Origin of the sequence: Paracoccus acridae (assembly GCF_014642735.1) — a bacterium.
In the GTDB taxonomy this organism is placed as follows: domain Bacteria; phylum Pseudomonadota; class Alphaproteobacteria; order Rhodobacterales; family Rhodobacteraceae; genus Paracoccus; species Paracoccus acridae.
Map to the genome: position 1 here is coordinate 1 of NZ_BMIV01000016.1, position 50260 is coordinate 50260.

The following is a 50260-nucleotide window of genomic DNA, read 5'->3' on the forward strand; positions in this document are numbered from 1 at the left end:
TCCGAAGAGCCCGGCGGCAGCGTCATTCGAGGCCACGACCGTCCCGTCCCCCATCAGGACCAGGGCAGCGCCCAGCATCGAGGACAGCAGATCGTTCGCCCGACGCAGCTCGGCCGCCTGCAGCTGCTCCAGGATCTGCAGCACTCCGGCGATCTGATGGGCAAAGGCGGGACCTGCAAATTCTGCCAGGCGCGGCTGGCTCATGCCGGCACGCTCCATCTGCGCGTCCCAGGCCGCGATCAGTTCATCGACACGTTCAGGGCTAACCGAGGCATCCAGAAAATGCTCGACCAGTTGCCAGGATCGAACCTTGTCTTCCATGGCCGCCCCCTTTGGACGAACAGTGTCTCACCGACCAACTGCCCGATCAATTGCTGAGCCGGGTCGGGGGAGCTGATAAAGCGCGGCCAAGATCAGGCGAAAAGGTCGAGCGGCGGCAGGGTCATGACATTGGGCCCGGCCACTGTCCAATCCTGCGCACCGGCTACACCCAGCAACACGATGGTGGCGGAATTGGTCAGGGTCAGGATCGTGTCCGTCCTGCCGTCCAGATCGACATCTGTGCGCAGGGTCATGTTCGTGTTGACCCTCAGGCCGTCGCCCAATGCCAGCTGATCCACTCCGACCCGGAAATCCCGCACCGTGTCCGTGGCAGTGCCGTCGGCGGCACGAAAGACGAAGTAGTCCGTTCCCGAACCGCCTGCCAGCACGTCGGCCCCCGATCCGCCCAATAGCCAGTCTGTGCCGGACGCGCCCCGAAGATAGTCGGATCCCGACTCGCCCAACAGAGTGTCGTTGCCATACCCGCCATAGATGTTGTCAGCGCCGGCGCGGCCATAGATCAGATCTTTCCCGTCGCCGCCCCACAGGAGGTCAGCGCTGCTGGTCCCCAGCAATGTACCCCCAAGATCACTTGCAAACCTGATTGCCATCGGATCCTCCCGTTGCTCATCTGGAGCCGTGCTCATGATAAGTCGAGGATGATCCCGCGCGCCCCGTCGCGCATCTATCAGATGATATAAGGACGGTCCTGATGACAAATGCCGGGTGGGGGCCAAAGCGTGGTGCTCAGATGCTTCTACTCCCTCTACGTCAAGGCGCTGCTGTCCTCACTGTCCTCGGCGAAAGCGCTTATCGTCGATCTGTGCATTTAGATTGATCAACCAGATTGAACGATTGGGTTTGGTAAGACGCCGGTTGGTATGGCAGACGCGCTGCCCGCAAGGCGGGTCCGAAGGAATGGCCGTATGACCCGTTTGTTCGAAACAGGCCATAAATCGAGTGAGGCAGTCAAGTTGACCGCATGAATGTAAAATTTGATACAATAACCAAGATTATGGAACACACTGGCTCATGAAGAGGTCAACAGCCTAGGGCGGAATGGCCTCCACTAGACCAAGTTGATCCTGTGAGCACGCCGTTCTTTGAGCAGTGTGTCCAAATCAGGCACAATCCGACTGAACTTGCCCGGTACATAAAGGATGATCGTTGGCGTATAAACACGTACTTGCCCGAAGTCGCCGCAAAGCTTGACGACATAGCTACGGTCAACGGAAGTGCTATACGGAAACAGCTAGGCAAGAATTCTCCCGCTCGAACACATCAATCATCATGGGTAGCAAGGTCATTCGCACAGTTTCCTGAGCTACTCCCCGATCCTGGACAGCTTTCCGGCTGATTTAAGCTACTGCCTGGGCCTGCTGATCGGTTTCGATATTGTTGAAGTAGACCACGGCGGGCGGTTGTCCGCTATGGGCGGCGTGAGGCCGCTGGTGGTTGTAGAAGGTGATCCAGTGGTTGCTTGCGGCCTTGGCCTGCGATCCTGTTTCCCAGGCGTACAGGTAAAGGCGTGAGAAACTCTCCTCACAGCCGAAGTCGCATCCGGGCGAGCGCGTCCGGCATAATTCGCCGCAGGGTCAGACGTGCAGGAAGCGGGTCTTCACGTCGGGGGTGGCGATCAGTTCGGGCGTCGTGCCTGTCCAGACCACGCGGCCCTTCTCGATCACCACGTGGCGGTCGGCAAAACGGGCAAGCGCGTCCACGTTCTTGTCGATGATCAGGATCGCCTCGCCCTCGGCCTTGAGGTGGCGCAGGCAGGACCAGATCTCCTCGCGGATCAGGGGCGCAAGGCCCTCGGTCGCCTCGTCCAGGACGATCAGCGCGGGATTGGTCATCAGCGCCCGGCCCACTGCCAGCATCTGCTGTTCGCCGCCCGACAGTTGGTCGCCCATGTTGCGGCGGCGTTCCTTGAGCCGGGGGAACAGGGCATAAACCTTGTCCAGCGTCCATTTGGCCTTGCCACGCGCGCGGGCGGTGGCGATCAGGTTTTCCTCGACCGTGAGGGGTGCGAAGACCTGGCGGCCTTCGGGCACGAGGCCCAGGCCCGCGCGGGCAACCAGATGGGGGGCCGCCGCCGTCAGGTCGCGCCCGTCGATGCTGACGCGCCCGCCGCGCGGACGCAGAAGCCCGAAGATCGACCGCACCGTGGTCGTCTTGCCCATGCCGTTGCGGCCCAAAAGCGTCACCACCTCGCCGCGCGCGACCGAGAGGTCGATCCCGAACAGCACCCGGCTGTCGCCATAGGACGCCTGCAACCCTTCAACCGTCAGCATCAGGCCGCCTCCTCTCCCAGATAGGCTGCGCGGACCTTGGCATCCGCGCGCACGTCGGACGGGGTGCCGCTGGCTACGATCTGGCCATAGACCAGCACCGAGACCATGTCCGCCAAGGCAAAGACCGCATCCATGTCATGTTCGATCAGGACCATCGTCACACGGTTCTTCAGGCGACCGAACATGTCCACAAGATGGGCGGCTTCCTCGTGCCCCGTGCCGGCCAGCGGCTCGTCCAGAAGCAGCAGCCGGGGCCGCGTGGCAAGCGCCACGGCCAGTTCCAACTGGCGCTTCTCGCCATGGCTCAGCGATCCGGCCAGCCTGCGACTGCGGTCCGCAAGTCCGACATCGGCCAGACAGGCCATGGCCTGGTCGTTCAGCGCCCGTTCGGACGCGGCGGGGCGAAGGAAACGGAACGACGACCCCTCGCGCGCCTGGACGGCAAGCGCCACGTTTTCCAGCACGCTGAAGCTGGGCAGCAGCGTGGTCAGCTGGAACGACCGCGCCAGCCCCCGGCGCACGCGGCCGGCCATGTCCAGCCGGGTGATGTCCTGCCCCGCATAGACCACCCGCCCGCTGTCGGGCCGAAGCTGCCCCGACAGTTGCGAGATCAGCGTGGTCTTTCCCGCGCCGTTGGGTCCGATGATGGCGTGAAGCTGGCCTTCGTGAACATCCAGCGAAACGTCCTGCGTGACCTTCAGCGCGCCATAGGACTTGCTCAGGTTCTGCACGCTCAGCAGCGGTTCGGTCATTTCGCGTCCCTTGTCAGGTTGAGACGGCGCAGCAGGCCCGACAGCCCTCCGGGCGAGAACAGCGCCACCGCCACAAGGATCAGGCCGAAGCCCAAGCGCCAGTGTTCGGAAAAGCGCGCAAGCCCTTCCTCCAGCGCGATGGTAAGAAGCGCGCCGCCCATTGCGCCGGTCAGGCTGCCGACGCCGCCCAGGACCAGCATCACGATCATCTCGCCCGAGCGATGCCAGCTCATGTAGGCGGGCGAGACATAGATCGCCTGGTTGGCCAGCAACACGCCGGCGACGGAACAGATGCAGCCCGCGATGACATAGGCGGTCAACTGATAAGGGAAGGGCCGGAAGCCGATGGCCTGCATCCGCAGCGCGCTTTCGCGGGTGCCGGTCAGCACGCGGCCAAAGCGCGACAGGGTCAGCCGGTAAAGCCCGGCAAAGACCAGGACCAGCAGCACCAGCGTGGTGTAGAACATCCCCTGCGCCCCTTGCAGCAAGGGCATTCCCAGGATCGTCGAGCGGGCGGTCAGCGCCACCCCGTCGTCGCCGCCCAGGGCCGAGAAGGACACGAAGAAGAAGAACGCCATCTGCCCGAAGGCCAGCGTTATCATGATGAAGTAGACGCCGCGCGTCCGCAGGCTGATCGCGCCCGTGACGGTGGCGAAGATTGCCGATGCGGCGACCCCGGCCAGCAGTTGCAGGACCAGGTCGTTCACGCCTGCCCGCGACAGGATCGCCACGGCATAGGCGCCGAAGCCCAGATAGGCGGCATGACCGAAAGACACCATGGCCCCATAGCCGAGGATCAGATCCAGCGACAGCGCGGCGATGGCGAAGACCATCATGCGGGTCGCGACAACGATCAGGAAGGGTTCGCCCAAGAAGTGGGCGACCGGCGGAACGACGGCCATGACGGCAAAGATGCACAGCGCCAGCTTCAGCCGTCCGGCAAGTCTGGGGCGCGTGGGCGCAAGGGTCTGGGTCTTGTCGGTCATCGCGCCACGGTCCGCCCGAACAGACCGGCGGGACGCCAGAACAGCACCGCCGCCATCAGGATATAGACCAGCATCGGCGCAATGGTTCGGCCCGCCTGCGCGGCTGCGGCCGGGTCCATCATGGACTTGAGGATGATGGGCCCGAACATCCTGCCCAGCGTATCGACGATGCCGACCAGAAGCGCCGCGCAGAAGGCGCCCTTGACCGAGCCCACGCCGCCGATCACGATCACCACGAAGGTCAGGATCAGGATGCTGTCCCCCATGCCGGGATCGACCGACAGGATCGGCGACACGATGGCCCCCGCAAAACCCGCCAGCATGGCCCCGACCGCAAAGACCAGCATGAACAAGCGGTTGATGTCGGTCCCAAGCGCGGAAACCATCGACCGGTTCGCCGCCCCCGCCCGCAACAGCATGCCGACACGGGTGCGGGCGATCACGAACCAGAGACCCAGGGCGACCGCGAGGCCCAGGCCGATCACGGCCAGCCGATAGACGGGATAACGCATCGGACCCGCCAGCGGGATCGAACCCGACAGCATCTCGGGCATGGCGACCGACAGCGGAGCCGAGCCCCACAGGATGCGGACCAGTTCGGACAGGACCAGCACAAGGCCGAAGGTCGCCAGAACCTGGTCCAGGTGCGATCGGTCATAAAGCCTTCGGAAGACCAGCAGTTCCAGCACCAGCCCGACCGCCAGCGTCAGCGGCAGCACCATCGCCAGCGACAGCCAGAAATTGCCGGTCGTGCCCATCATCATGGCCATGACATAGCCGCCCACCATGTACAGCACGCCATGCGCCAGGTTGATGAAGTCCATGATGCCGAAGACCAGCGTCAGGCCGGCAGCCACGAGAAACAGCAGGATCCCGAACTGGGCGCCGTTCAGAAGCTGCAGAAGGAAGAGATTGAACATCTGTCGTCCTTGGTTCGCACGCAGGGTCCGTCCGGCCCCGCAAAAGGGCCGGTCCGTCGGTTCCGCCGCCCGCAGGGGGCATTATTTCATCGGACACTCATCGACATAGCTGTCGGACGCTGCGGTGAAGACCTTCTCGACCACCGAGGTGCGATAGTTGCCCTCGTCATCCTTGATGGCCTTGGTCAGGTAGAAGTCCTGGATCGGGAAGTTGTTGGCCGCAAAGGCGAACTCGCCGCGCAGGCTGGGGAAATCGGCGGCCTTCAGCGCGGCGCGCAGCGCCTCGCGGTCTTCGGTCCCGGCAGCTTCCACCGCGCTGTCGATCAGCATCAGCGAGTCATAGGCCGCCATCGCATAAAGCGAGGGAACGCGGCCATAGGCGTCCTTGAAGCCTGCCACGAACTCGGCATTGCCGGGCGTGTCCAGGTCCGGCGCCCAGTTCGACCCGGTCAGCATGTCCAGTGCCGCGTCCTGTTCGGCGGGCAAGGTGGTTTCATCCACGGTGAAGGCCGACATCAGCGGGATCGAGGACAGGCCCGCCTGGCCCCATTGCTTGACCAGGTTCACGCCCATCCCGCCCGGCATGAAGGCGTAAACGGCGGCAGGCTGGGCGGCGGCGATCTGGGCCAGTTCGGCCGAGAAGTCCAGCTGTCCCAGCGGCACGAACAGTTCGCCCGCGACCTCGCCCTTGTAGAGCGCCTTGAAGCCGTTCAGGCTGTCCTGCCCTGCCTGATAGTTGGGCGCCAGCAGATAGACATTCGCGATGCCCTGCTGGTTCATGTGCTCGGCCAGGACCTGCGGCATCTGGTCGTTCTGATAGGACACGACGAAGATGTCGGGATTGCAGTCCTTGCCGGCGAAGTTCGACGGCCCTGCATTCGGCGACACCAGGATGCCGCCGGCCTGGGTCACCGGTGCCGCGATGGCGGTCATGATGTTCGAGAAGATCGGCCCGATCACGAAATCCGCGCCCTGGCCTTCCACCAGTTCCCGGGCCTTCTGGGCGGCCACGTCGGGCTTGCCCTCGTCGTCGATGACGATGATCTCGGCCTCGCGCCCGCCGACCTTGCCGCCCAGTGCCTTTTCGGCAAGCAGCACGCCGTCACGGGCATGTTCGCCCAATACGGCAGGCGGGCCGGACAGCGTGACCAGCACGCCGATCTTCAGCGGTTCGTCGGCAAGGGCGACCGATGCAGCGGACAGCATCAGCGCGGAAGACAGGGCCATGAGGCGCATCAGGCAAGCTCCTGTTGGGTGCTTTATCGTTTATTGCTTGAAACAATTTCATACATGAAGTTTCCAAAATGCAAGAAAAATATCTCGCCGGATGGAGATTGATGAACCTGAAGGCGTTCGGCGCGGCGTTGTCGAAGACTGGGTCTTGCAAGGACTTAACATGAAAACGGCGCGGGTCTTTCTGTTTTACTCTTGAAGCAAACAGCGACGGCCATGCGCCTTCGCGGCTTGGGACGGCAATATGCCGAACCGCTGGCGATAATCCGATGAGAACTGGCCCATGTGGCCAAAGCCGCACCGCATCGCCAAGCCCGTCAGGCCGTCGCCGCCGATCCGTCCGGCCTCGATCTCGGCGCGGGCGCGATCAAGGCGCAGCGCCTTGAGGGCCAGCAGCGGCGTCGTCGCGCGATGGCTGCGAAAGGCGCGATAAAGGCTGCGGGTGCTGGTTCCCGCGGCCTCGGCGATAAGCGCGGGGGTCAGGTCCATGTCCAGATGGGCTGCCATGAAGCGTTCGGCCCTGCGAAGGATGTCGGGACAGGGATCGGCGCCCGGCAGGGACAAACCGGCACATTCCGCGTCCAGGGCGGTGCCGATCACGGTGATCAGCGCCTGCTCCATCGCGGCCTCGGCGCGTTGACCAGCCTGCCCTTCCGTCTGCTGCATCTCGATCTCGGCCAGCAGATAGTCCAGCAGGCGCAGCATCCGCGCAGCCGTTACAGAGGACAGGGCCACAGAAGGACGATCCCGGGCGATGCGCGTGAAAAGCGCAGCCCCACCCATGGCTTCCAGTTGCTGCTGCCTCAGATCGACGATCAACATGCGTGTGCCGGGTTGGAAATCCAGCAGGACCGACGAATCCGGCGCCACGACATGTGCCGCATCGCCCCGGACGAAATGATGCGTCGCGCCCCGTCCGTCAGTGGCTGCAAAGCCGCCGCGCAAGGGGATCTGCAGCAGGGAAATTCCCTTTTCCCCCGAGACGCGAACCTGCGCGGGACCGCCCAACGAAACCGAGGTCAGGCCGACGCAGTCCAGCTTGCCATGCAGGATCTCGGTCCTGTAGCGGGTGCGGGCCCGGCCTTGGACGCGGCAGGGTCGCAGCAGGCCGGACATCGCGGCCTCGAATTCATCCAGCGAATCGGACCGACGCCAGAACTGCCGTTGCTGCATGATCCCTCCCCTGACCAGGCTGCGCCTCATTCGACCTGCACAGGCGCAACAATGCAAGCACGTCGGCGGCCCCCGGATACTTTAGTTCTAAAACTTATCGGGGCGTGCCAAAATTTTCATCTTTGGCGCCACGCCGATGTTCTGGCGCTGTGGTGATAGCGCGGCATCGCCAAGGCCCTTTCACTGGCGGCAAGCCGGGACAAAGCCGGCACTGCAACAGGAGGGTGCCACATGAAGGCAATGATTGCGGGCGCCGGGATCGGCGGCCTGACCACGGCGCTGATGCTGCACGCACGGGGCATCGACTGCCAGCTTTACGAGGCGGCACCCGCGATCAGGGAACTGGGCGTCGGGATCAATGTCCTTCCCCATGCCATCCGCGAACTGGCCGAGCTTGGCCTGTTGCCGACCCTGGACCGCATCGCCATCCGCACCAGCGACCTGTTCTACATGAACCGCCGGGGCCAGGAAATCTGGCGCGAGCCGCGCGGTGTCGATGCGGGCCATGATGTGCCCCAGTTCTCGATCCACCGGGGCCGCTTGCAGGCGATGCTGCACGATGCGGTTCTGGATCGGCTTGGTCCGCAGGCGATCCTGACGGGCAGGCGGGCAACGGGATTTTCGCAGGACAGCGACCGCGTCACGCTTGCTTTCGAAGATGGCGACGCGGCCCAGGGCGATCTGCTGATCGGTGCCGACGGGGTTCATTCGCGGATCCGCGCCCAGATCCATCCGTCCGAATCCGGCCTGAAATGGAACGGCGTCATGATGTGGCGCGGCGCCACCGAATGGCCCGCCTTCGCGGACGGTCGCACGATGATCGTGGCGGGGGGGTTCGTCTACAAACTGGTCCTTTATCCGATCGCGGCAGGCAGCATGCCGGGCACGGTCCTGATGAACTGGGTCATCTGCTATCGTGCGGCGCAGGACGGCGCCCGCCCCCCGGCGCGCGAGGACTGGAACCGCCGGGGCACCTTGGAAGAACTGCTGCCCCATGTGCGCGCCTTCGATACCGACGTGATCGACCTTGAGGCCCTGGTGACGGCGACGCCCGAATTCTTCGAATATCCGATGTGCGACCGCGACCCCCTGCCCTTCTGGACCGATGGGCGCGTGACCCTGCTGGGGGATGCGGCGCATCCGATGTATCCGGTGGGCTCGAACGGGGCAAGCCAGGCGATCCTGGATGCCCGCGCACTGGCCGACCTGCTGGTGCAGGGTGGCGATGTCCCTTCGGCCCTTGCAGCCTACGAGGCAAGCCGTCTTCCCGCCACGGCCCAGGTCGTCGCGCTGAACCGCAAGGGCGGCCCCGAAGGGGTGATCGACGAGGTCGAGCGGCGCGCGCCTGACGGCTTTGCCGACCTTGACGCCGTCATCACGCCCGCAGAACGCCACATGATCGTGCGCGGCTATGCAGCGACCGCCGGATTTTCGCAGGACCAGACGCGCCTGCGCCGGGCCTGAACCATACCCAAGAAGGAGAAACGATATGGAACTGATGACAGCGGGCGTGACCACGCGCGAGGCATCCGTGGACGACGTGACCTGGCACATCCTGGGCCAGACCTATGTGCCCAAGCACCGCAGCGAAAGCTCGATGTCCTGGCACGCGACCTTTCCGCACGGCACCTTCGTGCCCCATCACATCCACACGACACAGGACGAATTCATCTATGTTCTGACCGGCGAACTGGAACTGGAACTGGACGGCGGCGCCCCGGTCAAGGCCGGACCGGGCGATCTGGTGCGGATGCCCCAGGATGTGCCGCACGGGATCTTCAACCGGTCGGGCAAGGACGCGACCTGCCTGTTCTGGGTCTCGCCCACTGCGAACCTGTGGGACCTGTTCGTGGCCATCGACAACGTCCCCGACCCCGCCGAGATCGTCCGCCTTGCCGCGCAGCACCAGGTCGATTTCCTGCCGCCTCCCTCCGCATAACCAGCAAGACCAACAGGGAAGACAACAATGAAAAAGAACATTGCGCTCGGCGCGGCTCTGGCCCTGGCCACCGCCCTGCCGCTACACGCCGCAAGCACCGACGGCAAGGTCCGCATCGGGCTGCTTTACACGCTGTCCGGTCCCTCGGCGATCCTTGGGGAACAGTCGCGCGACGGTTTCCTGATGGCCGCCGAAAAGCTGGGCAACAGCTTCGGCGGCCTGGAGGCCGAGATCATCGTCATCGACGATGAGCAGAAGCCCGACGTGGCCGTCACGCGCGCGCGCGAGATGGTGGAACGCGACGAGGTGGACTTCGTCGTCGGGCCGATCTTTTCCAACGTGCTGTATGCGATCCTGCAGCCGGTGACGCAGGGCGGCGCGATCCTGGTGTCCACCAATGCCGGAACCTCGAACCTTGCGGGGGCGGAATGCAATCCCGACCTGTTCGTGACCTCGTATCAGAACGACCAGATCCACGAGGTTTCGGGAAAATACGCGCAGGATCAGGGTTATGGCAATGTCGTGCTGATCACGCCCAACTATCAGGCCGGCAAGGACGCGATGACCGGGTTCAAGCACAGCTATTCCGGCAATGTCGCCTCGGAAATGTTCGTGCCGCTGGGACAACTGGACTTTTCGGCCGAGCTGGCCCAGATCGCGGCCTTCCAGCCGGATGCGGTTTATGCCTTCATGCCGGGCGGCATGGGGGTGAACTTCGTCAAGCAATACCGCCAGGCCGGGCTTGAGACGATCCCCTTCCTTTCGGCCTTCACGGTGGACGAATCCACGCTGCCCGCCCAAGGCGCCGACGCGCTGGACTTCCTTGCAGGGTCCAACTGGGCGCCGGATCTGGACACGCCCGAGACAGCCGCGTTCACCGAAGCCTTCATCGCCAAGTATGACCGCGTTCCCGCCACATTCGCGATGCAGGCCTATGACGCGGCGATGTTGATCGACAGCGCCCTGCGCATCACCGGAGGCAAGCTGGATGACCGCGAGGCGCTGCGCGCGGCGATGAAGCAGGCGGACTTCACGTCGTTGCGGGGAGATTTCCGCTTCGGCGACAACCATTTCCCGATCCAGGACTTCTACCTGACCAAGGTGGTCCAGCGCGAAGACGGCCACTTCGCCACCTCAATCGTCCAGCCGATCTTCGAGGATTACCAGGACAACTTCGCATCGTCCTGTCGAATGTAATGCTGTGCCGCGGCGCGCCTGCGCCGCGGTTCCCGCCCCTGCTCGGCTCCATGGCCGGCGTGATGGCGCGGGGCCTTGGTCCCCTTACCGATGGGCCTTGTGCCGGATGTCCAGCATGATCGAGATGCCGCGTGCGGCGTCCGCCTCGGTCACCTCGTCGAAAAGCTCGTTGATCCAGTCCCGGTGCCGCGCCGTGACCTCGCGCATCAGCTGAGCGCCGGTTTCGGTGATGCGGATCCGAAAGGCCCGACGGTCGGTTTCCATCGTCTCGCGCTCGGCCATTCCATCGGCGACCAGACGGTCCACGATCCCGGTCACATTGCCGTTCGACACCATCAGTTGCTGCGACAGTTCCGTCATGCGCAACCCGTCCGGCGCCACCAGAAGTGCCGCCAGCACGTCGAAGCGCGGCAGGGTCATGTCATATCCTTGGCGCAGCCGTTCGCGCAGGTCGCTTTCGACATAGCGCACAGCCTTCAGCATCTGCAGCCAAAGCCGCAGGCGCTGACGCACGGCATCACCTTGCGCATGGAGAGGGGCAGCCATTTCCTTCGAGTCCATCTGCTTGCCTTTCGATCTGTGCGCCCATGCCGGATTGCAGAGACATTCGGTGATCCGCGCCCTGTCCATCAGCCTTCTGCAGAAGCTACCATATAACCATGATAAAATTTTACATCCATAATGATCATGGCGTGCTGCTGCCCTGTCAAAGGGCGTGGCACCATCCTGAAGATCAGCGTCGGAACGATCAACCGCCTTGCCAGGTCCGGTGATGATCTTGCCCTGGATGTGGAATTTGCTTTGGCTATGAAATACTTCGATGACGCAAGACCAATGGCCTGCCCCCAGGAACAAGACATAGCCACGGCGCTTCGAAGGTCCTCGCCATTCCGCCAGGATCACAGGGCCTAGAGTTCGGTGCGCACGCGCCACAGTTCGGGGAACAGCTCCACCTCGAGCATCCGGTTGAGATAATCGATCCCCGCCGTGCCGCCGGTTCCGCGCTTGAAGCCGATCACCCGTTCGACCGTGGTGACATGGTTGAAGCGCCAGCGGCGGAAGTAGTCCTCGAAATCGACCAGCTTCTCGGCCATCTCATAGGCTTCCCAGTAGCGCGAGGGATCGCGATAGACGGTGGCCCAGACCGCCATGACGTCCTCGTTCATGGTCCAGCCCTGGCGCAGGTCGCGTTCCAGCACGGCGGCCGGGACCGGCAGGCCCAGCCGCGCCAGCCGCCGCAGCACCTCGTCGTAAAGCGAGGGCCGGGCCAGTTCGGCCTCCAGCTTCTCCAGCAGGTCGGGGCGATGCTCGTGCGGCTTCAGCATCGCAAGGTTGCGGTTGCCGACCGCATATTCGATCAGCCGGTACTGCCAGGACTGGAAGCCCGAGGATTGGCCCAGGTCGTCGCGGAACCGCGTGTACTCCGAAGGCGTCATGGTCCGCAGCACGTCCCAAGCGGAATTGAGCTGTTCGAAGATGCGCGCCACGCGCGCCAGCATCTTCAGCGCCTCGGCGGTGTTGTCCGACGCGATCATGCGCCGCGCGGCCTCGACCTCGTAGAGCGCAAGCTTCATCCACAATTCCGAGGTCTGGTGCTGGATGATGAACAGCATCTCGTCATGGGCCTTGGACAGCGGCTTTTGCGCCGACAGGATATGGTCGATCTGCAGATAGTCGCCATAGGACATGCGCTGACGGAAATCGGTCTCGGCGCCGTCTTTGGAAGGATCATAGGTCATTCTGGCTTTCCTTGTTGCTGAAACGAACAGTCAGGCGGAAAGAAGACCCTGTGGGTCCAGGACCAGGACCTGCCCGATCCGCTTCCAGATCGTGATCCAACCCTGCGGCCGGCAGACACAGGGCAGGCCTTGGGGATTGCCGGACGCGCCCTTTGGCGAGGGCACGGGACAAGAGGCATGAAGGTCGTGGCGGCCAAGAGCAGCAAGGATCATGGGACGTCCCTGGAGTCGATGAAAGATGGCCGACAGGCTCAATCCGCCAGCAGTTCGATTACGATCGCGGAGTCGGGCTTTTTCAACCCCTCCAGGATCGAGAAGTGATCTTGGCCGGGTTCCTCGACCAGCTTCGTGCGGGCCTGTCTGTCCCAGATCAACAGGTCAGCCGGATCGGACGCTCGACAAGCGCGGCCGCCTTGCCGATGGCGGTGCCGATCTCCCGGGTGATCTCGGAAATTCGTGCCTAGGGCGCAAGCGTGTATCCGGGCACGGCGACGGTCAGCCATTCGCGCGGGCGCCTTGGGCCAGGTCGGGCCAGTCGAATTTTGCGCATCTGATCCAGAAGCCGCCATGGACTAAAATCACTAGGCCCTTGCCGGGGCCTTTGGGCCGGACCAGATCCAGCTTCTGGCGGGGCAAGGGTCCATAGGGAATATCCTCCTCAACCGCGGCCTTCCGCCGAAAGGCGACCGCCTGCGCCGCCCAGAGGCCGTGAAGATTTTCCGAACCGGGAATATCGGCGGAATTGGCGAATTTGTCGTTCCAGTCGCGCATCAGTTTGCCTTGGTCCCCACGGCTCGCAGCTGGAACCTCTGGATCTTGCCGGTCGCGGTCTTGGGCAGGGCTTCGGTAAAGATCACGCTGCGGGGATACTTGAAGGGGGCGATGACCGTCTTCACATGGTCCTGAAGAAGCTTGACCATCCGCATGTCGCCGGTCTGCCCGGCGGCCAGGACCACATGCGCCTGAACGATCTGGCCCCTTTCCTCGTCCGGCGCCCCGATGACGGCGCATTCCTGCACGGCGGGGTGGGACAGCAGCGCGGCCTCGACCTCGGGTCCGGCGATGTTATAGCCCGCCGACAGGATGATGTCGTCGGTGCGGGCGGCGAAATGGAAATACCCGTCCTGGTCCTGGCGGAACGCGTCGCCGGTCAGGTTCCAGCCATCCCGGACATAGGCGCTCTGCTTTCCGGGATCCGCCAGATAGCGGCAGCCGGTCGGTCCGCGCACCGCCAGTCGCCCCACCTCTCCGCGCGGAACCTCCTGCATGTCGTCGCCGACGATCTTCGCCTCATAGCCGGCAACCGGCTTGCCCGTGCAGCCCGGCTGGTGGTCGTCGAAGCGGTTGGTGATGAAGATATGCAGCATCTCGGTCGCGCCGATCCCGTCCAGCATCGGCTTGCCGGTCTTTTCCCGCCATTCCTCATAGATCGGCGCGGGCAGGGTCTCGCCGGCGCTGACCGCCGCGCGCAGGCTGGACAGGTCGGCCCCCTGATCCATCGCCCGCAACATCACCCGATAGGCGGTCGGCGCCGTGAAGCAGACGGTGGCCCTGTGTTCCTGGATCATCTCGATCATGTTCGGGGGGCTTGCCTGTTCCAGAAGCACGGCCGACGCCCCGAACCGCAGCGGAAAGACCGCAAGCCCGCCTAGGCCGAAGGTAAAGGCCAGGGGCGGACTGCCGATGAACACGTCGTCGGGGGTGACGTCCAGGACCTCCTTCGCATAGCTGTCGGCGATGATCAGCAGGTCGCGGTGGAAATGCATCGTGGCCTTGGCCTCTCCGGTCGAGCCCGAGGTAAAGCCAAGCAGCGCCACGTCGTCGCGCCCGGTCCGCACGGCATCGAAACGCACGGACTTCGTCAGCGCGGCACGGTCAAGTTCGGCGTCATGATTGGCCGTTCCGTCGAAACCGATCACGGTCTTCAGGAAGGCGCTGTCCTTCTGACAGGCCACCAGATCCTCCATCAGCCGCGTGTCGCACAGCGCATGGCTGACCTGGGCCTTGTCCACGAACTTGGTCAATTCGCCCGCGCGCAGCATCGGCATGGTATTGACCACCACGGCGCCCGCCTTGGTCGCCGCCAGCCAGCAGGCCACCATCGCCGGATTGTTGGCCGACCGGATCAGCACCCGGTTGCCGGGCCTGACGCCATAATCCTCGACCAGGACATGGGCGAGGCGATTGGTCCAGTCGCTCAGTTCCTTGTAGGTGCGGCGGCGGCCGTTTCCGATCAGGGCGGTGCGGTCCCCGAACCCCTTTTCGACCATGCGGTCCGTCAGTTCGACCGCCGCATTCAGGTATTCCGGGTATTCGAACCCTTCCAGCTTCAGGTCCGGACAGGCCTCGGGCGGGGGCAGGTTGTCGCGCGTGAACGTGTCTTCATGCGCCGAAGGTCCAAGCGGCGGGTTGCCGGTCATCTGCAGTCTCCCAGTTGGGCGGGGCGGCATCTTGGCGTGCGCTGACCCGCGGTTCGTCTGTCCTGTCAGGCGGGAATCACGGCGGTTGCCTCGATCTCGACCTTGGCGCGGTCCTCGACCAGGGCCACCACCTGCACCAGGGCCATGGCCGGATAATGGCGGCCGATCACGTCCTTGTAGGCCTGCCCGATCTGCTTCAGCGCGGACAGGTATTCCTGCTTGTCGGTGACGTACCAGGTCAGGCGCACCAGATGTTCGGGACGCGCCCCGGCCTCGGCCAGGATGGCGACGATGGATTGCAAGGCGATGCGGACCTGTTCGCCAAAATCGTCGGTCTCGAATTCCTGCTGGTCGTTCCAGCCGATGACCCCGCCGGTGAACACCATCCGCCCGGTCGCGGCGATCCCGTTGGAATAGCCCGGCGTGGCTTTCCATGACTTCGGATGCAAGACCTCATGCAGCATCGCTCGTCTCCTTGAAGTGGTTCATTTTCATGCGGATCGCGTCGGGCCAGGGCGCCGCGCGGCCGTCGCGGCCCACCCAGACCAGGGTGGATGTGCATCGCAGCCTGTCCTGCCCGCCCGCGCTGACGCGCTGAACCAGGCGGAGGCTGGACCGTCCCACGTCCTCGATCTCCAGCACAAAATCCAGCATTTCCCCCAGCCGCGACGGGGCGTGGAAGGTCGCGTCGATATGGGCGGTGGGAACGGCGCAATGTTCCTCGACATGGATGCGGGCGAAGGGATAGGCCAGCACGTCGGCGAAGAAATTCTCGATCGTGGAATTCAGCATCTCGAAATAGCGGGGATAGAAGACGATCCCCGCCGGGTCACAATGGTTGAATTCGACCGGGATGCGGCGGCGATAGCTCATTCCAGCACGCTCCGGGCGATGACCACGCGCTGAACGTCGCTGGCCCCTTCATAGATGCGCAGGGCGCGGATGTCGCGGTAAAGGCTTTCCACCGGGCATCCCTTGCGCACGCCGTCGCCGCCATGCAGCTGCAGGGCCGCATCGATCACCTGCTGGGCGGCTTCGGTGGCGTAAAGCTTGGCCATCGCCGCCTCGCGGGTGATGCGCGGCGCCCCCATGTCCTTGGCCCAGGCGGCGCGATAGACCAGAAGCGCCGCCGCATCGATCTTCAGCGCCATGTCGGCAACATGGCCCTGGACCATCTGCAGACCGGCAAGGGGCTGGCCCTGGATCCGGCGGCTTTTCACGCGCGCCAGGGCCTCGTCCAGGGCGCGCCGCGCCATGCCAAGCGCCGCCGCGCCGACGGTCGGGCGGAACACGTCCAGCACCGACATGGCCAGCTTGAACCCCTCGCCCGCCCTGCCGATCAGGGCGCTGTCGGGCAGGAACACGCCGTCCAGCTTAAGCCGCGCCAGCGGATGGGGCGCGATCACCTCGATCCGCTCGGCGACGGACAGGCCGGGACTGTCCGCAGGCATCAGGAAGGCCGACAGCCCGCGCGCGCCCGGCGCCTCGCCCGTGCGGGCGAAGATGACGTAAAGATCGGCGATACCTCCGTTCGAGATATAGGTCTTTTCGCCCGTCAGCCGCCATCCGCCATCCACCCGTTCGGCCGTCGTCGCGGTATTGGCGACATCCGACCCCGAATCCGGTTCGGTCAGGGCAAAGGCTGAAATCGCGCGGCCCGCGCGGGTCTTTTCCAGCCATTCGCGCTGATCTGGGGTGCCGAACAGCGACACGGCGCCCATTCCCAGACCCTGCATGGCAAAGGCGAAATCGGCCAGGGCGTCATGCCGCGCCAGGGTTTCGCGGATCAGGCACAGGCTGCGGACGTCCAGACGCTCGCCCTCGGCCGCGCCGGAATGGCGCAGGAAACCCGCCGCTCCCAGTGCCGCCACCAGTCCCCGGCAGGCCGCGTCCACGTCGCCGTGATCGACCGGAAGATGACCCGCGCACCATTCCTCCAACGCCGCCGAAAGCTCGCGGTGCCGGGTCTCGAAAAACGGCCAGTCCAGAAAGCTGCGATCCGCCATTCCAATCCATCCTTTCCTGGCGCCGGGCATCACGCCCGCGCCGTCAGTCCCCCGGTTCAGTCTCCGGCGAAGACCGGCTTTTCCTTGGCGACGAAGGCGTGATAGGCGCGCTCGAAGTCGCGGGTCTGCATGCAGATCGCCTGGGCCTGCGCCTCGGCCTCGATGGCCTGTTCCAGCCCCATGTTCCATTCCTGGTTCAATTGGGTCTTGGTGATGCCGTGGGCAAAGACCGGGCCGTCGGCAATGCGCCGGGCCAGCTTCAGCGCCTCGGCCTCCAGCGTCCCAGCATCGTGCAGCGCGTTCCAGAACCCCCAGGCCGCGCCCTCCTCGGCGCCCATGACCCGGCCGGTATACAGCAGTTCCGCCGCCCGTCCCTGGCCGATGATGCGCGGCAGCATGGCGCAGGCGCCCATGTCGCAGCCGGCCAGGCCGACGCGGGTGAACAGAAAGGCGCATTTCGCATCCGGCGTGGCCAGCCGCAGATCCGATGCCATCGCGATGATCGCCCCGGCCCCCACGGCAATCCCCTCGACCGCCGCAATGATCGGCTTGCCGCAGCCGATCATCGCCTTGACCAGGTCGCCGGTCATCCGGGTGAAGGCCAGCAGATCCTTCATGTCCATGCCGACCAGCGGGCCGATGATGTCATGCACATCCCCGCCCGAGCAGAAGTTTCCGCCGTTCGAGGCGAAGATCACCACGTCCACGTCGGTGGCATAGGCAAGCGCGCGAAAGGTGTCGCGCAACTCGGCATAGCTTTCGAAGGTCAGCGGGTTCTTGCGGTCCGGGCGGTCCAGCCGGATGGTGGCGATGCGGTCCTCGACCTTCCACAGGAAATGCCGGGGCGTCAGGCCCGCAAGCCGGGTTCTGGTCAGTTCGCTCATCCTTGCTCTGCCCTTTTCAAGATTTCGGTCATCACATCCACATCCCCGTCGTCCAGTCGCGCGAAGATCCGCGCCACCTCGGACTCATGGCCCGCAGCCAGGCTTTCGAATGCCGCCAGCCCTTCGGGCGTCAGGGCGACGAAGACGGTCCGGCGGTCGGAATCGGACGGGGTGCGCCGGGCCAGGCCGTCCGATTCCAGCCTGTCCACCACCACAGTCGCATTGCCGTTCGACACCAGCAGCATCCGGGACAGATCGCTCATCGTCATGGCCTCGCGGCGGCGATACAGCGCGGCCATCACATCAAAGCGCGGCAGCGTGGTGTCATGGGTCACGCGCAGGTATTCGCGCAAGTCGTTCTCGGCCCGGCGGGTCACGCCAAGAAGCCGGATCCACAGCTTCAGCCGGCGCTTGGACCCCTCGCTCATGTCTCGCCACCCGCGATGGCGATGGCCTGGCCGTTGATGCCTTCGGAGCCGGGGGCGCACAGCCACAGCGCGGCGGCGGTGACCTCGGCGGGTTGGATCAGGCGCTTCTGGGGGTTGGACGCAGCCAGGGCGGCCCGCGCCTCCTCGGGGGTTTTCCCGGTCTTGGCGACGATGGTGGCGACGGAACGGTCGGTCATGTCGGTGTCCAGAAAGCCGGGGCAAAGCGCGTTCACCGTCAGCGGCTTTCCTGCGACCTCTTGCGCAAGGCTGCGCACCAGGCCCACGACCCCGTGCTTGGCCGCCGCATAGGGCGCCACATAGCCATAGCCCTTCAGCCCCGCGGTCGAGGCGACGGCGATCAGCCGCCCCCAGCCCGGCATCTGCGCCAGCCCCTCGCGGAAGGTCAGGAAGGTGCCGGTCAGGTTCACCGCCAGCATCGCGTTCCACTGGTCCAGCGTGGTGCGGCCGAACGGCGCGCTGTCCGCCGCGCCGGCATTGGCGATCACGATGTCGCAGGGACCGGCCTGGGCGAACAGCGCCCTGACGCTGTCCTCATCGGTCACATCCGCCGTCAGGGCGCGCGCCCCAGTGCGTTCGGCCACCGCGTCCAGGGGCGCGGCCCGCCTGCCGCAGATCACCACCTCGGCTCCGGCACTGGCAAAGCCCGCCGCAAGGTCGGCGCCGACGCCGGTGCCGCCCCCCGTGACCAGGACGCGCTTGCCCGAAAGCGTCATGCCCGGATCGCCTCTTGCTGGCGGTCGCGCAGGCGATACAGCAGGTCGCGCCCGCCCTTGTAGGGCGCGGGCCAGTCCACGCCCTGCTCGCCTTGCTCGACGGCGGCGTGCAGCGTCCAATAGGGGTCGGCCAGGTGCATCCGCGCCAGGCAGACCAGATCGGCGCGGCCCGCCATCAGGATGCCGTTCACCTGGTCGAAGTCGCTGATATTGCCGACCGTCATCGTCGCCAGCCCCGCCTCGTTGCGGATGCGGTCGCTGAAGGGGGTCTGGAACATCCGGCCATAGATCGGTTTTTCCGCCGGATCGGTCTGGCCCGAGGACACGTCGATGATGTCGGCCCCGGCTTCGGCGAACATCCTGGCGATCGCCACGGCCTCCTCGGGGTCCACGCCGCCGTCGATCCAGTCATTGGCGGAAATGCGTACTGCCATCGGCCTTTCCTCGCCCCAGGCGGCGCGCATGGCCCGGAACACCTCCAGCGGATAGCGCATCCGGTTTTCCAGGCTGCCGCCGTATTCGTCCCTGCGCCGGTTGGTCACGGGCGATATGAAGGTCGCCAGCAGATAGCCGTGGGCCGCGTGCATCTCGATCATGTCGGCCCCCGCACGCGCGGCCATCTTGGTCGAGGCGACGAACTGGTCGCGCACCATGTCCATGTCGGCGCGGTCCATTTCCCTGGGCGCCGCGCTGCCGGGCTTGTAGGGCAAGGAGCTTGCCGCCATCAGGTCCCAGTTCCCCTCGCGCAGCGGCGTGTCGATGCCGCCGTCCCAGGGCACGCAGGTCGATCCCTTCCGCCCCGAATGGCCGATCTGGATGCAAAGCTTGCACGAAGTTTCCGCATGGATGAAATCGGCCAGCCGCTTCCACGCCGCCTCGTGTTCCGGCGCATAAAGGCCGGGACAGCCGGGCGTGATGCGGCCTTCCGCGGACACGCAGGTCATCTCGGTATAGATCATCGCCGCGCCGCCCTTGGCGCGTTCGGCGTAATGGATCAGATGCCAGTCGGTCGGGCAGCCATCCACCGCCTTGTATTGCGCCATCGGCGACATGACGATGCGGTTCTTCAACTCCATGTTGCGCAAGCGGAACGGCGCGAACATCGGGCGGCTGCCGGGCTTTCCCCGCGCGCGGGTCTGGAACCACTCCTCGGCCCCTGCCAGCCATTGGGGATCGCGCAGGCGCAGGTTCTCGTGGCTGATGCGCTGCGAACGGGTCAGCAGCGAATATGCGAACTGCACCGGATCCAGATGCAGATAGCGTTCGACCTGCTCGAACCATTCCAGGCTGTTGCGGGCCGCCGATTGCAGGCGCAGCACCTCGACCCGGCGTTCTTCCTGATAACGCTGGAAGGCGGCTTGCATGTCCGGTTCGGAATGCAGGTATTCGGCAAGCGCGATCGCGCTGTCAAAGGCCAGCCGCGTCCCCGAGCCGATCGAGAAATGCCCTGTCGCCGCCGCATCCCCCATCAGCACGACGTTTTCATGATACCAGTTTTCGCAGATCACCCGCGGAAACTGCATCCAGACCGCCGAGCCGCGCAGATGCGCCGCGTTCGACATCAGGTCATGGCCGCCCAGATGGCGCTCGAAAATCCTGCGGCAGGTCTCGACGGTCTCCTCCTTGGTCATGTCGGGGAAACCCAGTTTCTCCCATGTCTCGGGCAGGGTCTCGACGATGAAGGTCGCGGTGTTGTCGTCGAATTGATAGACATGCGCCCAGACCCAGCCATGCTGGGTCCGTTCGAAGATGAAGGTAAAGGCGTCATCGAATTTCTGATGCGTGCCCAGCCAGACGAACTTGCAGCGGCGGGTGTCGATGTCGGGCTGGAAGACCTCGGCATATTCCTTGCGCACCATCGAATTGATGCCGTCGCAGCCCACCACCAGGTCATAGTCCTTGCGGTATTCCTCGGCCGACCGGAACTCGCTCTCGAACTGCAGATCCACCCCCAGGTCGCGGGCGCGTTGCTGCAGCAGGATCAGCATCTGCTTGCGCCCGATCCCGGCAAATCCATGTCCGCCGGACACGGTGCGCACGCCGTCATGGATCACCGCGATGTCGTCCCAATAGGCGAACTGGCTGCGGATCGCCTCGGTGCTGACCGGATCGTTCTTCTGCATCCGGCCCAGGGCGTCGTCGGACAGGACCACGCCCCAGCCGAAGGTGTCATTGGCCTTGTTGCGCTCCAGCACGGTGACCTGGTGCGAGGGGTCGCGCAGCTTCATCGAGATGGCGAAATACAGTCCCGCCGGTCCGCCACCCATGCACAAGATCTTCATCGCTCGGCTTCCCCCCGTGATTTTCAGCAGGCTGCCACCAAACCATTTTTACTTCAAGCTTCAAATTTTAAGCTTGAAGGATATCCCGGCTCTGCCATGATCCCATTCGTGATGCCGGTCCGGGAACCGATGCGGGGCCGTTCGCGCCAAAGCTTGGGGGAAACATGAGGACACTTGCCGTTATCGGCTTGGGAACGATGGGCCTTGGCATTGCCCAGACCTATGCCGCCGCAGGCTTTGACGTCCTGGCGACCGATGCCGTTCCGGCCGCGCGCGACTCGGCACAGGCCCGCCTGCGCGACGGCCTGCGTCCCCGTGTCCAGGCCGGCAAGCTCACCGAAGGGGCGATGGAGGCGCTGCTGGGCCGCATCACCGTCGTTCCCGATCCCGAGGCCATGGGCACCGCCAGCCTTGCCATCGAGGCGATCGTCGAGAAGATCGGGGTGAAGCGGGGCCTTTTTGCGGCGCTCGAGACGGTGATGGCACCGGATGCGGTGCTGGCCACCAACACGTCGTCGCTGTCCGTGGCTGCCATGGCCCAGGGACTTGCACGGCCCGAACGGCTGCTGGGCCTGCATTTCTTCAACCCCGCGCCGGTCATGAAGCTGGTGGAACTGGTGGCCCATCCCGGCACGGCAGCCGATGCGCTGTCACGGGCGCGGCAGGTGACCGAGGCTGCCGGAAAGACCGTCATCGCCTGCCCCGATCGGCCCGGCTTCATCGTCAACCGCTGTGCCCGCCCCTTCTATGGCGAGGCCCTGGCGCTGCTGGAGGAGGGACGCAGCCCTGCCGAGATCGACGCGGCCATGCAGGCTGCGGGATATCGGCTGGGGCCCTTCGCGTTGATCGACCTGGTGGGGGCGGACATCAACCTGGCCGCGACCGAAAGCCTGGCTACCGCCATGGACGGGCATCCGCGCTATCACGTCTTTGACGTGCTGCGGCGGCAGGTTGCGTCGGGCGATCTGGGCCGCAAGACCGGCAAGGGCTTTGTGCATCCCCAAGCCTCCGCCGCGCCGCCGCAGGATGCCGCCGCCATCGCCCTGCGGATCGAGGCCGCCTTGGTGAACGAGGCTGGCTGGCTTCTGTCCGAAGGCGGCACAACCGCCGGGGGCATCGACACTGCGCTGAAACTTGGTCTCAACTTCCCGCGCGGTCCGTTCGACATCCTGGCGGCGCGAGGCCGTGCCAAACTGCGGGACGAACTGCACCGACTTGCCGCTGTCGCTCCCCCTCATCTGCAAGGCCGCTACAGCCCGGCGCCTTTGTTCCGGGAAGCATGACCGCTGCTTCCTGCTGCCGTTCATTCTTGCGAAGACGACCGGCGCTCCGCTGCGCAGCCTTTGAACGAAAACGCCCGGCAGTCGTCCCACTGCCGGGCGTTGCACAAGGGGAACAATCAGAAATCGGCGGTCAGACCCAGCCACAGGCGGCGACCTTCGGCGACGGTCTTGAACTCATCCTCTCGGACTTCCTTGTTCAGCGCATTGTAGACTGCGGCATTGACCGTGGCCGTATCGGTGACACGATAGGACAGGCCCAGATCGACGGTCGTGTAGGGAGAATACTTCCGCCCGGTGACGCCGTTGATCGTGACCTCGCGTCCTTCGTCGCCGATGCGCAGACCCGACGCGATTTCCGATCCATGATAGGTGGCGCTGAGCCAGGTATCCAGGCCCGTCACCGGAGTGGCCCAGTCGAGGCGCAGGCTGGCCATGTGTTCCGGCGTGCGTGCCAAGGGGAAGCCTTCGAAGTCTCCCGACTTCTGGCGTGATCTCGTATAGGTATAGGTGGCCCGTGCGGCCAGCGTCGGCGTGATGTCCCAGTCGCCCGCCAGTTCCAGGCCGGTGATCTCGGCCTTGTCCACGTTGAAGTTCTGGTAGATCCGGTAATAGTTCAGGCTGCCGTCGGTGCCGGTATATTGCGGCCCGTCCGTCCACAGGACCGGACTGCCGTCGGGGTTCTGCAAGGTCACCTGCTGCAGCTTGTTCTTGAACCGCGTGTGGAAGGCCGTCGCGCTGAAGGTGAAGGCGCCGGTTTCATAGACCGTGCCGATCTCGATATTGGTGGTTTCCTCCGGCTCCAGATCCGCATTGCCGAGGATGACGCCGCAGGACGGGGGCGTGTTGCCGGCGCAGCCGCCACCGCCGGTCGTGTAGGCATAGCCGGGCGTGATGGTGCGAATGTCGGGCGCCCGGAAACCTGTGGAAATTCCGCCCTTGATCGTCAGGTCCGGCGTTGCGTCCCAGACGGCATAAATCCTGGGCGTCACATGGCCGCCATACATGTCATGGTCGTTGTAGCGCAGGCCCAGCGTCAGCGCGACATCGTCACGGATGCGCCATTCGTCCTCGACGTAAAGCGCCCATTGGTCCAGGGAAAATTCCTGGTCGAAACGTTCCTCGGGGGGCAGATAGGCCTGCGCGCCGGGGTTCTGGTCCTTGACCGTCGTGCGGATGAACTGGCCGCCATAGGTCAGCTGATGCTGGCCGTTCCATTCGACCGCCTGCGAGGCCTTGGCATCCAGCACCGTGTTGCGGACCTGGGGCGAGCGCAGGTTTTCAACAAATCCCCCGCCCCCTTCTTCGCGGTCGAAGCTGGTGCGTTCGCCAATCTCTTGGGACAGGGCGACTTCGGTCTCGACCGCCCCAAACTGGCCCTTGTGGGTCACGGACCAGTGGTCGCGGTCGTTGTCGCGATAGGCAAGGTCGCCGTAATCCTCGGCCCTGATCCTCGTGCGGCCCGCCTCGATGAGAAGTTGGTTGGCATCGTCGATGTGCCAGGACAGGCGGCCCGTCAGGTCGAAGTCGTCCGATGCCGAGGGGCCGCCCTCTATCGACGATGCGTCCTGGTCGAACTTGCGGCCCCAGACCTGCAGGCCCAGCCGGTTGGCGATCAGCGGACCCGAGACATAGGCCGAGACCTGCCGGCTGTTCTCGAACCCGTCTTCGCCCTGCAGCGTCGTCTCGGCCGTCACAGAGCCGGACCAGACGTCAGCAACGGGCTTGGTGATGATGTTGATCACCCCACCCATGGCGTCCGATCCGTAAAGCGAGGACATCGGGCCACGCACGACCTCGATCCGCTCGATGGCCGCAACGGGCGGGATGAAGCTTTGTTCGAAGCCCGAACTGCCATTGGGGCGCGAATCGCGGGTGCCCTGCCGTTTGCCATCGACAAGGATCAGCGTGTATTGGCCCGGCAGGCCCCGGATATAGATGTCCTGTTCGTCCGCGATGCCGGTGGTGACCACGCCCTGCACCTCGCGCAGCGCATCGGTCAGGTTGGTGAAGCTGCCCTTTTCCAGTTCCTCGGCCGTCACGACCGATACGCTGGCCGGGGCGTCGCGGACGGTCTGCTCGAAACCGCCGGCAGTGACGACAATCTCGTCCAGGACCATGGCGGGCGCGGAGGTCTGGGTCTGCGCCGCCGACAAGGACGGAATAAGGGCCGTGGCTGACAGAAGCGCCGCAAGAATGGGACGTGGCTTGGAAAAACAGAAGGCAGGAAGGTTCATGGATCTGACCTGAGGCGGATTTGAATTGTTGCCTGGGTCAGCGCACGGCTATTCCTGGGTATTTCAGTCGGGTTATCCAAGGGCACAGGGGGTTTCAACCTTTGCGCCAGGATCGAACCCTTCCTGTTGCCCTTTGAACACAAAAGAAAACAGTCAAGGTGGTTGGGATTTCCGCTTGGACCGGGACCTGCCTTCCGCTGTCATGCCGTCCAGCCTCTTCTTCGCGCGTGGCGGTGACTTGGGCCAGGCCTATGGACGATGCGGTAATCCCGCCTCTAGATCCCGCTTGCCAGCCACCAGCCCGCGACACCTGCAATGGCCGCCAGTCCGGGGTCGCGGCGCCATGCCATGGCGGCGGCCGCTGCCGCGACGCCGCCAAGAAAGGCAAGAAGCTGCCCCGTCGTCAAAGCCTCGATCCCCTCGGGCAGCAGCACGGCCACGCCCATGGCGGTCAGCAGGCATGGCCCAAGCGCGTCGAGCCAGGCCGGAGCGCGTGCCTGATCCTTGGCCCCGTTGCGCCACAAAAGCGGCAGCAGGCGCGCCAACAGGGTTGCCACGCCGATCAGCGCCACGGCCAGCCACAGCATCGGCGTCATGTCCGCCGCCCCGCAAGAAACGCCGCCAGGGCACCTGCGGGGATGGCCAGCTGCGGCGCGCCCAGCAGGATGCAGGATGCGGCCAGACCGCCCGCCAGCAGCATCAGGGCCAGCATCCGGCGGCTGACGGACACCCAGACCAGGCCCAGGAACAGCGCCGGCAAAGCAAATTCCAGCGCATCGGCCAGACCTGCATTCGCCGCCCGCAAGGCGCCTCCGGCCAAGGCCCCTGCCAGGGTGCCGGTGATCCAGCTTGACCAGGCGGCAAAGGCCAGGCCCGCAAGCCAGGCCCCGGAAGGACGCGTCCCGTCGGCCGTCCGGCTCAGCGCGGTCGCGAAGACCTCGTCCGTCAGGCCATAGCCGAAGAAGGTCAGGCTGCCCGGCCCGCCACCGATGCGGCGGCGCAGGACGATACCGTAAAGGATATGCCGCAGGCTCAGCGCGACGCCAATCAGCACGATCAGCGCCACCGGCATGCCCGTGGCGATCGCGCCGATCAGGAAGGCCTGGTTCGCGCCCGAATACATGACGGCAGAGATGCCTGCCGCCTGCCCAGAGGTGATGCCAATGGCCGCGGCCGAGGCGCCAAAGGCAAAGGCCACAGGGAAATAGCCCAGCATCACGGGAAATCCGGCCCGAAGGCCGGCCAGGGCGCCGGAAGTCCGGTCGCCGATCTGTTCGCAAGCTGCGTCGGTCATGCACCACCCATGTCCTGGATCGGTGCCGTCGATACCAAGACCGCTGCGGGGTTGCCAGCCCGCAGCCGAGGAGTTGGCCGGTTAGCCTTCCTCGACCTCGACGCCGATGACCGCGACGCAGTCGCCGGGCTTGACGATCCCGGGGAAATGCCGGGCCATCATCAGGCCCGACCGACGGGCATGAACGGTGACGGGCGGCAGGCCGGTGCGGGTCACGGGAAAGATCCGGGCGACGGGCTGGCCCTGGCTGACGGTGTCACCCAGGTCGGCCAGGAATTCGATCAACCCGCCATCCTCGGCAAAGGTGAAGCAATCCTCGTCGGGCATGTCCAGCCATTGCGTGGGCTGCGCCTGAACCTCGCCCTTCATCACCCCTGCGGCGACCAGCAGGTTGCGCAACCCGCGCTTGGCGATCCCTGCGGTGCGGGCGGTCGCCGTGCCGCCGCCACCCAGTTCGGTGGTGACGAAGGTCTTGCCCATCTCCTCGGCCGCGGTGTCGTACATGCCGACCGCGTCGATTTCCAGCATCTTGACCGACCAGGGGGCGCCAAAGGCACGCACCAGGTCGAAGGACTGCGCCTCCTGCCGCTTGTCGGGCAGGACATGGGCAGCGCAATAGGGCAGGAAATCCAGCGTCTTGCCGCCGGAATGGAAATCCAGCACCACATCGGCCATGGGCAGCAGCACGCGCTGGAAGTAATCCGCGATCTTCTGCGTCACCGTGCCGTCAGGACGGCCCGGAAAGCTGCGGTTCAGGTTCCCCTTGTCGATGGGGGATGTCCGCGTCCCTGCCCCGAAGGCCGGATAGTTCATCGCGGGCACGATGATGATGCGCCCTGTCACGTCCTCGGCCCTGATGGTCGAGGCCAGGTCGAAGAGCGCAATCGGCCCTTCGTATTCGTCGCCATGGTTCGCGCCCGTCAGCAGCGCGGTCGGCCCTTCGCCATTGTTGACGACTGTAATGGGGGTCATGATCGACCCCCAGGCCGCATCGTCGCGGGAATAGGGAAGGCGCAGGAAGCCGTGGCTGACCCCGGCGGCCGAGAAATCCACCGTCGCCGTGATCGGCGAAGGCGTCAGCTGCATCTGCAACATGGCCTCAGTCCTTCACGAACAGCTTGCGGGGGACCGATGCCAGCAGCTCGGGCGCGCCTTCGGTGATGATGATGGATTCGGTGATCTCCAGCCCCATCTCGTCGGACCAGAGGCCGGTCATGAAATGGAAGGTCATGCCCGGTTCCAGCACCGTCTTGTCGCCGGGACGCAGGGACATGGTGCGTTCGCCCCAGTCGGGCGGATAGCTGACCCCGATCGGATAGCCGGTGCGCCCATCCTTGGTGATGCCGTATTTCTTCAGCACGGCATAGAAGGCGCCTGCGAACTGTTCGCAGGTATTGCCGGCGCGGGCGGCCTCAAGCCCGGCCTCCATGCCCTCCAGCACGGCCTTCTCGCCATCCAGGAACACTTGCGGCGGCTTGCCCAGGAACACCGTCCGCGACAAGGGCGCGTGATAGCGGTTGTGGCAGCCGGCGATCTCGAAGAAGGTCCCCTCGCCCGCGCGCATCGGCCGGTCGTCCCAGGTCAGATGCGCGGCCGCCGCCTCTCGCCCCGAGGGCAGCAGGGGCACGATGGCCGGATAGTCGCCGCCGAAGCCGTCGGTCCCCCGGATCCCCGCGTCATAGATTTCGGCCACCAGATCGCATTTGCGCATCCCAGGCTCGATCTTCTCGAAGATGCGTTCGTGCATCTTCGTGACGATGGCGCCCGCCTTGCGCATGTAGTCCAGCTCGGTCGGTGACTTCACCGCCCGCTGCCAGTTCACCAGTCCCGTCGTGTCGTTGAAGCGCGCGTCGGGAAGGTGCCTTTGCAGCGCAGCGAAGGCGGCGGCGGTGAACCAATAATTGTCCATCTCGACGCCGATGCGTTTCGCACCCCAGCCCTTGTCCGTCAGGATCTGCGACAGCAGGTCCATCGGATGCTTCTGGGTGTTCATGACATAATCGTCGGCATAGCCGATGACGTTGGCATCAGTCAGGTAAGCCGTGAAGCGTGCGCCGACCGCGTCCATGCCGCGCCCGAAGAAGATCGGCTCTCCGTCCGGCGGGACCACGACGCATTGGTGGACATAAAAGGACCAGCCGTCATAGCCGGTCAGCCAGTTCATGTTGGACGGATCGGTGACGATCAGCAGATCGACGCCCTTCGCCTCCATCGCGCGGCGGGTCTTGGCAAGGCGTTGCGCGTATTCCTCGCGCGTGAATTTCAGTGCGACATCTGTCATGGGGTTGCTTTCAAGGGGTGAAGGTCTGGCCGGCCCCCGCCTTGGCAGCGCGGGCCAGGGCAAGGGTGGCGATGGCGGTGTCCTGGATGCCGGTGCCGGTCAGGTCGGCCAGGGTGATCTGCGTGTCGTCGGTGCGACCGGGGGCTTGCCCCGCCAGGATCTGGCCCAATTCGGGGAAATTGCCCTGCAGTCCGGCATGGGCCAACTCGCCCAAGGCGCGGGTCTGCGACAGCCGGTCGGCGACATATTGGGCTGCGGCAATCAGGCCGGGCGCGATCTCGTTCTTGTGCTCGGCGTCCGATCCCATGGCGGTGACATGGGTGCCCGGCGCGACACGGTGCAGGATGGGCGAGGTCGCGGGCGTGGTGGTGACGACGATGTCGGCCCCGGCCGTTGCATCCTCCACCGTCTGGGCGGCGGCGACGGGGATGGACAGTGCGGCGGTCATTTCCCCGGCAAAGGCCCGCGCCTTGGCGGGATCGCGCGCCCAGACGGTCGCGCCGGTCAGCGGCCGCACCAAAGCCAAGGCCTGCAACTGCATCCGCGCCTGCATCCCCGCGCCCAGGATCGCCGCCCGAACCGCGTCCTTGCGGGCCAGGGCATCGGCGGCAACGGCCCCTGCGGCGGCGGTGCGCACATCGGTCAGCCAGCCGTTGTCCAGAAGCAGCGCCTCGACCAGACCGGTGGTGGCGGAAAGGACCACCATCATGCCATTGGTCGATGGCAGTCCAAGCGCCGGATTGCCGAAGAAACCGGGCGAGATCTTGATGGCGAAATGGGACAGGCCCGGCACATAGGCGGTCTTCACGTCCACCTCTCCGCGATGTTCGGGAATGTCTAGCCGCAGGATCGGCGGCATGGCCACGGACCTGGTCGCAAGCGCCACGAAGGCGTCGCGGATGCAGGACACGGCCTCGGCGTCCAGCGGCACAAGCGCGCGCAGATCGGGTTCGGTCAGGATCTTCACCGGCGGTCTCATGCGGCCTCCGTGGCGCCGGCCATGACGCGGGCGTGCAGAACGGGGTCGATATTGGCCCCCGACAGGATGGTGACCGTGGGCCCGGCGGGAACGAATTTCCCGGCCAGAAGCGCTGCGGTGCCGACCGCCGCCGCGCCTTCGACCACATGGCCCGCACGGCCCAGGTGGCGGATGCCCTGGGCGATCTCGGCCTCGGTCAGCAGGATCACCTCGTTCAGCAGGTCGCGGCATAGCGGGAATGTCACGCGGTTCCCCAGCCCAATCCCCCCGCCCAGGCTGTCGGCTAGGCTGGCGGTTTCCACGACCTCGACCGGATGGCCGGCGCGAATGCTGGCGGCCATGGCCGCGCCGTTTTCCATGGTCAGGCCGATCACGCGCGTTCTGGGAGACAGCGCCTTGATGGCGACCGCGATCCCCGCCGCAAGGCCCCCGCCCGACAACGGCACCAGAACCGCCTCGGGTGCGCCGATCTCCAGGCCGATGGTCCCCTGCCCCGCCACCACGGTGGGATGGTCGAAGGGCGGGATCTCGGTCAGGCCCTCCTCGGAGACGGCGCGCGCGACCTCGGCCATGGCCTCGTCCTGGCTGTTGCCGACGATCCTAACCCTGGCGCCCAGATCGCGGATCGCCTGGACCTTGTTCGCGGGCACCAGCCGGGACAGGCAAACGGTCGCCGGAACGCCAAGCATCCGCGCCGCATGGGCCACCGCGCGTCCGTGATTGCCGGTCGAGGCCGTCACCACCCCCCGCACCTTTCCCTGCAACGACAGGATCGCATTCGCCGCCCCGCGAAGCTTGAAGGCGCCGGTGGTCTGGCGGTGTTCGCATTTCAGCCAGACGGGCCGACCCAGCCGTGCCGACAGGGCCGCATCCTCGACCAGCGGGGTCTGGACCACATGCCCTGCGATGCGGGACGCGGCGGCGCGGATGTCGTCCAGGGTGACGGTCATGCCAGCCTCATCAACTGGCCGGGAAGGGCCGCGCCCTTGTCGCCGCAGGCCCGCATTGCCGACCAAAGCGTGGCAAGGTTCGCGGAGACGACGGGCAGGCCCACCGCATCCTCGATCCGGGCCGCGATCCCGGCGGCGCGAACGGCGGTGCAGGCGATGAACAGGGCCTGACTGCCGGGCGCCACAGCGGCGCGGGCGGCGTCGATGATCGTCCCGTGGGACAGGCGGGCCATGGCGCGGTCATCGGTCATGTTCAGGCAGGACAGGCCTTGCAGCACGAACCCGCCGTCTTCGAAGCACTCGGCCATCGGCTGCGTGGTTGGCGGCGTATAGGGCGTCAGCAGCGTGATCCGGTCGGCGCCAAGCGCCCACAGCGCCGCGAACCCCGCCGAGATCGGCGTGATCGGTTCCGCCCCCGGCTTGCCCGCCCGGATCGCCGCGCGCACCCGGTCGTCGCCGATCACCACCGATGCCGAGGTGCAGCTATAGACCACGGCGTCCAGCGGCTCGTCCGGCAGGATCAGCGCCGCCGCCCGCGTCACGTCGCCCGCCATCGCGGCCAGGGTGTCCGGCGTGACCGGATTGGCAAAGGGGATCCGCGTGGCATAGACGCCGATGCCGCGCGGCGGCAGGGCGGCAAAGTCCACCTCGGTCGTGTGGTCGGTCGCCAGCGTCACCAGGCCCACGCGGCGTGGAAGCGGGCGGTCGTCCAGCGTCAGCGGCAGATCCAGCACGGTCATTTGCCGACCCTTCCATAGTGGCGTTCCAGCCAGCGCAGCCCGATTACCGAAATCACGCTGACGATCAGGAACATCACGCCGACCATCGTCATCGGCTCGACATAACGGTACGAACTGTTGGCAACCGAACGGGCCTGGTTCATCAGTTCCAGCACCGTGATGGCCGACAAAAGCGGCGTTTCCTTGAACATCGCCAGCAGGTAATTCGCCATGGCCGGGATCATCGGCGGCACCGCCTGGGGCAGGATCACATGGATCCAGGTCTGGCGGGCGGTCAGGTTGGTGGCCTTCGCGGCCTCCCACTGGCCCTTGGCCACGGCCTCGATCCCGCCGCGATAAACCTCGGCCGTATAGGTGGCGTAATGCAGACCCATGCCGATCACCCCCGCCGTCAGGGTAGGCAGGCGGATGCCCAGATCCGGCAGGACATAGAAGATGAAGTAAAGCTGCACCAGCAGCGGCGTGCCCCGGATGAACTCGACCACGAAGCCGGTCGTGCGCGCGACCGCACGGTTGCGCGACCGTCGCAGGATGGCAAAGACCAGGCCCAGCACGGCGGCCACCACGGCGCCAAGCGCGGTCGCGATCAGCGTGACCCGGAAACCCGCAAGAAGCTGGGGCAGGATCGACCAGGCGAAGTCCCAATCCCATTCCATCAGCGCACCCCGTCGAGGCCGCGCGTCACGCGCCGTTCATAGCTGCGGATCGCAAGCGACAGGACCGAGGACATTGCGAAATACAGCACCAGGATCGTGACGAAGGGCAGGAGGGTATTGCCGGTCTGGGATCGCACCACCTGCGCCTGGAAGGTCATGTCGGCCAGCGAGATCAGCGACACGACCGACGTGGCCTTCAGAAGCTCGATGGCATTGTTGCCGAAGGTCGGCAGCATCAGCGGCAGCGCCTGCGGCAGGATGACATGGCGCATCCGCTGGAAACGGGTCAGGTTGACGGCGATGCAGGCCTCGTACTGGTCGCGCGGCACGGCCAGGATCGCGCCGCGCACGACCTCTGCCCCATAGGCGCCGACGTTCAGCCCAAGCGCAAGCACCCCTGCCTGCATCGGCGTGGGCGCCCAGAGGCCGGTCATGGGCAGGACGAAATAGATCCAGAACAACTGAACGAAGATCGAGGTGCCCCGGAAGAACTCGATATAGGCGGTGGACAGCCAGCGCAGCGCGGCACGTCGCGAGATGCGGCCAAGGCCTGCGACGAACGCCACCACCAGGGCCAGGGCCGACCCCATCAGGGTCAGCTTGATGGTCACCCATGCCCCCTGAAGGATAAGCGTCAGATATCCAGACCAGTCGCCCATGCGCCGATGCCGCCTTTCTTCTGTCGGATGGATGGGCGGGATCCGGTCCCGCCCCCTTGATCATTCCTGCGCGCAGAGCGTCTCGCGGTTGGTCGAGATCGCGGCCTGGGCCGAGAAGCCGTAAGGCTCGATGATCCTGGCGAACTCGCCCGATTCCTTCAGCTTGGCCAGTTCCACGTCAAAGGCGTCGCGCAGGTCGGTGTCGCGCTTGTTGAAGGCTGCACCGTCGCAATAGACAGGGGCGCCCACGACCGGGGCAAAGACTTCCAGCTTGTCGTCGCCCGATTTCGCCAGCAGGTCATTCAGCGACAGGACCGGCAGCGAATAGGCGTCGATCCGGCCGTCCTGCACCATCTTCAGCCCCGATTGCGCATCGGGCACCACCACCAGACGGTCGCGTGGAACGCCGGCATCAAGGGCCAGCTTTTCCTCGGTCCCGCCGCCGGGGGCGCCCAGGCGGGCTTCGGGATCATTGGCGAAATCCTCATAGGACTGGAAGCCCTTGGGGTTGCCTGCCGGCAGCAGCAGCGCCTCGGCATCGCAAAGGATCGGTTCGGAATAGGCCACCGCGTCGCAGCGTTCGGGCTTCATGAACAGGCCCGCCGTGATGGCATCGACGCGGCCCGCCTGAAGGCTGGGGATCATCGCGCCGTAATCCAGGATCGAGGCTTCCAGATCCGCGACGCCAAGCGCGGCAAAGACGGCGCGCGCCACATCGGGCGCGGCGCCCGAGACCTTGCCGTCGGCGCCGATGGCGGTGAAGGGCGGCTCGTTGCCGATGGCGATGCGGACGGTGCCGGCATCCTTCAGGTCGTCCAGCTTGTCGGCCAAGGCGGGAAGGGGGGCTGCCAGAAGAACGGCAGCGATCAGGCATGTTTTCATCGTTCTCTCCTGTTGGGTGTCCATCACACGCGCTGTCCGGCGGCGATGATCTTGCGCAGGAAGGACTTCGTGCGGTCCTCTTGCGGCGCGGTGAAGATCTGGTCGGGCGGGCCTTGTTCGACGATGCGGCCCTTGTCGAAGAACAGCACGCGGTCGGCGAAATCATGGGCAAAGCCCATCTCGTGCGTGACCAGCAGCATGGTCATGTCGGTCTCATTGGCCAGGCGCTTCATCACCTCCAGCACCTCCTCGACCAGTTCGGGGTCAAGGGCCGAGGTCACCTCGTCGAACAGCATGATCTGCGGCTGCAGGGCCAGGGCGCGGGCGATGGCCACGCGCTGCTTCTGGCCGCCCGACAACTGGCTGGGCATGTAGTCGGCCTTGTCGGCCAAGCCCACCATGTCCAGCAATTCGCGGGCGCGGCGTTCCGCATCGGGGCGCTTTTCGCCCTTGGTCAGGATGGGCGCCATGGCGATGTTCTGCAGCACGGATTTGTGCGGAAACAGGTTGAAATGCTGGAAGACCATGCCGATGTGGCGGCGCATCTTGTGCAGATGGGCCTCGTCGGCCGGAACTTCGGCGCCGTTCTTCGTCATGTGGTAAAGCGGCTCGCCGCAGACCTCGATCCGGCCGCCCGAGATATCCTCCAGCGTCATCAGGATGCGCAGGATCGTCGTCTTGCCGGACCCGGACGGGCCGATCAAGGCCAGCTTCTCGCCCTTCATGACGTCGAAGTCGAGGCCGTCGATGACGGTCAGCGTCCCGAAGGATTTCCGAAGGTTCTGGATGCGGATGATCGGCTGGTCCAAGATGTCCCCCTGGCTGTCACCGCGACCTTTGACGCTGGATTAAATCAGGTCAATACAGAAAATAATATCATATCAATTTTAGCTGGGCCTTTGCTTAGCCGATCAGCGGAAGCAGCGGCTCGGCCGCGCTGCCGAGGCAATCCGTCACCAGCGAAAGACCTTTGCGCAAGTCGCTGGCACTGGTGGAACCCAGGGCGATGCGCACCGCATCGCGCCGCCCGCGATCGTCGATCCGAAAGGCCCCGCCCGAGGCCACCGCGACGCCGCGACGCCGCGCCTGGGCCACGAAATCATCCTCGTTGCTGCCAAGGGGCAATTCCAGCCAGAGGTGCAGGCTTTGCGGATGGGCGTGGAAGGATGCCTCGCCCAGAACCTCCTGCGCGATCCGGTGGCGTTCGCGCAACGCCTCGCGCTGCCACAGGATCAGCCGGTCCACGGTGCCGTCCGTGATCCAGTGGCTGAGCAGTTCCACCATCGCGGGCGTCGCCATCCAGTTCGTGACCAGGTGGCGGTTGGCGGTCGCAAGCGCGATGCGCGGCGGGGAAACCAGCCAGGCGACGCGCAGGCCGGGCAGCGTCGATTTGGTGAAGCCGTTGACATAAAGGACGCGTTCCGGCGCCAGGGTGGCAACGGGCGGCGGACGATGCTCGATCATGCTGTTCAGCATGTCGTTCTCGATGATCTGGATGTCGTGGCGGCGGGCGACCTCAACCAGTTCGCGGCGGCGTTCCAGGCTGCTGACGATGGCCATCGGATTGATCGCGGAAGGCTGTATGTAAACCGCATGAAGGCTGCCCTTGCGGGCCAGATGGTCCAGGGCGTCCGGCAGGATGCCGTCCCGGTCGAAGGGCAGCCCTTCAAGGTGCAGGCCCAGGTATTTGGACAGGGGGATCAGAAGATGGTGCGTCAGGGTCGCGGCCGCGATCGTGCCCCCTGCGGGAACCGCGCTCATCACGGCGGTGGTGACGGCCGAAGTTGCGCCATCGGTAATGGTGATGTTGTCCGGCGCCACATCCAGACCGTTCCGCCCCAGCCAGTCCGCCGCGATCTGTCTGTGCCCGGGCATGACCGAACTTGGCCGGAACGCCAAGGCCGCCGATTCGGTCAGGTTGTCCGCCACCCAGTGCAGGCCCTTGCGGAATATCTCGACATGCCTGCGTTCGGTGACGGGCTTCAGGATCGACAGGTCGATCAGCGCGGCCTCTCTCTGGGCAAGATAGGGCGCACGATTTTCCGACGCCGGGGCAAGCACGAAGGATCCGCGCCCCACCTCTCCGACCACAAGGCCGCGTCGGATCAGTTCCTCATAGGCGCGCGACACGGTCTGGACGGACAGGCCAAGATCATCGGCAAGCTTGCGATGCGGCGGAAGGCGGGCGCCGGCCGCGACGATGCCCTTGGCGATCGCCTGCGCGAACTGGTCGGCCAACGACTGATAGGCGGGACGACGCAGGGTCGCGGGGTTGGGAAGCCAGGACGTCATCATGATCCACGCCGAAGATGCATGGGGCATAATGACATGATTTCTGCGGGCCTGACCAGCGATGTATTTCGGTGCATGCCCCCGATTGAAGTGAATTTGTGCTGGTTTCAGGCCGGCCCGCGCCGATGCCGGCCGGCCACGGCCCTGTCGATGCAGACGACCTTGGGCTGGGTCATGTCCTCATAGGCGAAGCGGACGCCTTCGCGGCCCATGCTGCCATGCTTGAACCCCCCGAAGGGCATCGCATCGAAGCGGTAATCCGACGAGTCGTTCACCATCACGCCCCCCGCTTCGATCCGCCTTGCAGCGTCTAGGGCCAGGCCCAGATCGGATGTGAAGATCCCCGCATGCAGGCTGAAGTCGATGGCGTTGGCCATCTCGATCGCCGCGTCGAAGCTGTCGAACGGCTCCAGCGTGACGATGGGGGCGAAGGCTTCCTCGGACCAGATGGCCGCTTCATGCGGCACATTTTCCAGAACTGTCGGCGCATAAACGGCGCCTTCGCGGCGGTGCCCGGTCAGGACGCGCGCGCCAAGGGCCAGGGCCGCGTCAACGGCAGCTTCCGCGCGTTCGGCCGCGACGTCGGAGATCATCGGCCCCACATCGGTGGTTTCCAGCAAGGGATCGCCTGCGACAAGGCGGGCGGTGCGGGCGACGAAACGGTCGCGGAACGTGTCATAAACCTGCCGTTCGACAAGGATCCGCTGCGTGCCGATGCAGTTCTGCCCCGCAGCCCAGAAGGCGCCGGAAACCGATGCCTCGACAGCGTGGTCCAGATCCGCATCCGCCATGACGATGACAGGCGCGTTGCCGCCCAGATCCATCGCCAGCTTCTTCAGCCCCGCCCCACGGGCGATGGCCTCGCCGGTGCGGAAGCCGCCGGTGAAGGACACCATGCGCACCTCGCGCGCCGCGACAAGGGCTGCGCCCAGGTCCGCCCCTCCGACTGCGGTGGTGACGACCTCGTCGGGCAGGCCCGCGTCGATCAGCGCCTGCACCAGCGACAAGGCCGACAAGGGGGCCAGTTCCGACGGCTTGAGCAGGACGGCATTGCCCCCCGCGATGGCCGGTCCAAGCTTGTGGGCGACGAGGTTCAGCGGATCGTTGAAGGGCGTAATCGCCAGGATGATTCCCAAGGGTTCGCGGCTGAACCAGCCCATGCGGGATTCGGATCCGGCATAGGCGTCGAAGGGGACGACCTCGCCCGCGTTGCGGCGGGCTTCCTCGGCCGAAAGCTTCAGGGTGTTGACGCAGCGCCGGACCTCCTTGCGGGCCTGACGGATGGTCTTGCCGGCTTCGGCGGTGATCCGTCGGGCATGGACCTCGAGATCGGACCTGATGCGGTCGGCGGCGTTTTCCAGGATCTCGGCGCGCCGATGGCGCGGCAGGTCGCGGGCCAGGATCGCCCCGCGGCGGGCCCTGTCCAGCAGCATCCCGGTATCGGCTGCCGAAGTCTGTGCGACGGCACCGACGGGCAAGCCGGAAAACGGGTTGCGGACGGTGATGTCGGTGGTTGCGAAAGGCGAGATGGAGTTCACCATCGGCTCCTGTGACCTGTCAAAGGGTGCAAGGCATCGACTGCGGATTCGAACGAACCGCAGGACGGGGATCGGTCGGGACGCCGTGGCGCCCCCGCCGGAAGGCATCTGCAATCAGGCGAGCGCGGTTTCGCCCGCAAGCTCGTCCATCACCTCGCGCGCGGCCTCGGCCGCCAGGCCGACGATCTGGTCCACTTCTTCGCGCGTGACGACAAGGGGGGGCGCAAAGCCCAGGATGTCGCCATGCGGCATGGCCCGCGCAATCAGGCCGCGGGCGCGGGCGGCCGCAGAAATCCGCGCGCCGACCTTCAGGCCCGCATCGAAGCGGGTCTTCTTCTCCCGGTCGGCGACGAACTCGACCGCGCCCATCAGGCCGACGCCGCGCACCTCGCCCACGATCGGCATCTGGGCAAAGGCCTTGCGCAGTTCCGCCTGGAAGTATTCGCCCGTGATCCGCGCATTGCCCGGCAGATCCTCGCGTTCGACGATGTCCAGCACGGCATTGGCGCAGGCCGCGCCAATGGGATGGCCGGAATAGGTATAGCCATGCGAGAACGACCCGATCCGGTCCGCCGCCTCCTCCATCACCTGATAGACCTTCTCGCCCACGATGGCCGCCGACAGCGGGACATAGGCAGAGGTCAGGCCCTTGGCGACGGTGATCAGGTCCGGCTCCATCCCGTACTGGATGCTGCCGAACATGGCGCCGGTGCGGCCGAAACCGGTCACCACCTCGTCGGCGATCAGCAGGACGTCATGCTTGCGCAGCACCGCCTGGATCGCGGCCCAATAGCCTTCGGGCGGGGGGGTGATGCCGCCCGTTCCCAGCACCGGCTCGCCGATGAAGGCGCCCACGGTATCCGGGCCTTCGCGCAGGATCAGGTCCTCAAGCTCTTGCGCGCGGCGCGCCGAGAACTGCAACTCGGTCTCGCCCGGCTCGGCGCCCCAGTAATGATGCGGCGCGCCGGTGTGCTTGATCAGGCCCATCGGCAGGTCCATGTGATCGTGATAGAAGCTCATCCCCGTCATGGAACCGGACATCACCGAGCAGCCGTGATAGCCGCGTTCGCGGGAAATGATCTTCTTCTTGCCAGGCTTGCCCCGCAGGTTGTTGTAATACCAGACCAGCTTTGCCTGCGTCTCGTTGGCATCCGATCCCGACATGCCATAGAACACCTTGCTCATCTTGCCCGGCGCCATGCGGACCAGCCGGTCGGACAGGCGCGCAAGCTCTTCGGTCGTGTGGGCCGCATAGCTGTGGTAATAGGCCAGTTGATAGGCCTGGCGGCTGATCGCCTCGGCCACCTCGTCGCGGCCATAGCCGATATTGACGCAGTAAAGCCCGGCAAAGGCGTCGATCAACTGGTTGCCCTTGGCGTCCTGGATGCGGATGCCCTTGCCTCCGGTGACGATCGTCGGATCGCCCGTCTTGCCCGTCGCGAAATCCTTCAGCTGCGTAAAGGGATGAAGGACGCTGCGGCGGTCCATGTCGGCGATGTCGCGGATGTCGAGGCTCATGGGAATCCTTGATGTCAGATGATCGGCAGGTTACGCCGGGTTACCAAGATGATACCGGCTTGCAGCGGTCGTTTTTCTGCGAAATACAGAACCACACGCAGAAAAACTGCGCATCTGACATCTGATTCATGGATTCACGTCATGGACCTGGACAGTATCGACCGCCGCCTTCTTCAGGCGGTTCAGGAAAACAACCGCCTTCCGACCGAACAACTGGGTGAACTGGTCGGCCTTTCCGCGACGGCCTGCCAGCGGCGTCTCAGGCGGTTGCGGGCCGAAGGCGTGATCGAGGCGGATGTGTCGATCATCGCGCCCGAAGCTCTTGGCCGCCCGGTGCAGGTGCTGGTTCAGGTGTCCCTCGAACGCGAACGGGCCGACATCATCGACCGCTTCAAGGCGGCAATCAGGAAAACGCCCGAGATCATGACGGGTTATTACGTGACCGGAGAGGCGGATTTCATCCTGGTCGTGACCGCACGCGACATGGCCGATTATGAACAATTCACGCGCCGCTTCTTTTACGAGAACTCGCACATCAAGGGCTTCAAGACCATGGTCGTCATCGACCGGGTCAAGACCGGCTTCACGCTGCCCGTTGACTGAACCTCTTTTGGGCGCAGAAGCCCGCCATGTTGCCCCGCGGTCATTTGGCTTTCCACTCATCTTAAGCGATAGTGGTTATTCCCTCCGGGGGAACGCCCGAAGATATCGGCATGGGAACGAAGGGATTGATCGCAATGAAGGAATGTTCTGAAAAGCGCCCTTATGATCACCTGCTGGAATGCGCGGCCGAGCAGATGGCCCGGATCGCCCCTCTGCCTGAAATGGCGCTCGCGGCGCAGGAGGCTGGCGTCCCGCTGCAGAAGGCCCAAGCCTGGTTTGCCGATGATCAGGCACTCAGCATGGCGGTTGTCGAACAGCAGATGGTGCTTCTGACGGACCATCTGTCGCGTCGCGCAACGGCCGTGCCATCGGGCGATATCGTGGGCCAGCTTCGCGCCATGACCCACGCCTATGTCGAATGGTTCTTCGACAATCCGACAGGCGGTCGCCTGCTGGTAAGCCCCGCAGCCGTTGCCCTTCTGTCGCAACACAAGGTGGGTCGGTTTTCCTCGGCGATCTATGATCTTGCGCAGTCCATGATGGAACGCGCCCGTGACGCAGGCCTCATCAAGGCCGACATCGACGTTGCCGAAGTGTTGCTGACAATGCGGGCGCTGACGCTGGGCATTGTCGTGCTGCAAGACATGGACCATGCGCGGCTGTGGGGAAATCACACGGACCCGCAGGCAGCCCTGAAACGCGTCATGGACAGCTATTTCGATCTCGCCCTGCAGAAGGTCGATGGACGTTAGCCGGTGGGACCGGGTTCATCAAGGGAAGTGAAAGGCCGCCGCCAGGAGGAAGGGCCGTTTACAAAGTGCGGTCCAGCCAGGGCGAGGGCTTCATCCGGGATGGCCTTGACCCGCAAGGACGTTCACGATGCCGGAATGCCCACCACATGTTGAACATTGATGCTGAACTTCCCATATGTGGTTCATGCCTATCGTCTTGCAGCATAGCCGGCCCTTGCCGGGCTTCAGGGGGCCACTCCTGAACCGCGGCTGACCCCGCAGGCGGCCGGTCCGTGATCGGTGGCCACTGCGGGGGACGGAATTCACCACATCATCTGGCAACGAGGCGGCAGGGCGCGGGATCGCGGCGGCCGTTCTTCGATGCTCATGGAAGCATGGTCGTTACACCGACGGGCAGGGCTGACCGGTAACGACCCCGATGACACAGGAGGTCGCAATGTCGCATGATCCATCCACCACGAACCAACTTGCCACGCGGATGCCATTCCGCAATCAAGGCACCATCAATCTGACCGCTGCCATGGGCCGGCGGGTGAAAGCGGCGCTGTGCCGCTGGCAGAAGCAGCGGGCCGTCAGGACGCTGCAGGAGCTTGACGACCGGCTCCTCGATGACATCGGCCTGACGCGCAACGACATCCAGAAGGTGGTCGATGAACTTGTAGGTCCGCCGCCTCGTCCGGGGCGACCCGAAGGACCCAGCCTGACAAGGACAAACGAGCCCGTTCCGGCCAGGGAAGCGCGAAAGCCGGGGCCGGTCTGGGACGTGTACCAGTCCTGGAGAGACCTGTGAGGGCCCCGGCCGTGCCGATCCCCGGCGTCCCGCCGTCGCGGGAGGAACGAGCGCGTCAGGAAAGCCTGGCCCGCTGGGAGGATGACGGGGGACGCCTGTTCGCCTTCGCTGCCGCGCCCCGGACGGGAAGGGTGCTTGGCGCACCCGGTCGCGGCTCTCCTCGGGCTTCTGTCTGACGCCTGCGTCCGGCCCGGCCATGGCTGGATCCCGGGGGGATCGAAGGCCGCCGGGCCGGTTCGCGTCATCAAGGGCCCTGCCCTGTCCGCGAAATCCAAAGGACCCCCGACGCCCTGCCGCTGCCTGCGCCCGGACACGGACGTCAGGCGCAGGCCGCGGGTGTTCATCGCTTGCATCGCCCCGCGAAGGTCAACCGCCTTCCAGGCCGTGTTTGGACGCCGCGCATCTGGCCGGACGCCTCAGCTTGGCTCCATCCTGACGACGCTCAGCCGCCCGTCGCTTTCCACATAGGCTGATCGAACCTCGGAAATCTCGTCGATGCCGTTCAGGCGCAGGTGGCTGATCAGTTCCTCGGGGGTCAGAAGCTCCCTGCGCATGTTGCGGGGGATCGTCTGCCCGTCCTTGACCACCTGCAGGGGGTCATGTTCGATCAACCGCTCGAACCACCTGAAGCTGAACGACAGCCGATTGGTCAGGTAGTTCAGCGCCAGCATTGTCACGATCTGCACCGTCCCGTCGGCCAGCGAGCTGTAATCCCCAAGCGCATGAGAGGCAGCCTCGGTGATCAGAAGCAGGAACACCAGGTCCATCGGCGCCAGCTCGCCGCCCGTCCGCCGCGGAAGCAACCGAAACAGCACCATGAACAGGACAAACAGGAACGCGCCGCGCGCGATCAGTTCAAGAAGCGGAGTTTCAAGCTGGAACATGCCAAGTGACCTTCATGTCGATAAGCTTCCTCAATCCGGGCCGGACGGGTTTGTTCCTTTCGCCAAGGGCGCCTCGCCCCGCTTGGTGCCATCGTCCCTCGCCGTCCTTGCACGCCGGCGATCTGAACGGCGGCCGCCAAGGTCGCGCGGTTGGTCCCAGTAAGCCTTTGCTTCTTCGACCTGGCGGCGGCGAACGGGACGGCCTTCTGCACCTGTCTCGGCCTGAACCTTCAGGCCGCCGTGCAACCGCCAAAAGGCGGAACAAGCCTCCTCCATTGCTGCCGCGTCTGGCTTTGCCACCGGGGCGGGGCAGGTCCGCCTGGGGCGCACGGGCCGGCTTTGGCGCCCTTGCCGGCATCGGGGTTCAGGATCGGCAGGTAGGTCGCCCGCCTTCGGTCACTGGCCTTGCCTGCGGAAGGGGCATTGCCGGGCAATCAGAACCCGCGCATCAAGCTTGGTATCTCGGCGGGAAGCTGCCGCGCCAGAAATCCCATCGGCCCGTGACGCTCGGACAGACGGCGGCCCGCTTCGCCGTGCAGCCAGACACCCCAGCACGCGGCTTCCCAGTTGCCCAGTCCTCGCGCGCTCAGCCCCGCGATGATCCCGGTCAGCACATCCCCGGAACCGCCGGTGGCAAGTCCTGCCCCGCCTCCGCCATAAAGGGCGGTGTCGCCCCCTGGACCCGCCAGCATTGTCGTCGGCCCCTTCAGGATCACCACGGCACCCAGGTCCTGCGCCAGTTGCACAAGTATCCTCGCACGGTCCTTCGTCACCACATCCCGGTCTTCCCCGGTCAGCGCCGCCATCTCTCCGGCATGGGGCGTCAGGATCAGGCGGCCTGCCATCCGGCGCAGCAAGGGCAGGCGGTCATGGCCCGCGGCCACCGCGGCCGCGTCAAGGATCACGCTGCAGGCATTGGCCCGGGGCAGGATCGCATCGAGGATCCGGCCTGCCACGTCGGCGGATCCCATGGCCGGGCCGATCCCCAGGCAATCGCAATGGTCCAGCAGTTCCTCCACCGGGCCGGTGCCCGCAATTTCGCCGGCTTCGTCCGTGGGCAGGGCGAACATCCCCGCCTCGGGAAGCAGCACCCCCAGGGGGATCGCCAGCATGTCGGGCACGGCCAGTTGCACCTTGCCGGCGCCCGACTGGAACGCCGCCTCGGCGGTCAGGCGCACCCCGCCGGGCACCCGCGCCGAGCCGCCGACCAGCAGCACGCGACCGCGCTCGTTCTTGTCCACGTCGCCATGAACCGGCAGCGGATGGGCCCGCAGCCATGCGGCGTCCAGCGGGACCGGTCCCTCGCTCATCCCCGGCTGCCTGCGATGGCGTCCGGGTTGGACGTGACCGGCGTCTTGTCGGCCACCATCGGCGCGATGACGTTGTAGCGCAGCAGCTTCATCTCGCCATCGCCTTCCTCGGTTTCGGCGAAGCAGTATTCCGTGATCGAACAGTTCGCCACATCCCCTTCCGCGTCGATGGCCAGGATTTCCTCCTCGGTCAGTCCCTCGATGATATAGCGCAGGCACAGGACCACCACCTGATGGGCGACGATCATGACCCTGCAGCCGCCATGGTGAAGCCCCACGGTGTCAAGCAGCGAGCGCAGGCGGAAAATGACATCGCACCAGCTCTCGCCCCCCGGCGGCCGGTGATAGAACTTGCCAAGCAGCCGGCGCAACTCGGCCTGCTGCGGTTCTTCCTCGCGCACGCCCATGGTCGTCAGCCCGTCAAGGATGCCGAACTCCTTCTCGCGCAGGCGCTCGTCAAGGCGCAGGGCCAGGGTGGGCCGGCAGCCGCCGGCATCCCGGAAGATCTCGGCGGTCTGGCGCGCGCGCAGGTAAGGCGAACACATCAGGACATTGGGCCGCGCGCCTTCCTCGCCTTCCGCAAACCAGCGGCCCAGGGCAAGCGCCTGATCGCGCCCAAGCGCCGAAAGGGGGATGTCCACGTCGCGGGCGATCAGATCGATGCGACGCTGCCCCGCCTCATGCGCCTTTTCGCGCGCGACGTTGCCGGCGCTCTGCCCGTGGCGCACCAGCCACAGCCGTTCGGGCCATCTTGGCGTCATGGTCACCCCTGCCCCTGCATGGTATCGCAGGCCAACGAGCAAGGGCAGCCAACGGTTCAGTCGCCCGATGCCAAATCATCCGTGGCGGCATCTTTATCTGCCGGTTTCTTGCCCATGCCCAGGCTTTGACCGATGCGGATGCGCCGGTGGGGGATGATGCGGGGCACGGATGAGATGCGCAGAGGCCTTCGAAAGCAATCCCGCGATCATCAGAAACAAAGCAGAGTGAAAGGGCTTTCCGGCCGAGGCCAGTTCACGCCGACATCGGTGGCATCGGTCGGAAATCAGAAGACAGCGGAACAGGCCGCTGGCGCATGTTCCTTCCTGCCCTTCATCATCAAGCGGGCCATGTCCAACATGCGGCAGGAAAACCCCCATTCGTTGTCGTACCACCCGAAAACCCGCACCAAATCGCCAGATACCGACGTCTCGGGGCCCGATATCACGATCGATTCAGGGCGGGCTCGAAGATCGCTGGATACCAAGGGCTTGTCTGTCCAGCCCATGATCGGCGAACTTTCCGACGCGGCCTTCAGGACCGAATTGACGGAAGCAACGTCGAGTGCGCGCGCGCTTTGGAAGCTGAGGTCGATGCATGACACGCTGGCGGTCGGCACCCGGATCGCGCGGGCCATCACGCGACCGGCCAATTCCGGCAGCACGACGTCGATCAGCCTGCCCGCGCTTGTCGAGGTGGGCACCATGGACAATGCCGCGGCACGCGACCGCGCCGGATCGCCACGAAGCTTGTCCACCGTGGGCTGGCTTCCGGTATAGCAGTGAACGGTGGTCATCTGCCCCGATACGACGCCGAAGGCATCGTGCAGGATCCGCAGCAGGGGTGCCAGGGCATTGGTCGTGCAGGACGCGTTCGACACGATCCGCTGGCCTTCAAGCCGGTCCTGGTTGGCGCCGATGACCACCGTGATGTCGGCCTGATCCGAGGGGCCGGAGATCAGGACCGATCCTGCACCCGCCCGCAGGCCGCGTTCGACGATGGCCCGTGAACCGGCCAGTCCCGTGCATTCCAGGACGATGTCCACCCCTGCCAGGTCAAGGTCGCGAAGATCGGGCACCGAATGGAACGGTATGGATCGGCCATCCACGACAAGGGCATTCCCGGCCGTTTCAACCCGGCCAGGCCACGGGCCGAAGACGCTGTCATATTCGAACAGATAGGCGCAATCCGCCAAGGCCTCGATATCGTTGATCAGGACCAGATCCAGATCGTCATACCCACCCTGCGCAAGGATGCGCAGGATGGTTCGTCCGATGCGCCCGAACCCGTTCAGGGCCAGCCGGGTTCTTCTGTCGCTCATGCCCCGCTCCGCTGCATCTGGAAACTATTTCCAGAACGTGCGGATCATCCTTTCCGCAAAGCCTGGTCAAGAACAAGGGCGACATGGATCGCATCCCGGCCCGTGCCGTCGTGGATCTGGTGACGGCAGCTGGTTCCGTCCGCGACGATCAGGTCTTCCGCACCGGCTTTCCGCACCGCGGGCAGCAGCGACAGTTCCGCCATCTTCTTCGACACCTCGATGTTCTCGGTCGCATAGCCGAAGGCGCCCGACATGCCGCAGCACGAACTTTCGATGACCTTCACGTCAAGGCCGGGAACGCTGCGCAGCACCGTCTCGACGGAACCCATTGCGGCGAAGGCCTTCTGGTGGCAGTGGCCGTGAAGATGGGCCACCCGGCCGCCCTGATCCGCCAAGGGAATGTCGATCAGTCCCGCGCGAAGGTCGGCCGCCAGGATTTCCTCGAACAACAGGGCCTTGCCCTGGATGAAACCCGTGTCGCTTGCAGGCAGCAAGGCCGTCATCTCGTCGCGGAAGCCCATGATGCAGGACGGCTCCAACCCGATCACGCGGGCGCCGCGTTCAACAAAGGGCCGCAGGGCATCCAGCGTCCGCTTAGCCTCAAGGCGCGCCGCATCCGTCTGGCCCGAGGCAAGATAGGTCCGGCCGCAGCACATGGGGCGGCTGCCGCCCGATGTCGGCTGGACCCGGTGAAGGCGATAGCCCGCAGCGATCAGCACCCGCATCGCCGCATCCAGGTTCTCGGGTTCGAAATAACGGTTGAACGTGTCGCCGAACAGGACAAGGTCGCGACCATCCCCAAGGACATCCTCGGGCCGGGCAATGCGGTTTGTTTCCTTCCAGGGACGGCGCCATTTCGGCAGGCTGCGCTGCGCCGAGAAACCGATCATCCGTTCCGACAATCTGGCCAACAGCGGGATACGGTCGCGCAGGTTCAGAAGCGGCGCCAGCCAGCTGGCGTAACGGGCGTATCGGGGAAGATGGGCGATCAGCCGTTCCCGCAGCGGCAAGCCGTGCTTGGCATGGTAGTGGTGCAGGAACTCGATCTTCATGCGCGCCATGTCCACGCCGGTCGGGCAGTCGCGCTTGCAGCCCTTGCAGGACACGCAAAGATCCAGGGTCTCCTTCATGTCGCGGGACGTGAAGGCGTCGGGTCCAAGCTGCCCCGATATGGCCAGCCGCAGCGAATTCGCCCTGCCCCGCGTCAGATGCTGTTCGTCCAGCGTCGCCCGATAGGAGGGGCACATGGTCCCGCCCGCCAGCTTGCGGCAGGTGCCGTTGTTGTTGCACATCTCGACCGCCGAACCGAAACCGCCCCAGTCCGACCAGTCAAGCGCGGTCTTGTGCGGTTCGGTGGCGGCATAGCCGGGCATGAACCGCATCAGGCTGCGGTCGTCCATCTTCAGCGGCCGGACGATCTTGTTGGGGTTCAGCCGGTTCTGGGGATCGAACTCGTCCTTCACCGTTTCGAAGGCGCGGGTCAGCTTGGCGCCGAACATCGGCTCGACGAATTCGGACCGCGAGATGCCGTCGCCATGTTCGCCAGAGAATGATCCCTTGTATTTCCGCACCAGGTCGGCGGTTTCCTCGGCGATGGCGCGCATCTTGCGGACGCCGTCTTCCTCTTTCATGTTCAGGATCGGACGGACGTGCAGGCAGCCGACCGAGGCATGGGCATACCAGGTTCCCACCGTCCCGTGCTTCGCGAAGACATCGGTCACGGCATCGGTATAGTCGGCCAGATGTTCCAGCGGCACGGCACAGTCCTCGATGAAGGACACCGGCTTGCCGTCGCCCTTCATCGACATCATGATGTTCAGGCAGGCCTCGCGCACTTCCCAGACGGGCTTCTGGCGCGCGGGCTCGATCACCTCGACCACGGCATCCGGGAAGCCGTGGTCCGACATGCACTGGTCAAGCCGCTTCAGATCGCGCTTGAGCGCGTCCAGATCGTCGCCCGCGAATTCCACCAGAAGCAGGCAGTTCGGCGTGCCCCGGGTGATGTCGCCAAGCGTCTTGACGAACAGGGGAATGTCGGCCCCCAGGACCAGAACGTTGTTGTCCACCAGTTCGACCGCAACCGGATCAAGGGCGACGATGTGCCGGGTCGTCTCCATCGCCTGGCGGAAGCCGGGGAAGTGGCAGACGCCCATCACCCGGTGCCTGGGCAGCGTCGAAAGCTTCAGGGTGACGCCGGTGGTCAGGGCCAGCGTGCCTTCGGATCCGACCAGCAGATGCGAATAGTTCGGCTGTTCGGGCAGCAGTTCGTCCAGGTTGTAGCCGCCAACCCGCCGCTGGACCTTGGGGAAGATCGTCTCGATGTCGGTCCTGTGCAACTGGGCAAGCGCGGTCAGCCGTTCCATGATCCCGCGCATGCGCGGGGACATGCCCTCGAACGACGGCCCCATGCCCGGCGAGAACCGTTCGCCGTCGTGAAACATCCCGTCCATCGCCAGAACATTGTCCACGGTCTTGCCAAAGCGCAGCGACCGCGCCCCGGAGGAGTTGTTCCCGCACATTCCCCCGATGGTGCAGCGCGAGGCCGTCGAAGGCTCGACCGGAAAGAACAGGCCATCCTTGCGCAGAAAATCGTTCAGGGTGTTCAGGACGGTGCCGGGCCGGACCCGCACCGTGCGCGACGCGGGATCGTAATCCGTGACGCCGTTGAAGTGCCGGGACATGTCCAGGATCAGCCCGTTCCCGATCGGCTGGCCGTTCTGGGACGTCCCCCCGCCCCTTGCGATGACCGGCACGTCATGCGCCGCCGCAATCGCCAACGCGGCCTGGATATCGGCCTCGTGCTTCGGAAAGACCACGCCTTTCGGCATGACCTGATAGATCGAGGCATCGGTCGCGTAACGGCCGCGGGTGAAGCTGTCGAAACGAACCTCTCCTTCCATTTCCCGACCAAGCGCAGTTTCCAGATCCCGCTGACGCGTCATGGCCTGCGCGGCCGGTGGCATGGTGCGATTGGCAGGTGCGTTCATAGGCCAGGGCTTTCGTCGGGAACAGGTTCATGTCCGTCGCAACACGATCTTGAGGCAACCCTAGCACATCACAAAATGAATTCAATAATGAATTCATTTTTGCGTCAGCAGTCACTCCGCGATCTGGCGAAGGATCGCGTCGCGGGTGCTTCTCAGATGGGCAAAGAGGACCGTCGCAATCGCTGCACCGTCCCTTTTCCTCAGGGCGTCCAGGATCAACTCATGCTCTCGGACTGCCTCGCGCCAGCGTTCGCCCTGGGCATCGCTGCTGGCTGTGTACCGCGCGCGACGCAGGCGCATCTGAAGCGACCGGGCCATGGCATCAAGCGCAGCATTTCCGGCGGCTGAAAACAGCGCCTCATGGATCGCCTGGTTGCACTGGAAATAACGGGGGCGGTCTCCTCGCAGGAAATTGGCATACATTTCCTGGTGAAGTTGTTCGATCTGCTGGAATTCCTCGTCGGTGATCCGTTCGCAGGCAAGGCGGCCGGCAAGAGCCTCGAGACCGGCCATGAGGTCCATAAGATCGGCAACCTCTGCCCGCGTCAGAACCTTGATCCTCGCCCCTCGATTGGGAAGAAGCTCGATCAGGCCGTCGGCCGCAAGCACCTTCAGCGCCTCTCGCATCGGCGTCCGCGAGATCCCGAATTCCTCGCAAAGCTCCCGTTCCGGCACCTTGGCCCCGGCAGGCAGGCTTGTTTCGTTGACCCAGTCCCGCAGCCTTTGGACGATCTCGTCATGCATCGTCGTGGCTGCAAACCGCTTCAGGCCGTTATCAATATGCATCGCCAATCCGTCAGTTGCATTACGTCAGCACTAACATGCCATAAAAATTGCATGCAATCGAGGCGACATGGAATGACATCAACAAAATTCGGATGCGGCCTTCACGTCCCGCCGGATGTCGCCAATCCCGCCACCGACAGCGCGTCACGCACCGCATCCGCCGTCCGCATGACGTGGTCCCGCAGGACCCTGGCACAAAGACCTTCGTCCCGTGCTTCAAGGGCGGACAGGATCTTCTCGTGATCCTGCACGGCGCGCGCCCAGTCCTCGTCGCTTTGCCGCACGGTGTGGCGGATATTCCTGATCCTCAACTCCATATTGCTGTAAAGCATCTGGAGCGCGCCGTTCCGGGCTGCCTCGAAGATCGACAGATGTATCTTCCGGTTCAGCCTGGCATATTCCAGGTTGTCCCGCCTGTCATAGGCCGCAACCATCTGCCTGTGCAGGCCCTTCAACTCGGCCAGTTCGGCATCGGTCATGTTCCTGCAGGCCAGTTCGGCCGCCAGGGCCTCGAGCGCGGCGATGATCGGAAACAGTTCCTGCCGCTCGGCCTCGGTGATGACGCTGACCCGCGCCCCGCGCTGCGGCAGCAACTCGACCAGACCCTCGGTGGCCAGGACCTTCAAGGCCTCGCGCAAGGGCGTCCGGGATATGTCGAACGCCTCGCATAACTCCTTTTCGGGGATCTTCTGGCCGGGCGCCAGCTTCCCGTCCACGATCATGGTGCGAAGTTCTTCGGCGATCTGGCTGTGCAGCGTGGCGCGAGCGAATGGGGGACGGGCTTGCCGTTGCTCATTGCCTGCCACGATGCTGGACCTCTTCACATGCATGTTCCGGTGAAAGTATAGTCAGGCCGGATGCCGAGGGAAACCATCGTTTCAGCCCGGATCGGCGGTCAGGCCGACCGCTTCGATCGCATGGACAGCACAGGCTTCGTCATTGTCCGAACTGTCGCCCGTGATCCCGATCGCGCCGATGATGACGCCGTCCTTGCGGATCAGGACACCGCCCGGAACCGGGACAAGGCTGCCCCCCGCAAGGGAATTCATGGCCTGGATGAAATAGGGCTGTTCCTGCGCCCTCTTGTAAAGCGCCCGAGAGCCGAGGCCCATGCCGATGGCGCCCCGCGCCTTGCCCTGCGCGATCTCGGGCCGCAGGAAACTGGTGCCGTCCTGGCGCAGCAGCACCTTCAGATTTCCTGCGGCATCAAGGACCGCGACGGTCAGGGGGTTCAGGTCAAGCTCCTGCGCCCTTTGGAGGCAGCGTTCCGCAAGATCCTGGGCGAGGGACAAGGTCAGGTCGGTCATGGTATCATCCGTGTTGTTGCCGAAACGACTGTAAAGGTCTTTCCTTCAGAGATCGACCTTTGCGGCCTTTCCTTGTTGTTTGGCGAGTTCCACGACGGCGGATGCGACGGCGAGGTCCTGAAGGCCCACGCCGGTGCCGTCGAAGATGGT

Annotated in this window: 52 protein-coding genes and 1 pseudogene; 7 read left to right on the forward strand and 46 right to left on the reverse strand. The window is 65.1% G+C overall.

The window, feature by feature from the left end; genetic code table 11:
• From IEX25_RS16265 to IEX25_RS16305, 9 genes are all read right to left on the reverse strand, one after another.
• A partial coding sequence (locus tag IEX25_RS16265; RefSeq protein ID WP_188716415.1) for a hypothetical protein occupies nucleotides 1-321 on the reverse strand: 321 nt, incomplete at its 3' end.
• Nucleotides 322-413: 92 nt separating this feature from the next.
• Nucleotides 414-896 (reverse strand): M10 family metallopeptidase C-terminal domain-containing protein, encoded by a 483-nt coding sequence (locus IEX25_RS16270; RefSeq protein WP_229665341.1) that lies wholly within the window; start codon nucleotides 894-896, stop codon nucleotides 414-416.
• 783 nt (nucleotides 897-1679) lie between these two features.
• The gene (locus tag IEX25_RS20445; protein ID WP_146038675.1) at nucleotides 1680-1841 is read right to left on the reverse strand and encodes an integrase core domain-containing protein; all 162 of its coding nucleotides are present in this window, start codon (nucleotides 1839-1841) and stop codon (nucleotides 1680-1682) included.
• 75 nt (nucleotides 1842-1916) lie between these two features.
• Nucleotides 1917-2612 carry an ABC transporter ATP-binding protein gene (locus IEX25_RS16280; RefSeq protein ID WP_188716419.1) on the reverse strand — a complete coding sequence of 232 codons (696 nt, stop codon included), beginning with the start codon at nucleotides 2610-2612 and terminating at the stop codon, nucleotides 1917-1919.
• Nucleotides 2612-3364, reverse strand: a complete 753-nt coding sequence (locus tag IEX25_RS16285; RefSeq protein WP_188716421.1) for an ABC transporter ATP-binding protein — start codon at nucleotides 3362-3364, stop codon at nucleotides 2612-2614. Before IEX25_RS16285 ends, IEX25_RS16280 begins: the two co-directional genes overlap by 1 nt.
• Nucleotides 3361-4350, reverse strand: a complete 990-nt coding sequence (locus IEX25_RS16290) for a branched-chain amino acid ABC transporter permease (RefSeq protein WP_188716423.1) — start codon at nucleotides 4348-4350, stop codon at nucleotides 3361-3363. The genes IEX25_RS16285 and IEX25_RS16290 overlap by 4 nt, the downstream gene beginning before the upstream one ends.
• Nucleotides 4347-5270 carry a branched-chain amino acid ABC transporter permease gene (locus tag IEX25_RS16295; RefSeq protein WP_188716425.1) on the reverse strand — a complete coding sequence of 308 codons (924 nt, stop codon included), beginning with the start codon at nucleotides 5268-5270 and terminating at the stop codon, nucleotides 4347-4349. The genes IEX25_RS16290 and IEX25_RS16295 overlap by 4 nt, the downstream gene beginning before the upstream one ends.
• A gap of 81 nt (nucleotides 5271-5351) precedes the next feature.
• Nucleotides 5352-6497: an ABC transporter substrate-binding protein gene (locus tag IEX25_RS16300; protein ID WP_229665342.1), complete on the reverse strand. Its 1146-nt coding sequence runs from the start codon at nucleotides 6495-6497 to the stop codon at nucleotides 5352-5354.
• A 195-nt stretch (nucleotides 6498-6692) separates the two neighbouring features.
• Complete coding sequence (locus IEX25_RS16305; protein WP_188716427.1) at nucleotides 6693-7676, reverse strand: AraC family transcriptional regulator; 984 nt, start codon at nucleotides 7674-7676, stop codon at nucleotides 6693-6695.
• Nucleotides 7677-7907: 231 nt separating this feature from the next.
• Between IEX25_RS16305 and IEX25_RS16310 the strand changes: the two genes are divergently transcribed.
• The 3 genes from IEX25_RS16310 to IEX25_RS16320 are packed head-to-tail and all read left to right on the forward strand — an operon-like array spanning nucleotide 7908 to nucleotide 10812.
• Nucleotides 7908-9140 (forward strand): flavin-dependent oxidoreductase, encoded by a 1233-nt coding sequence (locus IEX25_RS16310; RefSeq protein ID WP_188716429.1) that lies wholly within the window; start codon nucleotides 7908-7910, stop codon nucleotides 9138-9140.
• Between the two features lie 25 nt (nucleotides 9141-9165).
• On the forward strand, nucleotides 9166-9615 hold the full coding sequence (locus IEX25_RS16315; protein WP_103173858.1) for a cupin domain-containing protein: 450 nt from the start codon (nucleotides 9166-9168) through the stop codon (nucleotides 9613-9615).
• Nucleotides 9616-9642: 27 nt separating this feature from the next.
• A complete protein-coding gene (locus IEX25_RS16320) occupies nucleotides 9643-10812 on the forward strand; it encodes an ABC transporter substrate-binding protein (protein ID WP_188716431.1) in 1170 nt (389 codons plus the stop codon).
• 84 nt (nucleotides 10813-10896) lie between these two features.
• On the opposite strand, the gene IEX25_RS16325 is transcribed toward IEX25_RS16320, so the two are convergent.
• From IEX25_RS16325 to IEX25_RS16380, 13 genes are all read right to left on the reverse strand, one after another.
• Complete coding sequence (locus IEX25_RS16325) at nucleotides 10897-11373, reverse strand: MarR family winged helix-turn-helix transcriptional regulator (protein ID WP_229665344.1); 477 nt, start codon at nucleotides 11371-11373, stop codon at nucleotides 10897-10899.
• 347 nt (nucleotides 11374-11720) lie between these two features.
• Nucleotides 11721-12551, reverse strand: coding sequence for a tryptophan 2,3-dioxygenase (kynA, locus tag IEX25_RS16330; protein WP_188716433.1), 831 nt, complete (start codon nucleotides 12549-12551; stop codon nucleotides 11721-11723).
• Between the two features lie 30 nt (nucleotides 12552-12581).
• On the reverse strand, nucleotides 12582-12764 hold the full coding sequence (locus tag IEX25_RS16335; protein WP_188716435.1) for a hypothetical protein: 183 nt from the start codon (nucleotides 12762-12764) through the stop codon (nucleotides 12582-12584).
• A gap of 38 nt (nucleotides 12765-12802) precedes the next feature.
• Nucleotides 12803-12925 carry a hypothetical protein gene (locus IEX25_RS20350; protein WP_268236163.1) on the reverse strand — a complete coding sequence of 41 codons (123 nt, stop codon included), beginning with the start codon at nucleotides 12923-12925 and terminating at the stop codon, nucleotides 12803-12805.
• A gap of 121 nt (nucleotides 12926-13046) precedes the next feature.
• The gene (locus IEX25_RS16340; RefSeq protein WP_188716437.1) at nucleotides 13047-13322 is read right to left on the reverse strand and encodes a hypothetical protein; all 276 of its coding nucleotides are present in this window, start codon (nucleotides 13320-13322) and stop codon (nucleotides 13047-13049) included.
• On the reverse strand, nucleotides 13322-14971 hold the full coding sequence (locus IEX25_RS16345; RefSeq protein WP_188716439.1) for an AMP-binding protein: 1650 nt from the start codon (nucleotides 14969-14971) through the stop codon (nucleotides 13322-13324). Before IEX25_RS16345 ends, IEX25_RS16340 begins: the two co-directional genes overlap by 1 nt.
• 65 nt (nucleotides 14972-15036) lie before the next feature.
• On the reverse strand, nucleotides 15037-15435 hold the full coding sequence (locus IEX25_RS16350) for a RidA family protein (RefSeq protein ID WP_103173864.1): 399 nt from the start codon (nucleotides 15433-15435) through the stop codon (nucleotides 15037-15039).
• A complete protein-coding gene (locus IEX25_RS16355; protein ID WP_188716440.1) occupies nucleotides 15425-15844 on the reverse strand; it encodes an acyl-CoA thioesterase in 420 nt (139 codons plus the stop codon). Before IEX25_RS16355 ends, IEX25_RS16350 begins: the two co-directional genes overlap by 11 nt.
• The gene (locus tag IEX25_RS16360) at nucleotides 15841-16977 is read right to left on the reverse strand and encodes an acyl-CoA dehydrogenase family protein (protein WP_188716441.1); all 1137 of its coding nucleotides are present in this window, start codon (nucleotides 16975-16977) and stop codon (nucleotides 15841-15843) included. The genes IEX25_RS16355 and IEX25_RS16360 overlap by 4 nt, the downstream gene beginning before the upstream one ends.
• A 56-nt stretch (nucleotides 16978-17033) precedes the next feature.
• Nucleotides 17034-17861 (reverse strand): enoyl-CoA hydratase family protein, encoded by an 828-nt coding sequence (locus tag IEX25_RS16365; protein ID WP_188716443.1) that lies wholly within the window; start codon nucleotides 17859-17861, stop codon nucleotides 17034-17036.
• The gene (locus IEX25_RS16370) at nucleotides 17858-18289 is read right to left on the reverse strand and encodes a MarR family winged helix-turn-helix transcriptional regulator (protein WP_188716446.1); all 432 of its coding nucleotides are present in this window, start codon (nucleotides 18287-18289) and stop codon (nucleotides 17858-17860) included. The genes IEX25_RS16365 and IEX25_RS16370 overlap by 4 nt, the downstream gene beginning before the upstream one ends.
• Nucleotides 18286-19023, reverse strand: a complete 738-nt coding sequence (locus IEX25_RS16375) for an SDR family NAD(P)-dependent oxidoreductase (protein ID WP_188716448.1) — start codon at nucleotides 19021-19023, stop codon at nucleotides 18286-18288. The genes IEX25_RS16370 and IEX25_RS16375 overlap by 4 nt, the downstream gene beginning before the upstream one ends.
• Nucleotides 19020-21305, reverse strand: coding sequence for a bifunctional salicylyl-CoA 5-hydroxylase/oxidoreductase (locus IEX25_RS16380; RefSeq protein ID WP_188716449.1), 2286 nt, complete (start codon nucleotides 21303-21305; stop codon nucleotides 19020-19022). The genes IEX25_RS16375 and IEX25_RS16380 overlap by 4 nt, the downstream gene beginning before the upstream one ends.
• 164 nt (nucleotides 21306-21469) lie before the next feature.
• On the opposite strand from IEX25_RS16380, the gene IEX25_RS16385 reads away from it, so the two are divergent.
• Nucleotides 21470-22588: a 3-hydroxyacyl-CoA dehydrogenase gene (locus IEX25_RS16385; RefSeq protein ID WP_188716450.1), complete on the forward strand. Its 1119-nt coding sequence runs from the start codon at nucleotides 21470-21472 to the stop codon at nucleotides 22586-22588.
• 116 nt (nucleotides 22589-22704) lie between these two features.
• Here IEX25_RS16385 and IEX25_RS16390 read toward each other — a convergent pair whose 3' ends face one another.
• The 15 genes from IEX25_RS16390 to IEX25_RS16460 all read right to left on the reverse strand — a co-directional run bounded on the left by IEX25_RS16390 (nucleotide 22705) and on the right by IEX25_RS16460 (nucleotide 38611).
• Nucleotides 22705-24822, reverse strand: a complete 2118-nt coding sequence (locus IEX25_RS16390; protein ID WP_188716452.1) for a TonB-dependent receptor domain-containing protein — start codon at nucleotides 24820-24822, stop codon at nucleotides 22705-22707.
• Between the two features lie 275 nt (nucleotides 24823-25097).
• Nucleotides 25098-25418 carry an AzlD domain-containing protein gene (locus IEX25_RS16395; protein ID WP_103173872.1) on the reverse strand — a complete coding sequence of 107 codons (321 nt, stop codon included), beginning with the start codon at nucleotides 25416-25418 and terminating at the stop codon, nucleotides 25098-25100.
• Nucleotides 25415-26116: an AzlC family ABC transporter permease gene (locus IEX25_RS16400; RefSeq protein WP_188716454.1), complete on the reverse strand. Its 702-nt coding sequence runs from the start codon at nucleotides 26114-26116 to the stop codon at nucleotides 25415-25417. The genes IEX25_RS16395 and IEX25_RS16400 overlap by 4 nt, the downstream gene beginning before the upstream one ends.
• 81 nt (nucleotides 26117-26197) lie before the next feature.
• Entirely contained in the window at nucleotides 26198-27211 is a 1014-nt protein-coding gene (gene doeB, locus IEX25_RS16405; protein ID WP_188716456.1) for a N(2)-acetyl-L-2,4-diaminobutanoate deacetylase DoeB, read from the reverse strand.
• A gap of 4 nt (nucleotides 27212-27215) precedes the next feature.
• Nucleotides 27216-28397 carry an ectoine hydrolase DoeA gene (gene doeA / locus IEX25_RS16410; RefSeq protein ID WP_188716458.1) on the reverse strand — a complete coding sequence of 394 codons (1182 nt, stop codon included), beginning with the start codon at nucleotides 28395-28397 and terminating at the stop codon, nucleotides 27216-27218.
• A gap of 10 nt (nucleotides 28398-28407) precedes the next feature.
• Complete coding sequence (locus IEX25_RS16415; RefSeq protein ID WP_188716460.1) at nucleotides 28408-29376, reverse strand: cyclodeaminase; 969 nt, start codon at nucleotides 29374-29376, stop codon at nucleotides 28408-28410.
• The gene (gene eutB / locus IEX25_RS16420) at nucleotides 29373-30326 is read right to left on the reverse strand and encodes a hydroxyectoine utilization dehydratase EutB (RefSeq protein ID WP_188716462.1); all 954 of its coding nucleotides are present in this window, start codon (nucleotides 30324-30326) and stop codon (nucleotides 29373-29375) included. Before eutB ends, IEX25_RS16415 begins: the two co-directional genes overlap by 4 nt.
• On the reverse strand, nucleotides 30323-31066 hold the full coding sequence (locus IEX25_RS16425) for an aspartate racemase/maleate isomerase family protein (protein ID WP_188716463.1): 744 nt from the start codon (nucleotides 31064-31066) through the stop codon (nucleotides 30323-30325). Before IEX25_RS16425 ends, eutB begins: the two co-directional genes overlap by 4 nt.
• Nucleotides 31063-31722 carry an ectoine/hydroxyectoine ABC transporter permease subunit EhuD gene (ehuD, locus tag IEX25_RS16430; protein ID WP_188716465.1) on the reverse strand — a complete coding sequence of 220 codons (660 nt, stop codon included), beginning with the start codon at nucleotides 31720-31722 and terminating at the stop codon, nucleotides 31063-31065. Before ehuD ends, IEX25_RS16425 begins: the two co-directional genes overlap by 4 nt.
• Nucleotides 31722-32381, reverse strand: coding sequence for an ectoine/hydroxyectoine ABC transporter permease subunit EhuC (ehuC, locus tag IEX25_RS16435; RefSeq protein ID WP_188716468.1), 660 nt, complete (start codon nucleotides 32379-32381; stop codon nucleotides 31722-31724). The genes ehuD and ehuC overlap by 1 nt, the downstream gene beginning before the upstream one ends.
• Nucleotides 32382-32441: 60 nt before the next feature.
• Complete coding sequence (gene ehuB / locus IEX25_RS16440; protein WP_229665348.1) at nucleotides 32442-33263, reverse strand: ectoine/hydroxyectoine ABC transporter substrate-binding protein EhuB; 822 nt, start codon at nucleotides 33261-33263, stop codon at nucleotides 32442-32444.
• Between the two features lie 23 nt (nucleotides 33264-33286).
• Entirely contained in the window at nucleotides 33287-34072 is a 786-nt protein-coding gene (gene ehuA, locus IEX25_RS16445) for an ectoine/hydroxyectoine ABC transporter ATP-binding protein EhuA (protein WP_103173881.1), read from the reverse strand.
• Nucleotides 34073-34166: 94 nt separating this feature from the next.
• Nucleotides 34167-35555, reverse strand: coding sequence for a MocR-like ectoine utilization transcription factor EhuR (gene ehuR / locus IEX25_RS16450; RefSeq protein ID WP_188716472.1), 1389 nt, complete (start codon nucleotides 35553-35555; stop codon nucleotides 34167-34169).
• Nucleotides 35556-35662: 107 nt separating this feature from the next.
• The gene (locus IEX25_RS16455; protein ID WP_188716474.1) at nucleotides 35663-37096 is read right to left on the reverse strand and encodes an aldehyde dehydrogenase family protein; all 1434 of its coding nucleotides are present in this window, start codon (nucleotides 37094-37096) and stop codon (nucleotides 35663-35665) included.
• A gap of 111 nt (nucleotides 37097-37207) precedes the next feature.
• A complete protein-coding gene (locus tag IEX25_RS16460; protein ID WP_188716476.1) occupies nucleotides 37208-38611 on the reverse strand; it encodes an aminotransferase in 1404 nt (467 codons plus the stop codon).
• Nucleotides 38612-38752: 141 nt separating this feature from the next.
• Between IEX25_RS16460 and IEX25_RS16465 the strand changes: the two genes are divergently transcribed.
• The 3 genes from IEX25_RS16465 to IEX25_RS16475 all read left to right on the forward strand — a co-directional run bounded on the left by IEX25_RS16465 (nucleotide 38753) and on the right by IEX25_RS16475 (nucleotide 40756).
• Nucleotides 38753-39214: an Lrp/AsnC family transcriptional regulator gene (locus IEX25_RS16465; RefSeq protein ID WP_103173884.1), complete on the forward strand. Its 462-nt coding sequence runs from the start codon at nucleotides 38753-38755 to the stop codon at nucleotides 39212-39214.
• A gap of 134 nt (nucleotides 39215-39348) precedes the next feature.
• Nucleotides 39349-39966: a hypothetical protein gene (locus tag IEX25_RS16470; RefSeq protein ID WP_188716479.1), complete on the forward strand. Its 618-nt coding sequence runs from the start codon at nucleotides 39349-39351 to the stop codon at nucleotides 39964-39966.
• A gap of 478 nt (nucleotides 39967-40444) precedes the next feature.
• A complete protein-coding gene (locus IEX25_RS16475; RefSeq protein ID WP_188716481.1) occupies nucleotides 40445-40756 on the forward strand; it encodes a DUF1127 domain-containing protein in 312 nt (103 codons plus the stop codon).
• Nucleotides 40757-41172: 416 nt separating this feature from the next.
• Here the strand turns inward: IEX25_RS16475 and IEX25_RS16480 are convergent, their stop codons facing one another.
• The 9 genes and pseudogenes from IEX25_RS16480 to IEX25_RS16520 form a co-directional block, all read right to left on the reverse strand.
• Entirely contained in the window at nucleotides 41173-41640 is a 468-nt protein-coding gene (locus IEX25_RS16480; RefSeq protein ID WP_188716482.1) for a DUF421 domain-containing protein, read from the reverse strand.
• A 434-nt stretch (nucleotides 41641-42074) separates the two neighbouring features.
• A complete protein-coding gene (locus IEX25_RS16485) occupies nucleotides 42075-42950 on the reverse strand; it encodes an NAD(P)H-hydrate dehydratase (protein ID WP_188716483.1) in 876 nt (291 codons plus the stop codon).
• On the reverse strand, nucleotides 42947-43711 hold the full coding sequence (locus IEX25_RS16490) for a histidine phosphatase family protein (protein WP_188716484.1): 765 nt from the start codon (nucleotides 43709-43711) through the stop codon (nucleotides 42947-42949). The genes IEX25_RS16485 and IEX25_RS16490 overlap by 4 nt, the downstream gene beginning before the upstream one ends.
• Nucleotides 43712-43995: 284 nt before the next feature.
• Nucleotides 43996-45030, reverse strand: coding sequence for a type I glyceraldehyde-3-phosphate dehydrogenase (locus IEX25_RS16495; protein ID WP_188716485.1), 1035 nt, complete (start codon nucleotides 45028-45030; stop codon nucleotides 43996-43998).
• Between the two features lie 44 nt (nucleotides 45031-45074).
• Nucleotides 45075-47972: an FAD-binding and (Fe-S)-binding domain-containing protein gene (locus IEX25_RS16500; RefSeq protein WP_229665350.1), complete on the reverse strand. Its 2898-nt coding sequence runs from the start codon at nucleotides 47970-47972 to the stop codon at nucleotides 45075-45077.
• 156 nt (nucleotides 47973-48128) lie between these two features.
• Nucleotides 48129-48803, reverse strand: a complete 675-nt coding sequence (locus IEX25_RS16505) for a GntR family transcriptional regulator (protein ID WP_188716487.1) — start codon at nucleotides 48801-48803, stop codon at nucleotides 48129-48131.
• 101 nt (nucleotides 48804-48904) lie between these two features.
• A complete protein-coding gene (locus tag IEX25_RS16510; RefSeq protein WP_229665352.1) occupies nucleotides 48905-49627 on the reverse strand; it encodes a GntR family transcriptional regulator in 723 nt (240 codons plus the stop codon).
• Between the two features lie 54 nt (nucleotides 49628-49681).
• The gene (locus IEX25_RS16515) at nucleotides 49682-50110 is read right to left on the reverse strand and encodes a GlcG/HbpS family heme-binding protein (protein ID WP_103173894.1); all 429 of its coding nucleotides are present in this window, start codon (nucleotides 50108-50110) and stop codon (nucleotides 49682-49684) included.
• Between the two features lie 45 nt (nucleotides 50111-50155).
• Nucleotides 50156-50260, reverse strand: a pseudogene (locus IEX25_RS16520) (ornithine cyclodeaminase family protein); the annotation flags it as partial.

Bases quoted from the DNA above. Each gene is read 5' to 3' on its own strand.
- IEX25_RS16280 (WP_188716419.1), bottom strand. From the start codon at position 2,612: ATGCTGACGGTTGAAGGGTTGCAGGCGTCCTATGGCGACAGCCGGGTG.
- IEX25_RS16285 (WP_188716421.1), bottom strand. From the start codon at position 3,364: ATGACCGAACCGCTGCTGAGCGTGCAGAACCTGAGCAAGTCCTATGGC.
- IEX25_RS16290 (WP_188716423.1), bottom strand. From the start codon at position 4,350: ATGACCGACAAGACCCAGACCCTTGCGCCCACGCGCCCCAGACTTGCC.
- IEX25_RS16295 (WP_188716425.1), bottom strand. From the start codon at position 5,270: ATGTTCAATCTCTTCCTTCTGCAGCTTCTGAACGGCGCCCAGTTCGGG.
- IEX25_RS16300 (WP_229665342.1), bottom strand. From the start codon at position 6,497: ATGGCCCTGTCTTCCGCGCTGATGCTGTCCGCTGCATCGGTCGCCCTT.
- IEX25_RS16305 (WP_188716427.1), bottom strand. From the start codon at position 7,676: ATGCAGCAACGGCAGTTCTGGCGTCGGTCCGATTCGCTGGATGAATTC.
- IEX25_RS16310 (WP_188716429.1), top strand. From the start codon at position 7,908: ATGAAGGCAATGATTGCGGGCGCCGGGATCGGCGGCCTGACCACGGCG.
- IEX25_RS16315 (WP_103173858.1), top strand. From the start codon at position 9,166: ATGGAACTGATGACAGCGGGCGTGACCACGCGCGAGGCATCCGTGGAC.
- IEX25_RS16320 (WP_188716431.1), top strand. From the start codon at position 9,643: ATGAAAAAGAACATTGCGCTCGGCGCGGCTCTGGCCCTGGCCACCGCC.
- IEX25_RS16325 (WP_229665344.1), bottom strand. From the start codon at position 11,373: ATGGACTCGAAGGAAATGGCTGCCCCTCTCCATGCGCAAGGTGATGCC.
- kynA (WP_188716433.1), bottom strand. From the start codon at position 12,551: ATGACCTATGATCCTTCCAAAGACGGCGCCGAGACCGATTTCCGTCAG.
- IEX25_RS16335 (WP_188716435.1), bottom strand. From the start codon at position 12,764: ATGATCCTTGCTGCTCTTGGCCGCCACGACCTTCATGCCTCTTGTCCC.
- IEX25_RS16340 (WP_188716437.1), bottom strand. From the start codon at position 13,322: ATGCGCGACTGGAACGACAAATTCGCCAATTCCGCCGATATTCCCGGT.
- IEX25_RS16345 (WP_188716439.1), bottom strand. From the start codon at position 14,971: ATGACCGGCAACCCGCCGCTTGGACCTTCGGCGCATGAAGACACGTTC.
- IEX25_RS16350 (WP_103173864.1), bottom strand. From the start codon at position 15,435: ATGCTGCATGAGGTCTTGCATCCGAAGTCATGGAAAGCCACGCCGGGC.
- IEX25_RS16355 (WP_188716440.1), bottom strand. From the start codon at position 15,844: ATGAGCTATCGCCGCCGCATCCCGGTCGAATTCAACCATTGTGACCCG.
- IEX25_RS16360 (WP_188716441.1), bottom strand. From the start codon at position 16,977: ATGGCGGATCGCAGCTTTCTGGACTGGCCGTTTTTCGAGACCCGGCAC.
- IEX25_RS16365 (WP_188716443.1), bottom strand. From the start codon at position 17,861: ATGAGCGAACTGACCAGAACCCGGCTTGCGGGCCTGACGCCCCGGCAT.
- IEX25_RS16370 (WP_188716446.1), bottom strand. From the start codon at position 18,289: ATGAGCGAGGGGTCCAAGCGCCGGCTGAAGCTGTGGATCCGGCTTCTT.
- IEX25_RS16375 (WP_188716448.1), bottom strand. From the start codon at position 19,023: ATGACGCTTTCGGGCAAGCGCGTCCTGGTCACGGGGGGCGGCACCGGC.
- IEX25_RS16380 (WP_188716449.1), bottom strand. From the start codon at position 21,305: ATGAAGATCTTGTGCATGGGTGGCGGACCGGCGGGACTGTATTTCGCC.
- IEX25_RS16385 (WP_188716450.1), top strand. From the start codon at position 21,470: ATGAGGACACTTGCCGTTATCGGCTTGGGAACGATGGGCCTTGGCATT.
- IEX25_RS16390 (WP_188716452.1), bottom strand. From the start codon at position 24,822: ATGAACCTTCCTGCCTTCTGTTTTTCCAAGCCACGTCCCATTCTTGCG.
- IEX25_RS16395 (WP_103173872.1), bottom strand. From the start codon at position 25,418: ATGACGCCGATGCTGTGGCTGGCCGTGGCGCTGATCGGCGTGGCAACC.
- IEX25_RS16400 (WP_188716454.1), bottom strand. From the start codon at position 26,116: ATGACCGACGCAGCTTGCGAACAGATCGGCGACCGGACTTCCGGCGCC.
- doeB (WP_188716456.1), bottom strand. From the start codon at position 27,211: ATGTTGCAGATGCAGCTGACGCCTTCGCCGATCACGGCGACGGTGGAT.
- doeA (WP_188716458.1), bottom strand. From the start codon at position 28,397: ATGACAGATGTCGCACTGAAATTCACGCGCGAGGAATACGCGCAACGC.
- IEX25_RS16415 (WP_188716460.1), bottom strand. From the start codon at position 29,376: ATGAGACCGCCGGTGAAGATCCTGACCGAACCCGATCTGCGCGCGCTT.
- eutB (WP_188716462.1), bottom strand. From the start codon at position 30,326: ATGACCGTCACCCTGGACGACATCCGCGCCGCCGCGTCCCGCATCGCA.
- IEX25_RS16425 (WP_188716463.1), bottom strand. From the start codon at position 31,066: ATGACCGTGCTGGATCTGCCGCTGACGCTGGACGACCGCCCGCTTCCA.
- ehuD (WP_188716465.1), bottom strand. From the start codon at position 31,722: ATGGAATGGGATTGGGACTTCGCCTGGTCGATCCTGCCCCAGCTTCTT.
- ehuC (WP_188716468.1), bottom strand. From the start codon at position 32,381: ATGGGCGACTGGTCTGGATATCTGACGCTTATCCTTCAGGGGGCATGG.
- ehuB (WP_229665348.1), bottom strand. From the start codon at position 33,263: ATGAAAACATGCCTGATCGCTGCCGTTCTTCTGGCAGCCCCCCTTCCC.
- ehuR (WP_188716472.1), bottom strand. From the start codon at position 35,555: ATGACGTCCTGGCTTCCCAACCCCGCGACCCTGCGTCGTCCCGCCTAT.
- IEX25_RS16455 (WP_188716474.1), bottom strand. From the start codon at position 37,096: ATGGTGAACTCCATCTCGCCTTTCGCAACCACCGACATCACCGTCCGC.
- IEX25_RS16460 (WP_188716476.1), bottom strand. From the start codon at position 38,611: ATGAGCCTCGACATCCGCGACATCGCCGACATGGACCGCCGCAGCGTC.
- IEX25_RS16465 (WP_103173884.1), top strand. From the start codon at position 38,753: ATGGACCTGGACAGTATCGACCGCCGCCTTCTTCAGGCGGTTCAGGAA.
- IEX25_RS16470 (WP_188716479.1), top strand. From the start codon at position 39,349: ATGAAGGAATGTTCTGAAAAGCGCCCTTATGATCACCTGCTGGAATGC.
- IEX25_RS16475 (WP_188716481.1), top strand. From the start codon at position 40,445: ATGCCATTCCGCAATCAAGGCACCATCAATCTGACCGCTGCCATGGGC.
- IEX25_RS16480 (WP_188716482.1), bottom strand. From the start codon at position 41,640: ATGTTCCAGCTTGAAACTCCGCTTCTTGAACTGATCGCGCGCGGCGCG.
- IEX25_RS16485 (WP_188716483.1), bottom strand. From the start codon at position 42,950: ATGAGCGAGGGACCGGTCCCGCTGGACGCCGCATGGCTGCGGGCCCAT.
- IEX25_RS16490 (WP_188716484.1), bottom strand. From the start codon at position 43,711: ATGACGCCAAGATGGCCCGAACGGCTGTGGCTGGTGCGCCACGGGCAG.
- IEX25_RS16495 (WP_188716485.1), bottom strand. From the start codon at position 45,030: ATGAGCGACAGAAGAACCCGGCTGGCCCTGAACGGGTTCGGGCGCATC.
- IEX25_RS16500 (WP_229665350.1), bottom strand. From the start codon at position 47,972: ATGACGCGTCAGCGGGATCTGGAAACTGCGCTTGGTCGGGAAATGGAA.
- IEX25_RS16505 (WP_188716487.1), bottom strand. From the start codon at position 48,803: ATGCATATTGATAACGGCCTGAAGCGGTTTGCAGCCACGACGATGCAT.
- IEX25_RS16515 (WP_103173894.1), bottom strand. From the start codon at position 50,110: ATGACCGACCTGACCTTGTCCCTCGCCCAGGATCTTGCGGAACGCTGC.